This is a genomic window from Nocardia sp. NPDC049526 (assembly GCF_044465765.1).
Classification (GTDB): Bacteria; Actinomycetota; Actinomycetes; order Mycobacteriales; family Mycobacteriaceae; genus Nocardia.
Genome location: NZ_JBITMA010000005.1, coordinates 458,969 through 514,157 on the forward strand (window position 1 = coordinate 458,969; position 55,189 = coordinate 514,157).

Annotated in this window: 61 protein-coding genes (2 of these 61 cut by a window edge); 29 read left to right on the forward strand and 32 right to left on the reverse strand. The window is 65.3% G+C overall.

Annotated elements, in window-relative coordinates:
- On the forward strand, window positions 1-288 hold the final stretch of the coding sequence (locus ACIBW7_RS18630; RefSeq protein WP_397047703.1) for a CAP domain-containing protein. 402 nt of this gene lie to the left of the window's left edge; the window shows 288 of its 690 coding nt (coding positions 403-690); its start codon lies beyond the left edge, outside the window; the stop codon is at window positions 286-288.
- Between the two features lie 122 nt (window positions 289-410).
- Here ACIBW7_RS18630 and ACIBW7_RS18635 read toward each other — a convergent pair whose 3' ends face one another.
- On the reverse strand, window positions 411-761 hold the full coding sequence (locus ACIBW7_RS18635; protein ID WP_397047705.1) for a pentapeptide repeat-containing protein: 351 nt from the start codon (window positions 759-761) through the stop codon (window positions 411-413).
- A gap of 202 nt (window positions 762-963) precedes the next feature.
- Here ACIBW7_RS18635 and ACIBW7_RS18640 point away from each other — a divergent pair, with 202 nt between their 5' ends.
- Together ACIBW7_RS18640 and ACIBW7_RS18645 are read left to right on the forward strand one after the other, a co-directional pair.
- Window positions 964-1,290: a hypothetical protein gene (locus ACIBW7_RS18640; RefSeq protein WP_397047707.1), complete on the forward strand. Its 327-nt coding sequence runs from the start codon at window positions 964-966 to the stop codon at window positions 1,288-1,290.
- A 1,125-nt stretch (window positions 1,291-2,415) separates the two neighbouring features.
- Window positions 2,416-2,595: a hypothetical protein gene (locus tag ACIBW7_RS18645; protein WP_397047709.1), complete on the forward strand. Its 180-nt coding sequence runs from the start codon at window positions 2,416-2,418 to the stop codon at window positions 2,593-2,595.
- A 283-nt stretch (window positions 2,596-2,878) separates the two neighbouring features.
- Here the strand turns inward: ACIBW7_RS18645 and ACIBW7_RS18650 are convergent, their stop codons facing one another.
- The gene (locus ACIBW7_RS18650) at window positions 2,879-3,298 is read right to left on the reverse strand and encodes a hypothetical protein (protein WP_397047711.1); all 420 of its coding nucleotides are present in this window, start codon (window positions 3,296-3,298) and stop codon (window positions 2,879-2,881) included.
- Window positions 3,299-3,643: 345 nt separating this feature from the next.
- Between ACIBW7_RS18650 and ACIBW7_RS18655 the strand changes: the two genes are divergently transcribed.
- A complete protein-coding gene (locus ACIBW7_RS18655) occupies window positions 3,644-3,928 on the forward strand; it encodes a hypothetical protein (RefSeq protein ID WP_397047713.1) in 285 nt (94 codons plus the stop codon).
- Between the two features lie 36 nt (window positions 3,929-3,964).
- Here ACIBW7_RS18655 and ACIBW7_RS18660 read toward each other — a convergent pair whose 3' ends face one another.
- The 8 genes from ACIBW7_RS18660 to ACIBW7_RS18695 form a co-directional block, all read right to left on the reverse strand.
- A complete protein-coding gene (locus ACIBW7_RS18660; RefSeq protein ID WP_397047715.1) occupies window positions 3,965-4,252 on the reverse strand; it encodes a hypothetical protein in 288 nt (95 codons plus the stop codon).
- Between the two features lie 325 nt (window positions 4,253-4,577).
- Window positions 4,578-4,895: a hypothetical protein gene (locus ACIBW7_RS18665; protein WP_397047720.1), complete on the reverse strand. Its 318-nt coding sequence runs from the start codon at window positions 4,893-4,895 to the stop codon at window positions 4,578-4,580.
- Between the two features lie 497 nt (window positions 4,896-5,392).
- Complete coding sequence (locus ACIBW7_RS18670; RefSeq protein ID WP_397047722.1) at window positions 5,393-5,794, reverse strand: hypothetical protein; 402 nt, start codon at window positions 5,792-5,794, stop codon at window positions 5,393-5,395.
- 4 nt (window positions 5,795-5,798) lie between these two features.
- The gene (locus tag ACIBW7_RS18675) at window positions 5,799-6,452 is read right to left on the reverse strand and encodes a hypothetical protein (RefSeq protein WP_397047724.1); all 654 of its coding nucleotides are present in this window, start codon (window positions 6,450-6,452) and stop codon (window positions 5,799-5,801) included.
- A 179-nt stretch (window positions 6,453-6,631) separates the two neighbouring features.
- Window positions 6,632-7,567 (reverse strand): polyphosphate kinase 2, encoded by a 936-nt coding sequence (gene ppk2, locus ACIBW7_RS18680; protein WP_397047727.1) that lies wholly within the window; start codon window positions 7,565-7,567, stop codon window positions 6,632-6,634.
- A 66-nt stretch (window positions 7,568-7,633) separates the two neighbouring features.
- A complete protein-coding gene (locus ACIBW7_RS18685) occupies window positions 7,634-7,966 on the reverse strand; it encodes a hypothetical protein (protein ID WP_397047729.1) in 333 nt (110 codons plus the stop codon).
- 198 nt (window positions 7,967-8,164) lie between these two features.
- Window positions 8,165-9,499: a glycosyltransferase 87 family protein gene (locus ACIBW7_RS18690; protein WP_397047731.1), complete on the reverse strand. Its 1,335-nt coding sequence runs from the start codon at window positions 9,497-9,499 to the stop codon at window positions 8,165-8,167.
- 667 nt (window positions 9,500-10,166) lie between these two features.
- Window positions 10,167-11,306, reverse strand: coding sequence for an acyl-CoA dehydrogenase family protein (locus tag ACIBW7_RS18695; RefSeq protein WP_397047733.1), 1,140 nt, complete (start codon window positions 11,304-11,306; stop codon window positions 10,167-10,169).
- Between the two features lie 96 nt (window positions 11,307-11,402).
- Here ACIBW7_RS18695 and ACIBW7_RS18700 point away from each other — a divergent pair, with 96 nt between their 5' ends.
- Together ACIBW7_RS18700 and ACIBW7_RS18705 are read left to right on the forward strand one after the other, a co-directional pair.
- Complete coding sequence (locus ACIBW7_RS18700; protein WP_397047735.1) at window positions 11,403-11,987, forward strand: TetR/AcrR family transcriptional regulator; 585 nt, start codon at window positions 11,403-11,405, stop codon at window positions 11,985-11,987.
- A 394-nt stretch (window positions 11,988-12,381) separates the two neighbouring features.
- Entirely contained in the window at window positions 12,382-12,951 is a 570-nt protein-coding gene (locus ACIBW7_RS18705; protein WP_397047738.1) for a DUF3558 family protein, read from the forward strand.
- Window positions 12,952-13,138: 187 nt separating this feature from the next.
- Here ACIBW7_RS18705 and ACIBW7_RS18710 read toward each other — a convergent pair whose 3' ends face one another.
- Window positions 13,139-13,750, reverse strand: coding sequence for a TetR/AcrR family transcriptional regulator (locus ACIBW7_RS18710; protein ID WP_397047740.1), 612 nt, complete (start codon window positions 13,748-13,750; stop codon window positions 13,139-13,141).
- Window positions 13,751-13,849: 99 nt separating this feature from the next.
- On the opposite strand from ACIBW7_RS18710, the gene ACIBW7_RS18715 reads away from it, so the two are divergent.
- The 9 genes from ACIBW7_RS18715 to ACIBW7_RS18755 all read left to right on the forward strand — a co-directional run bounded on the left by ACIBW7_RS18715 (window position 13,850) and on the right by ACIBW7_RS18755 (window position 24,558).
- Window positions 13,850-14,743, forward strand: a complete 894-nt coding sequence (locus tag ACIBW7_RS18715) for a metal-dependent hydrolase (RefSeq protein ID WP_397047742.1) — start codon at window positions 13,850-13,852, stop codon at window positions 14,741-14,743.
- A complete protein-coding gene (locus ACIBW7_RS18720) occupies window positions 14,743-15,783 on the forward strand; it encodes a PDR/VanB family oxidoreductase (protein ID WP_397047744.1) in 1,041 nt (346 codons plus the stop codon). Before ACIBW7_RS18715 ends, ACIBW7_RS18720 begins: the two co-directional genes overlap by 1 nt.
- Before the next feature lie 123 nt (window positions 15,784-15,906).
- Window positions 15,907-17,364, forward strand: a complete 1,458-nt coding sequence (locus ACIBW7_RS18725) for a flavin-containing monooxygenase (protein WP_397047746.1) — start codon at window positions 15,907-15,909, stop codon at window positions 17,362-17,364.
- Complete coding sequence (locus ACIBW7_RS18730; RefSeq protein WP_397047748.1) at window positions 17,361-18,224, forward strand: short-chain dehydrogenase/reductase; 864 nt, start codon at window positions 17,361-17,363, stop codon at window positions 18,222-18,224. The genes ACIBW7_RS18725 and ACIBW7_RS18730 overlap by 4 nt, the downstream gene beginning before the upstream one ends.
- Entirely contained in the window at window positions 18,221-18,376 is a 156-nt protein-coding gene (locus tag ACIBW7_RS18735) for a hypothetical protein (RefSeq protein WP_397047750.1), read from the forward strand. Before ACIBW7_RS18730 ends, ACIBW7_RS18735 begins: the two co-directional genes overlap by 4 nt.
- The gene (locus ACIBW7_RS18740; protein WP_397047752.1) at window positions 18,373-19,299 is read left to right on the forward strand and encodes an alpha/beta hydrolase; all 927 of its coding nucleotides are present in this window, start codon (window positions 18,373-18,375) and stop codon (window positions 19,297-19,299) included. The genes ACIBW7_RS18735 and ACIBW7_RS18740 overlap by 4 nt, the downstream gene beginning before the upstream one ends.
- Before the next feature lie 13 nt (window positions 19,300-19,312).
- A complete protein-coding gene (fadD11, locus tag ACIBW7_RS18745) occupies window positions 19,313-21,124 on the forward strand; it encodes a fatty acid--CoA ligase FadD11 (protein WP_397047754.1) in 1,812 nt (603 codons plus the stop codon).
- A complete protein-coding gene (locus ACIBW7_RS18750) occupies window positions 21,121-21,612 on the forward strand; it encodes an SRPBCC family protein (RefSeq protein WP_397047757.1) in 492 nt (163 codons plus the stop codon). The genes fadD11 and ACIBW7_RS18750 overlap by 4 nt, the downstream gene beginning before the upstream one ends.
- 381 nt (window positions 21,613-21,993) lie before the next feature.
- Window positions 21,994-24,558, forward strand: coding sequence for an AAA family ATPase (locus ACIBW7_RS18755; RefSeq protein ID WP_397047759.1), 2,565 nt, complete (start codon window positions 21,994-21,996; stop codon window positions 24,556-24,558).
- 13 nt (window positions 24,559-24,571) lie between these two features.
- On the opposite strand, the gene ACIBW7_RS18760 is transcribed toward ACIBW7_RS18755, so the two are convergent.
- The 4 genes from ACIBW7_RS18760 to ACIBW7_RS18775 all read right to left on the reverse strand — a co-directional run bounded on the left by ACIBW7_RS18760 (window position 24,572) and on the right by ACIBW7_RS18775 (window position 28,001).
- Window positions 24,572-25,426: a prephenate dehydrogenase gene (locus tag ACIBW7_RS18760; RefSeq protein ID WP_397047761.1), complete on the reverse strand. Its 855-nt coding sequence runs from the start codon at window positions 25,424-25,426 to the stop codon at window positions 24,572-24,574.
- 5 nt (window positions 25,427-25,431) lie between these two features.
- On the reverse strand, window positions 25,432-25,935 hold the full coding sequence (locus ACIBW7_RS18765; protein ID WP_397047763.1) for a hypothetical protein: 504 nt from the start codon (window positions 25,933-25,935) through the stop codon (window positions 25,432-25,434).
- 709 nt (window positions 25,936-26,644) lie between these two features.
- Window positions 26,645-27,640: a pyridoxal phosphate-dependent aminotransferase gene (locus tag ACIBW7_RS18770; protein ID WP_397047764.1), complete on the reverse strand. Its 996-nt coding sequence runs from the start codon at window positions 27,638-27,640 to the stop codon at window positions 26,645-26,647.
- Window positions 27,641-27,725: 85 nt separating this feature from the next.
- Window positions 27,726-28,001 (reverse strand): hypothetical protein, encoded by a 276-nt coding sequence (locus ACIBW7_RS18775; RefSeq protein WP_327101563.1) that lies wholly within the window; start codon window positions 27,999-28,001, stop codon window positions 27,726-27,728.
- Between the two features lie 279 nt (window positions 28,002-28,280).
- On the opposite strand from ACIBW7_RS18775, the gene ACIBW7_RS18780 reads away from it, so the two are divergent.
- The 5 genes from ACIBW7_RS18780 (at window position 28,281) to ACIBW7_RS18800 (ending at window position 31,494) form a co-directional block, all read left to right on the forward strand.
- The gene (locus ACIBW7_RS18780) at window positions 28,281-29,129 is read left to right on the forward strand and encodes an SAM-dependent methyltransferase (RefSeq protein WP_397047766.1); all 849 of its coding nucleotides are present in this window, start codon (window positions 28,281-28,283) and stop codon (window positions 29,127-29,129) included.
- A gap of 48 nt (window positions 29,130-29,177) precedes the next feature.
- On the forward strand, window positions 29,178-29,537 hold the full coding sequence (locus ACIBW7_RS18785) for a hypothetical protein (RefSeq protein ID WP_397047769.1): 360 nt from the start codon (window positions 29,178-29,180) through the stop codon (window positions 29,535-29,537).
- Window positions 29,538-29,617: 80 nt separating this feature from the next.
- On the forward strand, window positions 29,618-30,052 hold the full coding sequence (locus tag ACIBW7_RS18790) for a MarR family winged helix-turn-helix transcriptional regulator (RefSeq protein WP_397047771.1): 435 nt from the start codon (window positions 29,618-29,620) through the stop codon (window positions 30,050-30,052).
- Between the two features lie 17 nt (window positions 30,053-30,069).
- Complete coding sequence (locus tag ACIBW7_RS18795; protein WP_397047773.1) at window positions 30,070-30,492, forward strand: organic hydroperoxide resistance protein; 423 nt, start codon at window positions 30,070-30,072, stop codon at window positions 30,490-30,492.
- A 15-nt stretch (window positions 30,493-30,507) separates the two neighbouring features.
- On the forward strand, window positions 30,508-31,494 hold the full coding sequence (locus ACIBW7_RS18800) for a zinc-binding dehydrogenase (protein WP_397047775.1): 987 nt from the start codon (window positions 30,508-30,510) through the stop codon (window positions 31,492-31,494).
- A 15-nt stretch (window positions 31,495-31,509) separates the two neighbouring features.
- Here ACIBW7_RS18800 and ACIBW7_RS18805 read toward each other — a convergent pair whose 3' ends face one another.
- Window positions 31,510-32,526: an NADP-dependent oxidoreductase gene (locus tag ACIBW7_RS18805; RefSeq protein WP_397047777.1), complete on the reverse strand. Its 1,017-nt coding sequence runs from the start codon at window positions 32,524-32,526 to the stop codon at window positions 31,510-31,512.
- A 158-nt stretch (window positions 32,527-32,684) separates the two neighbouring features.
- Between ACIBW7_RS18805 and ACIBW7_RS18810 the strand changes: the two genes are divergently transcribed.
- A complete protein-coding gene (locus ACIBW7_RS18810; RefSeq protein ID WP_397047779.1) occupies window positions 32,685-33,434 on the forward strand; it encodes an LGFP repeat-containing protein in 750 nt (249 codons plus the stop codon).
- Between the two features lie 12 nt (window positions 33,435-33,446).
- Here ACIBW7_RS18810 and ACIBW7_RS18815 read toward each other — a convergent pair whose 3' ends face one another.
- From ACIBW7_RS18815 to ACIBW7_RS18825, 3 genes are all read right to left on the reverse strand, one after another.
- Entirely contained in the window at window positions 33,447-34,328 is an 882-nt protein-coding gene (locus ACIBW7_RS18815) for an SDR family oxidoreductase (RefSeq protein ID WP_397047780.1), read from the reverse strand.
- 178 nt (window positions 34,329-34,506) lie between these two features.
- Entirely contained in the window at window positions 34,507-34,812 is a 306-nt protein-coding gene (locus tag ACIBW7_RS18820) for a hypothetical protein (RefSeq protein WP_397047782.1), read from the reverse strand.
- Window positions 34,812-35,207 (reverse strand): hypothetical protein, encoded by a 396-nt coding sequence (locus tag ACIBW7_RS18825; protein ID WP_397047784.1) that lies wholly within the window; start codon window positions 35,205-35,207, stop codon window positions 34,812-34,814. The genes ACIBW7_RS18820 and ACIBW7_RS18825 overlap by 1 nt, the downstream gene beginning before the upstream one ends.
- A gap of 318 nt (window positions 35,208-35,525) precedes the next feature.
- Here ACIBW7_RS18825 and ACIBW7_RS18830 point away from each other — a divergent pair, with 318 nt between their 5' ends.
- Complete coding sequence (locus tag ACIBW7_RS18830; RefSeq protein ID WP_397047786.1) at window positions 35,526-36,938, forward strand: MDR family MFS transporter; 1,413 nt, start codon at window positions 35,526-35,528, stop codon at window positions 36,936-36,938.
- Window positions 36,939-37,092: 154 nt separating this feature from the next.
- Here the strand turns inward: ACIBW7_RS18830 and ACIBW7_RS18835 are convergent, their stop codons facing one another.
- Window positions 37,093-37,836, reverse strand: coding sequence for a hypothetical protein (locus ACIBW7_RS18835; protein ID WP_397047789.1), 744 nt, complete (start codon window positions 37,834-37,836; stop codon window positions 37,093-37,095).
- Window positions 37,833-38,042, reverse strand: coding sequence for a hypothetical protein (locus ACIBW7_RS18840; RefSeq protein ID WP_397047791.1), 210 nt, complete (start codon window positions 38,040-38,042; stop codon window positions 37,833-37,835). Before ACIBW7_RS18840 ends, ACIBW7_RS18835 begins: the two co-directional genes overlap by 4 nt.
- Before the next feature lie 162 nt (window positions 38,043-38,204).
- Between ACIBW7_RS18840 and ACIBW7_RS18845 the strand changes: the two genes are divergently transcribed.
- Entirely contained in the window at window positions 38,205-39,590 is a 1,386-nt protein-coding gene (locus ACIBW7_RS18845) for a flavin monoamine oxidase family protein (RefSeq protein WP_397047793.1), read from the forward strand.
- Between the two features lie 14 nt (window positions 39,591-39,604).
- Here ACIBW7_RS18845 and ACIBW7_RS18850 read toward each other — a convergent pair whose 3' ends face one another.
- The 4 genes from ACIBW7_RS18850 to ACIBW7_RS18865 all read right to left on the reverse strand — a co-directional run bounded on the left by ACIBW7_RS18850 (window position 39,605) and on the right by ACIBW7_RS18865 (window position 43,735).
- Complete coding sequence (locus ACIBW7_RS18850; RefSeq protein WP_397047795.1) at window positions 39,605-40,264, reverse strand: class I SAM-dependent methyltransferase; 660 nt, start codon at window positions 40,262-40,264, stop codon at window positions 39,605-39,607.
- A gap of 25 nt (window positions 40,265-40,289) precedes the next feature.
- Window positions 40,290-41,312: an FAD-dependent oxidoreductase gene (locus ACIBW7_RS18855; protein WP_397047797.1), complete on the reverse strand. Its 1,023-nt coding sequence runs from the start codon at window positions 41,310-41,312 to the stop codon at window positions 40,290-40,292.
- 67 nt (window positions 41,313-41,379) lie between these two features.
- Window positions 41,380-42,810: an amino acid permease gene (locus ACIBW7_RS18860; protein WP_397047799.1), complete on the reverse strand. Its 1,431-nt coding sequence runs from the start codon at window positions 42,808-42,810 to the stop codon at window positions 41,380-41,382.
- 97 nt (window positions 42,811-42,907) lie between these two features.
- The gene (locus tag ACIBW7_RS18865; protein ID WP_397047801.1) at window positions 42,908-43,735 is read right to left on the reverse strand and encodes an NADPH-dependent oxidoreductase; all 828 of its coding nucleotides are present in this window, start codon (window positions 43,733-43,735) and stop codon (window positions 42,908-42,910) included.
- A gap of 111 nt (window positions 43,736-43,846) precedes the next feature.
- Between ACIBW7_RS18865 and ACIBW7_RS18870 the strand changes: the two genes are divergently transcribed.
- The gene (locus tag ACIBW7_RS18870) at window positions 43,847-44,611 is read left to right on the forward strand and encodes a siderophore-interacting protein (protein ID WP_397047803.1); all 765 of its coding nucleotides are present in this window, start codon (window positions 43,847-43,849) and stop codon (window positions 44,609-44,611) included.
- Window positions 44,612-44,671: 60 nt separating this feature from the next.
- On the opposite strand, the gene ACIBW7_RS18875 is transcribed toward ACIBW7_RS18870, so the two are convergent.
- From ACIBW7_RS18875 to ACIBW7_RS18885, 3 genes are read right to left on the reverse strand one after another with little or no spacing between them, the layout of a single operon-like run.
- The gene (locus ACIBW7_RS18875) at window positions 44,672-45,766 is read right to left on the reverse strand and encodes an ABC transporter substrate-binding protein (protein ID WP_397047805.1); all 1,095 of its coding nucleotides are present in this window, start codon (window positions 45,764-45,766) and stop codon (window positions 44,672-44,674) included.
- Window positions 45,727-46,614 carry an ABC transporter permease gene (locus tag ACIBW7_RS18880; RefSeq protein ID WP_397038922.1) on the reverse strand — a complete coding sequence of 296 codons (888 nt, stop codon included), beginning with the start codon at window positions 46,612-46,614 and terminating at the stop codon, window positions 45,727-45,729. The genes ACIBW7_RS18875 and ACIBW7_RS18880 overlap by 40 nt, the downstream gene beginning before the upstream one ends.
- Window positions 46,604-47,410, reverse strand: coding sequence for an ABC transporter ATP-binding protein (locus ACIBW7_RS18885; protein WP_040695968.1), 807 nt, complete (start codon window positions 47,408-47,410; stop codon window positions 46,604-46,606). The genes ACIBW7_RS18880 and ACIBW7_RS18885 overlap by 11 nt, the downstream gene beginning before the upstream one ends.
- A 146-nt stretch (window positions 47,411-47,556) precedes the next feature.
- On the opposite strand from ACIBW7_RS18885, the gene ACIBW7_RS18890 reads away from it, so the two are divergent.
- The 3 genes from ACIBW7_RS18890 to ACIBW7_RS18900 all read left to right on the forward strand — a co-directional run bounded on the left by ACIBW7_RS18890 (window position 47,557) and on the right by ACIBW7_RS18900 (window position 50,577).
- Window positions 47,557-49,257, forward strand: a complete 1,701-nt coding sequence (locus ACIBW7_RS18890; protein ID WP_397047807.1) for an ATP-binding protein — start codon at window positions 47,557-47,559, stop codon at window positions 49,255-49,257.
- A complete protein-coding gene (locus tag ACIBW7_RS18895; RefSeq protein WP_397047809.1) occupies window positions 49,239-49,913 on the forward strand; it encodes a response regulator in 675 nt (224 codons plus the stop codon). Before ACIBW7_RS18890 ends, ACIBW7_RS18895 begins: the two co-directional genes overlap by 19 nt.
- A gap of 124 nt (window positions 49,914-50,037) precedes the next feature.
- A complete protein-coding gene (locus ACIBW7_RS18900; RefSeq protein ID WP_397047811.1) occupies window positions 50,038-50,577 on the forward strand; it encodes a hypothetical protein in 540 nt (179 codons plus the stop codon).
- A 3-nt stretch (window positions 50,578-50,580) separates the two neighbouring features.
- Here ACIBW7_RS18900 and ACIBW7_RS18905 read toward each other — a convergent pair whose 3' ends face one another.
- Window positions 50,581-51,216 carry a LysE family translocator gene (locus ACIBW7_RS18905; protein ID WP_397047813.1) on the reverse strand — a complete coding sequence of 212 codons (636 nt, stop codon included), beginning with the start codon at window positions 51,214-51,216 and terminating at the stop codon, window positions 50,581-50,583.
- Window positions 51,217-51,634: 418 nt separating this feature from the next.
- Between ACIBW7_RS18905 and ACIBW7_RS18910 the strand changes: the two genes are divergently transcribed.
- Window positions 51,635-52,351, forward strand: a complete 717-nt coding sequence (locus ACIBW7_RS18910; protein ID WP_397047815.1) for a class I SAM-dependent methyltransferase — start codon at window positions 51,635-51,637, stop codon at window positions 52,349-52,351.
- 6 nt (window positions 52,352-52,357) lie between these two features.
- Here the strand turns inward: ACIBW7_RS18910 and ACIBW7_RS18915 are convergent, their stop codons facing one another.
- From ACIBW7_RS18915 to ACIBW7_RS18925, 3 genes are all read right to left on the reverse strand, one after another.
- Window positions 52,358-53,266 (reverse strand): tellurite resistance/C4-dicarboxylate transporter family protein, encoded by a 909-nt coding sequence (locus ACIBW7_RS18915; protein WP_397047817.1) that lies wholly within the window; start codon window positions 53,264-53,266, stop codon window positions 52,358-52,360.
- A gap of 438 nt (window positions 53,267-53,704) precedes the next feature.
- Entirely contained in the window at window positions 53,705-54,169 is a 465-nt protein-coding gene (locus ACIBW7_RS18920) for a MarR family winged helix-turn-helix transcriptional regulator (RefSeq protein ID WP_397047819.1), read from the reverse strand.
- Window positions 54,162-54,596: an SRPBCC family protein gene (locus ACIBW7_RS18925; RefSeq protein WP_397047821.1), complete on the reverse strand. Its 435-nt coding sequence runs from the start codon at window positions 54,594-54,596 to the stop codon at window positions 54,162-54,164. Before ACIBW7_RS18925 ends, ACIBW7_RS18920 begins: the two co-directional genes overlap by 8 nt.
- A gap of 90 nt (window positions 54,597-54,686) precedes the next feature.
- Between ACIBW7_RS18925 and ACIBW7_RS18930 the strand changes: the two genes are divergently transcribed.
- Window positions 54,687-55,189 carry the start of a Gfo/Idh/MocA family oxidoreductase gene (locus ACIBW7_RS18930; protein ID WP_397047823.1) on the forward strand. Its footprint extends 547 nt past the window's final position, so 503 of the gene's 1,050 nt are visible here — the first part of the coding sequence; the start codon lies at window positions 54,687-54,689; its stop codon lies beyond the right edge, outside the window.

Below are 55,189 nucleotides of genomic sequence, written 5' to 3' on the forward strand. Positions count from 1 at the left end.
GTCCAGCGCCGCGTGAAGTCCTACAACCCCTGCACCTACTCCCAGGGCGATGGCCACGACGTGAACCGCTGGTCCGAGAACACCTACGCAGGCTGGGGCTCGAATACCTTCACCACCGCCCGAGCAGCCCTCACCTGGTGGATGAACAGCCCCACCCACAAGGCCAACATCCTCGACCGCAACGTCACCAAGCTCGGTGTAGGTGTCCGCGCCGGCGCCGCCCGCCCCGGCTTCGACACCACCGACCCCGCGGGCATCTTCGTCCAGCAATTCGTCTCCTGCAGCTGACTTCCGGGCCTTGGCTGCGATTCGGCCAGGAGCGACTCGCAGCCGCTGCCCTCGAAATGTTCGAAGAACAGGGCTCCGAGAACTCTCGAGCGGTGGGGTAATGAACGCTGGCTGCGGCCTGCTCAGCGCGGCGGCGGAGCGAATCCTCGCGGCCATAAGGTGTGCCCGTCGTGCACGACGCCGGTCGGTGTCGCTCCGGTGAGCGTGGCGTCGGTGAGGTTCGCGCCGGACAGATCGGCTCCGGTCAGATCGGCGTCGGTGAGGTTCGCCCTGGTCAGATCGGCGCCATCAAGATCGGCGCCGCGTAGCTTCACCTGGTTGAGTGCGGCGCCGGTGAAGCTCACGTCGCCGAATGTCGCGTCGTTCAACATGGCACCAGACAAGAAGGCGCGGGTGAGGTTCGCACGGTTGAAGATGTCACCGACTGCGACCGCACCACTCAGGTGGGTGTCGGTGAGGTCGGTCTCCCACATAGGTGTTCGTCAGGTTCGCGAAGGTGAAGTCCACCCTCGCGAGGCCACATTGTCGAGCATTGCGTTCGACAGGCAGATGCTGTCGAGATCATGACTACGGCAGCGGAACGCGCGCTTATGCCGATTATCGAGTGGTGGGCGCTGAACGGACGTTGGTATCGTGCAAGCGCTCGGCGTTAGGTGTCCATGGAGGAGGGCGCGTATGCCCGTGGTGCGGCGGTTTTGGATCGAATTCGATCGGGACCGCGGATCAGTTCTCTGGTGGATCAGGCCGTACGCCGGTGTGACCGGCTTCGACGAGCAGGACTGTTTGGCGATGGTGGCGGATCTGCTCCCCGACGACGCGGAGTTACCCCCGGTGCGCGGCATCACGGTGGACGTCTCACTGGCCGAGGAACTTCCGGTGAACCCTCTCGCACTCGGAGTCCCGGTATGGCGAGGGGTCTGGTACCCGCCAGTGAACCTGCGAACCGGGCCGAACCTTACTCGGCGCCTGTCGCGGAATCACGCCCCGCCTGAGGGCCGGTGAGACTTTGCGGGCGAAGACCAAATGGGTGAAACGAAATCCCGATCATCAATCGCGATGGTGGAGCGGCGATGGGGGTACGGGACTTCCTAGAAGTAGCCGCGAACCGGGCATTCGGGATAGCGAAAGGCGCTGGGCGACCAGTGATCTCGGCGCGTCCGTACTTACCGATTACCGCACATTGCATTCTGGTCGGCGACGATTCCGGCTTCTATCGCCACGGGGAGCGAGCTCCGGTCCGACATGAGCGGCACAACCCATTTCCTGGGGTAGTCCGCCAATCGCGCGAGGCAGCCACTCGATCACGTCGCTGAACAGGCTGCCGGTGACGATCGCGTCGTAGTGCAGGTCGCGTCGGCCACTGTCGAAGGGGATGCGCGGTTAGGCTGGATGAGTTGAATGCCCCGCGGCGGTTGCTGTTCGGGTCGGGGCGGTTACCAGAGGACCTGCGTGCGTCGCTGGACGCCTCCGGCGGCATCGTGTTCTGCGAGGAGGGCCTGAGCGGTTCGGTCATTCGTCGCAGTTTCCGGCCATCCGGTCGTCTCGTGGAATGGGAGCGGTGGGAGGTCTCGGGCGCGATCGGGTCACTGTCGGCGGACGGGTATTGGTGCGGGCGGGCCGGTCAAACACATCGATGTGCCGATGACGCATCCGCTATGGGCGGCAATCGAATTCAGACTCGATCGACCCAATCGCGTCTGTTTCGCCTACGCCCCGGCGGCGACCGATCCGGGGGAGTCGGAACGGGTCGAAGTGAGACTGAGAACGTCGCAGGCGAAGCAACTCGCTCAGCTCATGACACGACCAGCATCAAGCCACTGATCTGTCGCGCCTGTCCATGAGCTGTACCGACGCCACGGATACCGTGGTGCGGCCTGCCGACTCGATGGATACGGACGGCCTGATGTCGATGTTCACGAATTCGGATGTCACAGTCGATTCGGGGTGTCACGATTGCGGTGCGCGCCAGATGCTCGCAATGGTTCCAGGCAGGTCGAAGCTCGAGTTGTGCAAACGCCGATCACTTCGAAAAGGACCATCTCATGACGACAGCAAGCACCACAGATTTCCCGTTCCAGCTACCCCGCGGATACATCGACGCCGCGGGCGTCGTTCACTGAACAGCGGGTGCGCGACAACCCTACCTACCTCGGCGTTGGTGTGCTCGCGCAAGTAATCACCCAGCTGGGAACCTTGACCACGGTCGACGAAGACGTAGTCGAGGAGTTGTTCTCGGAGGACCTGGCGTATCTCCAAAGTATGTACATTCGCGTCAACGACCGCACCGCCGCGAGGGTTGATCCATGAGCCTACGGTGCGACCGCCGGGCCAGCGGCGCCTGAATTCGCGAACAAACCAGACGCCTGCGCCCACTCTGTTGCTGTCTGAACTCGTGAACGATCGCGATGCCACAGATGGCGAACAAAGCCACGCGCGATATCTCGCGCGCATTCGAGCGCTTCGTCGGCGCCGTCCGCAGCGAACTCGCCTAGCGCTGGCGCAACCAGCGCACCGGATCGGCCCGCAACTTCGGCCGTCGGCTCGAAGATCCGGTGACTGGACTGCCTACCGAACGTTGCTTGACGAGACGCTAGGTCAATGATTCTGCATAAGCCCGAGCGTCAATGGCTTCCAGGGTGGCGATCTCAGCGTCGTCAATTGCCATCAAGGCATAGTCGATCGAAGCCGAGGCGTAGCCCTCTGCGTCATCGGCTCGGCGATTTGCGACATTCCGGTCGTGAGCGTCTTTCTTGGCCGCAATGGTCTTTTTAATTTTCTCGACCCGCTTGTTATGCTCCACCTGGAGTGTTTCCCAGTCGGAAGCCGCGGCAGCCTTCCTCGCTACAACATTCTCCTTGAATCTATCCTGCCTCATTTTTGCCGCCGCCTTGGCGGAGTCGATAGCGGCATCCACTTTCTTCCCAGTTTCTTTCTGAGCTGCCGCTATCTCCTGCTCCGCATGCTCTGCATGGTCTTTGAGTTCATGCACCTTTTCGGAAATCTTCGTCATGATTCTTTCCTTTCCTAATATTTTTCCTTTCATGATATATGCACAAAATATTATCATAGCTCGTGGTGCACTTGAAAGATGAGACGAATGTCTGTCTCGAATCCCGTATACCGCCAGGCAACTCCCTGACGCACCGTAGTCGGTTATTGCCGCGCCTTGGAGCGAGCAGGTGGCCGCTATTTTTGGCCTGTGTGCTTCCTGTCCATGTTTGGTGGCGTTCGAGTGCTGCGATCAGGACTCGGTCGCGGAGTTGGTGTAGGGGCTCCCTATCGGCGTGTTGGTCGAAACGAGTGGGTATGCGCCGACTGGTCCCCACTCGGCCGAGCTGCGCTAGAAGGTAATGTCGTGGCCAGTGACATGCCACACGCCAAGCGCCCGGTCAGCGCGATGCTGGCAGGTCCGTACGGACATCCCTTCCACCCGATCCGCACGAGATCGCCGATCACCACGGCCGAACCCGTCGCCGATATCCATTCCCGCGCGAAGCTGCCGCTCCTGGGCGGCTATACGGCCCGGATCACCCAGACTCGATTGCGGTGCGGGCACAACAGCATGGACTTGTTCGCACCGTGGCGAGGAAGGAGCGGCGGCGTGAAGGTTCGCTCCATCTGCCGACGGGCTGCGGCATAGGTGAACGCCCAGTTCCCGTGCTTCCACGCCGGACCGCTATCTGTTAGCAGCCAACTGCTTCGGTACGGTGCCAGCGCCGCCCGCAATATCGCCGTGTCCGCCGACCGCGACCGGATTCAGCTTGACCAACGCCGAATCGAACCGCAGCCCCACCTTTTCGAGGAGACGCAGCTGCGGAGGCCAGTCCCGGCGGCGGCGCGCGTATGCCTGGTCATACCGCGCTCGAGACAAACGCCGAAGCTGATAACTGGCCGGGTACAGCATCCGCCGACGGAGCTCGTCATCGTGCGCGCGTTGCGCGTCGGCGCTCTCACGAATGCGCACATCGTCGACGATCGCGCACGGACAGCGCTACAAGCGCGACCACACCGGCCGGGGCCACCGTCGGCCAGGTCACGGCCGACACCGCGACCTGGCCGGGGAACGACATCATGTACATCTTGGGCTCCTACAGGCACAAGAGAAAGCTCCGGGGGCGAATCCTTGGGTTCCAGGAGTCGTCGCAACGCCCCAGATCAGGGGAGGCGATGGACTTCGAGATCCGTGATAGGCGAAAGCCGCAGGGCAGTAAGAAGTTAACTCAGGAACAGATCAACTCCTCGACAGTCCATGAGAAGACTTCGAGCGGGTGAGGCAATGATGGTCTGCGTCAGACTGATTCGACGATCGCCGACTTCACCACCGCGCGGTCCACCAACTGCCTGACGCGCCTGCCCTGATCTGCTGCCACTACGGTCTTGGCTCCGGTGAACACGGGCTCGGAGAACATCGTCACCCGTAGCCCCTTCTCGACGTGCAACACCAGATCATCTTTGCCCGGCGGTGTGGGGATGCGGTCATATCGGCCGTCTTGGAGATCCCGGTACATCAAGAAGGCGTATGCGTTGCCTCCATCAACGAACAGCTGCGCCCGCGGATTCGTCTCCGACATCTGGAAGATGCACTGCTGGCTTGAATAACTAGTCATCGCTTCCTCCTAGCTCCGGAATACTGCCTATGGTCAGCTCTACCCTGAGACCGCGAGAGTCCACCGAATAGTTTGCCCTGGTCACCGCCCGCGCGGACGCGAATTGCACCGTTTCAGCTCCGACCTCGTCGACTTCCTCAGCCGCCGCGTTCACCCGCTTGTCGGCGGTCAGGAAGCGGCCCGGTTTCAATTCCAGGGAGTCTGCCCGATCTGCGATTCCCATGCTGCGAGCGCTTTGCCGGCATGCGCAGGGTCCCGGCCTTGGCCGCGTACACGCGTGCTTGCGGGGTGAAAGCATCCGCGGTGGTCACCACGGCCGCCACGTCGGCGCCGTGGATGGTCCGCACGGTTCCGCCGAATCGCTGCACGTCCTCCCGCCGGGCGTATCGCACGCAGCAGTATCGACCCCGGATTGGCGGGGACGGCGCCGCCGTGGTCTCCCGGCCGATCGGCCGAAGCCGACCTGTTCGGCCGCCCCGAGCCCATAGAACGAAATATCAGATGGGGTCGGGCTCGTGTGGTCCGTAGACGAGTGGTTCGAATGCCGTGGTCTGCGGATCGGTCGGGGGCGAGGTGCTGCGACGGATCCAAAGTCCGGTAAGGAACGCAACAGCGGTGATGATCGCGATGTGCACCGCCATCAAGACGAGGAAGGGCAGGATGAATCCCTCGTCGGTGACCGCGCCACGGTCGGTCACACAGTAGAGGGTGTAGTTGACCGAGGTGCCCTCGGAGTCGTGGAAGGTGTCGGATACCACCACGGGTTCGTGGTAGGGGTCCGAACAGAACAGTGGCGCGGTGAGTTTCGCTTCACCCGGCCAGATCGATACCGGCACCACGGTGCTGAACATGCCGACGCCGACACCGGTCGACAATGCGGTGGTGAGCAGTCTCGCCATGGCCTCACACCTGCTGGATTCGAAGCAATGCGCCGGTGCGGTCGAACTCGGCGACCATATCCGTCCGCGGGGAGGTCACGTTCGCGACGATCCGGATCTCGCGGCCGAAGCGGCTCACGACGATCACGGTGACCTGGCCGTCGGCAAGTTCGCTGCGAGCCAGGGCGGAATCGACGATGTCCTCGATATGCGCGAGCCCCGGCACCTCACTGACCGCGAAGCCCTCGCCGTCGATGTCGTCGAACGCCGAAACGCGCACCGGCTGTGGTGCACTCAGCGCACCGAGCGTGAACGAGTAGTCGTCGAGCCTGCGGGAACCGTCCGGATCGCGCACCCGCAATCGCACAGCTGCCTGCCGCGCGGTGGGATCCGGCCACGCGGAGAAGAATCGAGTCACCTGGTCCGGCTGATCGGACAGCACCAGGCGGAACTGCGTGGAATTCGGCGCGGTCAGCAGAATGACATTCGCCTGAAAATCAGCGGCTCCCAAGCGCTCTCGCACCGCGGTGACCGCCGAATCCGTCAACCCGTGCACCAGTCCCCCGCCGCGCGCCCGCAAACCCTGTTCGAAGTCGCCGCGCTCGACCGCCCCGACACAGCCACCAGCGCTCAGGACGACCAAACACAGTGCGGCCCTCAGCCACCTCCGACGGCGCATACCGGAATGCTAAACGTTCCCTGGTCGAATGCCACGTCGGTCTCGTTTGTCAGAGAATCGGGCCACAGGAGGAGGCCGGGATCCCGCGTCACAGCGTCAAGTACTCATGCACTCTGAATGTGGTTGCCGTGCATGGGAATTCGGCGTCCGACGGCTGGGCGAGCGACGTCTGTTTCGGGTCAGGAGCCGATGACGTCGCAGGCGCGTCCCACGAGGAGTGGGTCGGCCGGGGTAACGATCTCGGGGTCCTTGTTGTCATAGTCGAACAGACCGAGGACGTGACGCATCGCGTTGAGGCGGGCGCGTTTCTTGTCGTTGCTCTTGACCACGATCCAGGGGGCGTAGTCGGTGTCGGTGTGCTCGAAGTTCTGTTCTTTGGCAGCGGTGTAGTCGTCCCACTTGTCGAGCGAGGCCAGGTCCATCGGGGACAGCTTCCACTGGCGGACCGGGTCGACTTGACGAATGGCGAAGCGGGTGCGCTGCTCCAGCGGCGACACCGAGAACCAGAACTTGACGAGGTCGATGCCGTCGTCGACGAGCATGCGTTCGAAGAGCGGAACTTGGGCGAGGAATCGCTGATGTTGTTCGAGGGTGCAAAACTCCATGACTCGTTCGACTCCGGCACGGTTGTACCAAGAGCGGTCGAACAACACGATCTCCCCGCCCGCGGGTAGGTGTTCGACGTAGCGCTGGAAGTACCACTGCGTCGACTCGCGCGTGGTCGGCTTCTCCAACGCCACTACGCGTGCGCCGCGCGGGTTGAGGTGCTCCATGAACCGCTTGATGGTTCCGCCCTTACCCGCGGCATCGCGGCCCTCGAATACGATCACCAGCCTGCGCCCCTCGGCCTTGACCCAATTCTGCAATTTGAGCAGCTCGATCTGCAGTAGGCGCTTGTCGGCCTCATAGCTATCGCGGGCCAGACGCTCGTCGTAGGGGTAGCCCTCACGCCAGGTGTCGACGGCGAAACCGCCCTGGGCGGTGATCAGGATCGGATCGTCGTCGTCGAAGTCGTCGACGATGAAGCCGGCAGTATCGGAAAGGTCGACCACGGACTCGAGGTCACCGATCGCACTGAAGTCGGGCAATGGCTGCCGTGTCGCGAAGTCGGTCATTTCCGGGACACTAACGACGGATTCTGACCGAAAGGTGAACAGCCGAAGCACCTCATCGTGCGCGTATCACCAGCGGCGCGGGCCTTTCCTGGTCATGCGCAGACCCCATACCTCGAGGGTCGTCGCGATCGCCATGTATTGCAGGTAAGCGGCGATGACAAGCTCGGCGCCGTAGTCGTGCAGCCATCCCCGCAATGGCAGCAGCGCCGCCACACCGAGGCAGATCAGCAATGCACCCAGCACCCGAGCCGGGATCCGCAGTGGCGCGAGCTGCTCATCGAGCAGAACACGGGCGGACCGCGCCGAATCTGCGGCGGCCCTCGAACTCGGCTGAGAGGCGGCGGGACTACCGGTACCGCGTGTCTCGAAGGGGTTGGATATAGACGCTGGATTTGCCATAGCGTTCTCCGGGCCGACACTCCGATCGACCAAGGTAGCGATTCGATATGGAAGATGGCGCAACACGGATGATCGCCGTCACCGACGAACGATCCGCCCTGTCATGCGGCGCGATTGCCGCTCCCCGACGTTTATGAAGGCTAACTATTAGCTAGCGATAGCGTGACAGTAATTGAGCCTCGAAAAAAGACCCACTCCTCACGCGACTCCACGCGTGCGCGCGAGACCGAATCGTGACCTGGCGCGCGGCCATGGTCCTGAACTGGGGAAATAACCGTCCTCAGGCGTAATTCGGGCCTGACGGGGAAGGCGCACAGCCCCACTGGCGTTACCGAACCGATATCCAGTAGCGAGCCGGCCGAGCGGTGATCTCGGATGATCGAGACCGTTGCGGCACAGCCGAACGATCGACCACATAGTCGCGCAGAGCAGCATGCCGTTGCGGACTGTCAGCACCACCACTCCCGACCAACTCCCGGTGGCTACCCGGTCGTAAACGAAGGGGAATTCCACCTGGCTCATCAACGCGGTCGCCAGCACCAGCAGCAGCACGGGCCGCTGTGTGCTGCGCGAGTCGAGCGCACAGACCGAAGCGACCGCCACCGCCCACACCAAGTACTGCGGGCTGAGTACCCGACTGGTCACCAAGGCGAGCAGCACCGCGGCCAATACCAGATCCGGTGCCGGAGGACGCGCGCGCCACCAGATGATCAGCAACACCGCGCCGCCCACGACCGTGGCCGCCACGCACCCTGAAGCCACGGCGGACACCGCTGGCCCGGATAACTCGTCGGCCCCATAACGATGCACGATGGTCCAGCGGCCGTTCAGCAGTCGAGCGATCAGCAGCGGCGTGGCAGCCACGGATTCGATCTGTAATCCACGCTTCGACTGGAACTCCAGGAACGACCACGCCCCCGGCCCCAGCGCCGTCAATCCCACAATCGCGGCGATACCGACGCCCGCCGCGCCCGCACTCATCCGCCGCAGCGTTCGCCAGCGCAAACCCAGCACAACCAGCACCGGCCAGACCTTCAACAGCACGCCCGCGGCAGCGGCCGCGCCGGCCGCCGCCGGGCGGCGCGTCGCCCACAGCAGTGCCGCGACCGCGGTCGCGGCCACGATCAAATCGAATCGGCCGTAGCAGACTCTGCCCAACAGCGCCACGCCCACCGCCCACACCCACGGCCCGGTCTGCGCCATCTTCCAGCCGTCGCGGCGTGCGGCCCGGATCAACAAGCCGAGTACGCTCGCATCCGCGGCGGCGACGAGCGCGAAGAACAACCAGTTGTAGCCGACCCCGCCGCCGAGCAGTCGGGGCACCACCAGCAGTGCGCCGGCTCCGGGCGGGTACTGCCAGCGCTCGTCCGCCAGCGGGAAAATGTTCTGGTGCACGATCTGCTCGGCCCATCCGCGATACAGCGTCAAGTCAGCGGCCGAGGCATCCCAGACGCTGTGTGGCAGCACCGTCACCCCGGTCAACACGACCATCAGCATCCGCGTAGCCGCCCACACCAACCACAACCTCGACACCGACGACAGCCTGCGCACAAGGCCGCAGCCTAGCCATCGCGACGCTCATCCGTCACCGGGCGCAAACATCGTCGCGCTCAGCACAGTGCCGGGACCGGTCCGGCGCTACCGCCGATACGCTGCTGCGCGCATGACGAGCACTTGATCGCACGCGTGGCCGTTCGATCGAAACCGTCAGGCGCACAACCGGAATCACAACAGTCATCCGAAGACGAGAAGGAGCCGAATGTCTCACCGAGGTGTTCACCTGGGTCGTGCCGCCGCTGCGTTGGTCTTGATCACGTCAGCATTCTCGATATCGTTCCAAGTGGCAGAGGCGACGCCGGTCCCGCCCGGCACCGGCAGCGAAATCGAAAGTGTTTCAGGGCCATACGATCCGTGCGCCTCGAACCGGTACGGCTGCTATGCACCCTACGGTGCCTGCGACACCTACCAGCCCGGGTGTGCCGGTCCGACCGACTCCGGCTACAAACCGTACGACTACGAGCAGAATCGACAGAACTACGGCGGATATCGCTGATCCGGCGTTCGCACGGCAGAGCCCCGTCCTGGCTGTCCACCCACCCGATCCCGGGGCTCTGCCGAGTCGGACCGACGCCGTGCACGTACCGCTACCACCCGGCTCGGCGAGCCCGGGGGCGGCGCGGAATCCGGCCGGACCGATCGGTCACTGTGCGAGGCTGCGTGCGATGACCAGGCGCTGAATCTGGTTGGTGCCCTCGAAGATTTGCGTGATCTTGGCTTCGCGCATATACCGCTCGACCCGGAAGTCGCGGGTGTAGCCGTAGCCGCCGAATACCTGGACCGCATCGGTGGTGACCTTCATGGCCGCGTCGGTGGCAATCAGTTTGGCCACACTCGCCTGCCGTGAGTACACCAGCCCCGCATCGCGTCGCCGCGCGGCATCGAGGTAGGTGGCGCGGGCCGAATCAACCGCGGCAGCCATATCGGCCAGTAGGAACCCGAGACCCTGATGGTCGATGATCGGCTTGCCGAACGCCGTGCGCTCTTTGGCGTAGGCGACGGCTTCGTCGAGCGCGGCCTGGGCCAGTCCGGTCGCGACCGCGGCGATGCCGAGTCGGCCGGAATCCAGTGCGCTCAACGCGATCTGGAGACCTTGCCCCTCCGTGCCGATCCGTCGCTCGACGGGCAGGAATGCGCCGTCATAATGCGCGGTCGTGGTAGGCACCGCGTGCAACCCCATCTTCTGCTCGGGCTTGCCGAATGTCAGGCCACTGGTCTCACGCGGCACCAAGAAGCAGGAGATGCCGCGTGACCCCTCGCCCGTGCGCGCGAAAAGGTTGTAGAAGTCGGCGATACCGCCATGGGTGATCCAGGCCTTGGTGCCGTTGACGAGATATCCGCCGTCGACGGGAGCGGCCTTGCATGCCACTGCGGCGGCATCCGATCCGGCCTGTGGCTCGGACAGGCTGTACGCGCCGATCGTATTGCCGCCCAACATCTCCGGCAGCCAGCGCCGCTTCTGCTCCTCGGTACCGAAGGCCAGCAGCGGATGGCAGGCCAGGCTGTGCACACTCACCGCCACCGCGATCGCCGCCCACCGCGCGGCGATCTCCTCGAGGACCTGCAGGTACACCTCATACGGCTGGCCGCCGCCGCCCCATTCGACCGGGTACGGCAGGCTGAGCAACCCGGCCTCGCCCAGGGTGGCGAACACACCGTCGGGATAGGTCTCGGCGCGCTCGTGTTCATCGACTATCGGCGCGAGGACCTTGTCGGCGATGTCTCGGGTGAGCTGGATCAATTCCCGGGCTTCGGTGGTGGGCAGCAGACGTTCGACGGCCACAAGACTCCTCGCCTACGAATAACAGTACTGAATTACCGATCACAGTACTGTGTGCAACCCAGTACTGCAAGCGTCTCACCAGTACTATTCGCTGATATGGAGCAGCTCACGCGCGCAGGATTCGCCACCCGACGGCGGACCGAACTGTTCGACGCGCTGGTCGACCTGTTTCTGACCGAGGGATTCACACACCTGACCCTCGATGAGATCGCCGCCAGGCTGCGCTGCTCCAAATCGACCCTCTACACCCTCGCGGGCAGTAAGGAACAGCTGGTCCGGGCCGCGACCGTGCACTTCTTCCGCCGCGCAACCGACGACGTGGAGACCGGCATCGCGCCGATCGCCGATGCTCGTGAGCGCATAACCGCCTACCTGTCCGCGGTCGGTACCGCCCTGGCCGCTGCCTCCGACCAATTCATGGCCGACTTGAGCGGATTCGCGCCCGCGCGGGAGATCTACGAGAAGAACACTCGGATCGCCGCCCGACGGGTCCGCGAACTCATCGACGAGGGCGTCGCGGCGGGCGCATTCCGTGACGTCCACGCCGCCTTCGCCGCCGATATGGCCGCGACCATGATGGTCCGCATCCAGCAGGGCGGGGTGCGCGAACACACCGGACTCGACGATGCCGATGCCTACCGCGAGTTGGCCGCCATCCTCACCGCGGGCATCAGCGCCTAGCCATCGTCGGCCGCGAACTCGACATCCGCTGCGTCGTCTCCGCCACCCGACGCCACCACCCCGGACCTCGATGGCGCGCACATCGAAGTCGACGGCACCAACGCCACCGTAACCATCCTTTCCGCAGAGTAGTTCGGCCCAACCCCACGAGACCCGTTCGCGCCGCGTCACCCGCCCCCTCGAACCGGCGACGCGGCGCGAACACGCACCATCACCGAAGATCTTCCCTTGTGATCCGGCACAGGCTGCGAATCGGAGGTTTCTCGCCGATGCCACCGATGCGCATCCCGAGGCACGCCGCCGGTGCGATGTGGCGGCCGGACGCGGAATCTGGTGTGATCGGTGCCGGGAGGGATGCGTGATGCCCAGTTCAGCATGTGATCGCCGTCGGTCGATGATCGCAGCACTCGGCGGTGTCGTTGCCATCGTGACGGCGGCTGGATGCGCGAGCAACGACCCGGTCCCGTCACCAGCACGGTCGTCGGGCAACGTCACCACATCCCCCGTTGCGCCGCCGCCATGGACGCTGGCCGATCTGACCTACCATCCGTGCAGCGTGCTGACTTCGGACGATATCGCCCATTACCTGCTCGCATCCGACGGCAGCGCCGCCACGCCGCCGAGGGAGCTGCCCCGCTGCTCCTGGTCCTCCATCCAAACTGCGATCGCCGGCAGTTTCACCGTGTCGTTCACCCCACACGACACCGACCTCAGCGATCCCGAGCAGCGCCAGGTTCGCAATCCACTCGAGCGGTCGGCCACCATCGGAAACCAGCGAGCAGTCGTACAGCCCGAACTTCGTCCGGACGGCCGCCATGGCAGCTGCTCGGTCTACGTGTCGGTCCCATCCGGCGGGTCGTTCTACCTCGGGATCGCCGCCCCCGGCGTTGCCACCGGAGTCGACTGGGACGTCTGCGCCAAAACCATCGACATCGCCACCACCATCGCGGCACGCCTGCGCTGACCCGCGCGCCTTATCGTCAGTGCCGGGGACGATCCGATCCTGTCGCCACCGAATCCACGGTCCGATCCGAATCCCGCTCCCCGGCAATCAGATCCGGGATCATTGGGAGCGCAGGCAAATCTCGGTAACGAGCTTGACGGCACTCGAACGCTTTGTCCGAGTGGGCATGAGCCGCAGCTCGAGCGCGTCAGCCGCGGACGACCGGCACCAGGTACCTGCGCGCGAACACGGCGAGCTCGTCGTCGGACCGTAGCGGGGTCGTGCCGTGCGGGGCGAGGATGAGCGAATGGACTACGCGGCAGACGATTTCGGCGCGAGTCATCAGGTCGTCGGAGTCGGCGAGTAGTCCGTGCTGGACCGCGCGTTCAAGTGTGGTGGCGGTTGCGGTGACGCACATGGCGAAGGTGGTGGCACCATCGACGGTGAGTTTCATGATCACTCGCTCGGGTTCGATCGCCAGCATTCGTTCGACCATGGGATGAGTGCGCCAGCGCGTGACGACCGTGACGAATATGTCGGCGACGAGATCGTCGATGCTGTCGTGCCGTTCGGGCATGGCGGCAAGTTCCGTCAGCAGCGTCGCGACCTCGCGACTGATCACGGCCTGCACGAGATCATCGCGTGAGCCCACCCGCCGGTAGACCGTGACACGATCCACCCCGGCCTGCCGGGCGACGTCCTCGATCGTCGTCTTCTTGACGCCGACCTTCGCGAACTGCGCGAGGGCGGCGTCGAGGATCCGCGTCTCGAGATCGTCCGCATCATCGCGGCTCAGGGGTGCTTTCGACGCCGTCTTCACCCGTTCGACGCTAGCAGACAGCACGCGCCGTGCAACAATCCAAGCGAAAATGTAGCGCGCAACATTGCAATGAAATTTGTGGCGCTGTACGGTCGGCGTATGGCTGACACGGCTGGCGCGACGAAGCGCACCTACGGCGACGACGCGCATGCGATCAATGCGCGCGATGTCCATTTCGAGTTCGATTCCGTGCCGATGCACTACATCCCCGGCGAGGTGCTGGCCACCCACATCGTCAACGTCATGCATCTGGTGCTGCCCGAGGGTGAGCGGGCGATGGCGCAGGCCCTGTCCGAGGCACTGCCGCATATCGACGACGAGCGGCTGTGCGAGGAGGTGATCGGGTTCGTCGGGCAGGAGACCATGCACGCCAACAGCCATGAGGCCGCGCGCATACATCTGCAGTCCATCGGCCTGGACGTGGACTCTTATGTCCGCAAGGTGGCGTGGCTGGTCGACCGCATTCTCGGGGATCACGGCCTGACCGGACGGGCGAAGGACGAGTGGCTCAAGGAACGCCTCGGCCTGTTCGCCGGGATGGAGCACTACACCGCCGTGCTCGGCGAATGGCTGCTCAACGCGGACATTCTCGAGGAGAAAGGCATGCATCCGGCCATGCTGGATCTGGTGCGCTGGCACGGTGCGGAAGAAGTCGAGCACCGCAGCGTGGTCTATGACGCGTTTATGTACGTCGACGGCAGCTACGCCCGCCGCGCACGAACCGCCATCCTGGCGAGCCTGACCCTGCTGCCGCTGTTCATCGTGTCGACGGCGTACATGTACCGCAAGGACCCGGAGGCCGATAAGGGCAAATTCTGGTTGCGGCAGTTCGCCAGTGCCACCCGCCGCGGTGTGATCCCCAGTTGGACGGTATTCCTGACCGAGATCCCGCGCTATCTGCGGCCGGGTTTCCATCCCTCGCAGCTGGGTCCGATGGACAAGGCGCTGCGATATCTCGGACACTCGCCCGCCGCACGGGCGGCGGGTCACTGATGGGCAAGCCGAACGATGCCACGCCGGTGAGTCTGCGGATGCTCGGCGGGATCATGGACGTCTACAAGAGCGTCTTCGTCGAAGGCGGCGTCGCGCAGCTGCTGTCACGACCGAAGCCGGTGCGGCGCACGGGATTCGAGCTGGATGTGCGCGTCGAGAGCATCGAACGCCAGACAGACGATGTGGTGAGTCTGACGCTGCGCACTGCGGCGGGTGGCCCGCTGCCGACGTGGCGGCCGGGTTCTCATGTGGATGTATTTCTGCCCTCCGGACGGCAGCGGCAGTATTCGCTGTGCGGAGACCCGTCGGATCGCTTCCGCTACCGGATCGCGGTGCGCCTCATCCCGGACGGCGGCGGCGGCTCCCGGGAGGTACACGAGACGCTGCGCACCGATGACCGGCTGCGAATTCGCGGCCCCCGCAACGCATTCACCTTCGTCGACGCCCCGTCGTATCTGTTCCTGGCCGGTGGCATCGGCATCACACCGATCCTGCCTATGGTCAAGGCGGCAGGATCCCGCGGTCGGCTGGTGTACCTCGGCCGCTCGCGCGACACCATGCCGTTCCTGCACGAGTTGCCCGGCGCGGATATCCGTCCCGACGACGAATTCGGTGTCGCCGACATCGCCGAACTCATTGCTCGCGCCGAACCCGGTGCGGCCGTGTACGTCTGCGGACCGCCGCCGATGCTGGCGGCGGCGCAGCGCTGCATGTTCGAGCTGAATCCGGCCGGGTCGCTGCACACCGAGCGATTCTCGGCGCTACCGGTCACCGATGGCCGCGCATTCGATATCTCCCTCGCGCGCACCGGCGGTACCGTTCGCGTCGCCGCGGACGAAACCGCACTGACGGCGCTGCGCCGTCAGCTCCCGGATATCGCCTACTCCTGCCAGCAGGGCTTCTGCGGCACCTGCAAGGTCGGCGTCGCCGCCGGATCGGTCGAGCACCGCGACCGCCTGCTCACCGACTCCGAACGAGCCGATCACATGCTGGCCTGCGTATCGCGCGCCGCCGACGACGCGCTCGTACTCGACCTCTGAACGGCCGGAGACCAATCGATGAAAACCATTGAAGCATCGCCGCTGACCGCCTTCCGGCGCACCACCCACCTGGGCGCGGTGGCCGACCGGCTGGTGGCGCTGTTGCACACAAGGAGCCGATAAATGAACGCGGAACACACCCATATCGCCGTCGTCGGCGCGGGATTCGGCGGCATCGGGCTCGCGGTCAAACTGCGGGAAGCCGGATTCGAGGACTTCGTCATCCTGGAACGCGCCGATGATCTGGGCGGAACCTGGCGCGCCAATACGTATCCGGGTTGCGCCTGCGACGTCCCCTCGCAGTTGTACAGCTACTCGTTCGCGCCCAATCCGGACTGGTCGCGTACCTACGGCAAGCAGACCGAGATTCTCGAATACCTCCGTTCGGTGGCCGTCGAGCACGATGTGGTCCGCTCCATTCGCTTCGGCGCGGAGGTCCTCGACGCCCGGTGGGACGAGACCGCATCGCTGTGGCGCATCGAGACCACACAGGGTTCGCGCACCGCGGACTTTCTCGTATCGGCGACGGGTATCTTCGCCGAGGCGAAGTATCCCGACCTGCCGGGCCTGGACACCTTCGCGGGCAACAGCTTTCACTCACTGCACTGGGATCACGACCACGATCTCACCGGCGAGCGCGTCGCGGTCATCGGTACCGGAGCCTCCGCTGTGCAGTTCGTTCCCGAAATCCAGCCCCGGGTCGGCAAACTGCTGCTGTTCCAACGCTCCGCGCCGTGGATCGTGCCGCGCATGGACCGCAGAACGCTGTCCGCCGAGCGGTTCATGTTGCGCAGTGTTCCCTTGGCGCAGAAGGCAGTTCGCGGTCTCTGGTACTCGGCCATCGAGGCTTTCGGACTGATCTCGCTGGTGGACCAGCGCTTCCGGCATCCCTATGAGGGGCTGGCACGGCTGCAACTGTTTCGACAGGTGCGAAACCCGCTGTTGCGCAAGACCTTGACGCCCGACTATGTGATCGGCTGCAAGCGCGCGATCTTCTCCGACGCGTATCTGCCCGCGCTCGACCAGCCCAATGTCGAGGTCGTCACCCAGGGTATCGCCGAGGTGCGGCCGCATTCGATCGTGCTGCGCGACGGCACCGAACACGAAGTCGATACGATAATCCACGGCACCGGGTTCACCACGATTCCCACCGCCTACGAACGGCTCATCGGCCGGGACGGGATCTCGCTCGCCGAGCTCTACCACAAACAACCGCAGAGCTATCTCGGTGCGGCGGTCGCGGGATTTCCCAATTTCTTCTGCACGCTCGGCCCCTTCGGCGCGGCCGGAAACCAGTCGGCCATCTACATGATCGAATCGCAGATCGCCTACATCGTCGATGCTCTGAAATCGGTGCGCCGCAATAGAGCTCGCCGCGTCGAGGTGCGGCCCGAAGCCCAGGAGGAGTTCCTCGCCGAAATGGCGCGCCGTAGTTCGACCAGTGTCTGGCTCACCGGCGGCTGCACCAGCTACTACACCACACCCGACGGGCTCAATGCCGGGCTGTATCCGAACTGGAGTTTCGAATACCGCCGTCGCACAAGCACTTTCGACGCCGACGCTTACGAGGTGACCAGATGACGACCGGGGCAATGCCGGGCCGCTACGACGTGGACGGCAAAGTCGCGTTGATCACGGGGGCCGCGCAGGGTATCGGCCGTGAACTGGCGGATGTTCTCCACGCCCGCGGCGCATCGGTCGTGCTGGTCGATATCGACGGCGCGGGGGTCGCCGCGGCCGCGACTGCCCTCGGTCCGCGCGCCCTGCCGCTCGCTGCCGACGTGGCGGATCGGGAAGCCATGCGCCAGGTGATCACCGACGCGGTCGATCACTTCGGCGGTCTGAACGTGGTGGTGGCCAATGCCGGTGTGGTGCCGCGCCCCGCCACCCTGCGCACCCTTGACGGCCGCGACTTCGACCGCGTCATCGATATCAACCTGACCGGCGTGTTCAATACTGTGCGTCCGGCACTCGATCACGTTGTCACCGCCCGCGGTCATGTCGTGGTGGTGTCCTCGTGCGCAGCTTTCGCCCCAGGGATGGCGGGTGCGCCGTACATGATCAGCAAGGCAGGCGTGGAGCAATTGGGACGCGCACTGCGCGTGGAACTTTCACCGTTCGGCGCGAGTGCCGGGGTCGCCTATTTCGGCATTGTCGACACGGCCATGACCCATGACACCCTCGACGGTGACGATCTCGGTCGCGCCCTCGACGATCTGCTTCCATGGCCACTGAACCGACGGATCACCGCGGTACAGGCCGCGCAGTCGGTGGCCGACGGTATCGAACGCCGCTCCCCGCGCACCATCGCACCCGCGACCGGCTGGAGTGCGTACGCGCTGCTGCGCGGAGCGGTGAACACGGTGCTCGACACCCGCCTCACCCGCGACGCGCGCGTGCACGACCTGGTGCGCGCGGTGGAAGCGCGGGTACGGTCATGAGCGAGCGAAAAGTCGACACGACCGCCGTGGCCGGTCATGACGGAGCCGAGCGCCAGCGAGGCGCAGGCATGAGCGAGCGCAGCGAGCGAACCATCGACACAGCCGCCAAGGCGGTCATGACGGAGCCGAGCGCCAGCGAGGCGCAGGCATGAGCGCCGAACCCACGTCGCTGCGGGCTAGAGCGCTACGGCAGATCTCGACCCATACCGTGCGCCCGGTCGTGGCCGCCCTCCCGGTCAACGCGCACACGCTGCCGGCAGCGCGGATGGTCATCGACCGGGTCATGCGCGCGGTCGCGCCGGTGCTGAACGGCACGGCGATCGAGGCCGTCCAGGAGGGTCCGGTTCGTGCCGAGTGGGTGCGGGGTCCGCGCGCGACCCGCGACGACGCCGCCATCCTGTACGTGCACGGCGGCGGTTTCGTCGCCGGGTCCGCACGCTCGTATCGCGGTGTCACCTCACGGCTTTCGACCGCGACCCGGCTGCCGGTCTTGGCGGTGGACTACCGGCTGGCTCCCGAAAACCCCTACACCGCAGCGGCATCCGATGTCTCGATGGCCTATCGCCTACTGCGCGAACAGGGATTCGCCCCGGACCGAATCGTCATCGCGGGCGACTCCGCGGGAGGCTACCTGGCTACCGATTTCGTGATCGGCAGCGCCGATCGCGGCCGTAGCGGTGCGGCGGCCCTGCTCTTGTTCTCCCCCATGGCCGACCTCGCATTGGACCTCGCGCGCGGCGGCGACGGTCGCGATGCCCTGCTCGACCTGGCCACCGCGCACGCCGCCATCGCCCACCTCGCCGACGCGCCGCAACAACTGCGTCCCCGCTCGGGAACGCCGTTGCCGCCCACCCTGATTCACGCCAGCAGGGATGAACTTTTCGCCGCCGACGCGATCGCACTCGCCGACCGGCTGAGCGCCGCGGGCGCGCGCTGCGACCTGCGCTTGTGGCCCCACCAAATGCACGTCTTCCACACCCTCGCGGCGCTGGTGCCCGAATCCCGAACGGCATATCGCGCGTCCGGCCGGTTCGTCATCGAGGCTCTCGAATCTCCTGCCGCACAGGCGATCTGAAAGAAGTACCGCTATGAGCTCTGATACCCTCTGCGCCGCCTTCCAGTACACCGCGGCCATCGATCCCGAGGCTGTCGCGGTGCGCACCGTCGGCGGCACCCAGGAACTCACCTGGGGTGAATACGACGCCCAGGTGCGCCGCATCGCCGCCGGCTTCGCCGCGTTGGGCATCGGCCGCGGTGACACCGTGGCCCTGATGATGGGCAACCGGGTCGAGTTCTACCCGATCGACGTCGGCGCACTGCACGCCGGAGCCACGTCCTTCTCGGTCTACAACACACTGCCGCCCGAGGGGATCGCCCATGTGCTGAGCAATGCGGGGGCGTCGGTGGTGGTGTGTGAGGCGCAATATCTCGACCGCGTCCGACGCTCCGGCGCGGCCCCCGCGCACATCGTCGTATTGGACGGCGACCCGGTCGAGGGCACAATGACCCTTCAGCAGCTGCAGGTGCTCGGCAGCAGCGACTTCGATTTCGAGAAGTCCTGGAAAGATACGAAACCCGACGATGTCGCCACCCTCATCTACACATCCGGCACCACTGGTAACCCCAAGGGCGTCGAAACCACGCACGCCAATCTGCTGTTCGAGGCCCATGCGCTGGCCCAGGTGCTGCCGATCGAATTCGGCGACCGGATCACCTCGTTCATGCCCTCGGCCCACATCGCCGACCGGTTGACCGCGCTCTACCTGCAGATAGTGTTCGGCACACAGGTGACGGTGGTGGCCGAACCGGCGCTGATCGCGGCCGCGCTGCCGGACTGCCGTCCGACGATCTGGGGTGCGGTACCGCGGGTGTGGGAGAAGCTGAAGGCCGCAATAGAACTCGGCGTCGCCAACGAACCCGCTCCCATGCGTGCCGCGGCCATGCGCTGGGCCCTCGACACCGCGCGCAAACGCATGGACCTGCTGCGCGCCGGAGAGCCCGTTCCGGCCGACCTGGCCGCCGAATTCGAGAAGGCCGATGCCACTGTCCTGTCGGCTCTGCGCGCGAAACTCGGCTTCGACGAACTGAAATGGGCCGTCTCCGGCGCGGCCCCGATCCCCGCCGACACCCTCGCCTTCTTCGCCGCACTCGGACTGCCCATCTCCGAAATCTGGGGCATGTCCGAACTCACCTGCATTGCCAGCGTATCCCCGTACGCCCCAACCGAACTCGGCACCGTCGGGCGTCTCGTACCAGGTATGCAGATGCGGCTCGCGGACGACGGTGAGCTGTTCGTGCGCGGCCCGCTGGTCATGAAGGGGTACCGCGGTGAACCGGAGAAGACGGCCGAAGCGATCGACGCCGAAGGCTGGCTGGCTACCGGCGATGTGATGACCCACGACGACAACGGCTGTTTGCGCGTCGTGGACCGCAAGAAAGAACTCATCATCAATGCGTCGGGAAAGAATATGTCGCCCGCCAATATCGAGAACGCGGTACGCGCGGCCTCCGGTCTGATCGGCACCGTCGTCGCCGTCGGCGACGCCCGCCCCTATGTCACCGCTCTGGTGACGCTGGATCCGGACACCGCTGCGAGTTTCGCCGCCGCGCACGGACTATCGGTCACCGCAACCGCACTCGTCGACCATCCGGAAATCATCGAACGGGTCTGCGCCGCTATCGATTCCGCAAACCAGGTCCTCGCACGCGTCGAGCAGATCAAACGCTTCCGGCTGCTGCCGACCTTCTGGGAACCCGGCGGCGTCGAACTCACCCTCACCATGAAGCTGCGGCGCAAGCCCATCAGCGAGTTGTACGCCGCCGACATCGACCTGCTCTATGCCGACCCGCCGCCCGCAGGCGTGCACACCCCCGCCGCGAAGGAGACCATCTCCCGATGACCCGCTGGTTCCCCCTCGCCGACAGCGACGACACCCTCATCCAGCACGGCCCGATCCGTTTCCGCCACACCGTGATCGTGCCCGCCGAACCCGAACGGGTCTGGCAACTCCTCACCGCCGACGATGCCCTGGTCTCCTGGGCTCGCGGCATCACCGGCGTCGACTGGCTCACCCCGCGCCCCTTCGGTATCGGCACCCGTCGCGAGGTCACCGTCGGCCACGGCGCCGCCGCACTACGGGAACGCTTCTACCGCTGGGACAAGAACAAACAGCTGACCTTCACCGTCGAGGCCGCCAACCGACCCGGCTTCCGCCGCTTCGCCGAAGACATCACCCTAGAACCCCACCCCGACGGCACCCATCTGGCCTGGACCTTCGCCGCCGAGGCCGAACCCTGGTTCGCCGCACTCCTTTTCCCGGCCCGACCGCTCATCCACCGGGTGACACGGTCGTGGACCGAGGCAATCACCGAACGGGTGAAGCACTAGGGCCCTGTGCGGGTGCGGTGAAGCCGGTACACCAGACGATCACATCCGCGTCGACCTCGGTGCCGTCGGTCCGCACCAGACCCGACTCCTGTACGCGCGCAGCGCCTTCGGTGTGCAAGCTGACATGCTCGCGGTCCAGCGCGGGATACTGCGGGGTTGGTCTCGTGGTTCCACTTGTTGCCGCCCCAGTTCGGTGAGCGCGACGGAAACGGGCGTGTTCTCGTTGCTGCTCATGCGAAGTCCAGTTCCTCCTCCAGCTTCACCCACGCCTTCACCCACTGGGCCGGAACCACCCCGGGCCGCTTCGCCCGAGCCCGCCACCGACCACAACACTGCTGAGCCGCACGACGCCGGTCGCGTTCGGCGGCTAGCCTTTTCGATGTGTTGGGGCGACGTCGCGAAGGTACGAGTGCAATTCCAGCAACGGCCAGTGATTTCGTCGGACGAGAACGAGAATTGGAAAAGGTCGCGACACTATTCCTGTCTTCCACGCGGCTCATCACCTTGATCGGCTCGGGCGGAATAGGTAAGACGCGGCTGGCCACCGAGGCCGCCCATCGCTATCACAAGGCTCGCCGGGTGCCGATCCACTGGGTGCGGCTGGCCCGACTCCCCGCGGGCTCGGACGCAACAGCGGTCGAAGACGAACTCGCACACTCGATCATCGACGTCGACTTCTCGAACCGATCGACCTGGGACGCCCTGATCGATACGTTCACCAGGATCGACGGTGCCAGCCGTAACCTGCAGACGATTCTGGTGATGGACAACTGCGAGCACGTCCTGGCCGGTGCCGGTCAAGTGATCGCCGAATTGCTGGACGCGGTGCCCGGGCTGACGGTGCTGGCCACCAGCCGCGAGGCGCTCGGCTGGGTCGACGAGCAATTGGTGCCCGTCCCAGCGCTATCGCGCGAACAGGCGCTCGACTTGTTCCGCGCACGAGCCGAGTTGACCGGTCACCCCATTTCCGGTGATGACGATGCCGCACTGGCCGGCTCGATCTGCTGGCACGTGCACAACCATCCTCTCTACATCAGGCTGGCCGCGGCCCGGCTGATGCGTCAACCGTTGCCGATGATCCTGCGTGATCTCAGCGGCGAGGACGGCGACCGACGGCTGCGCTGGTCGCATGGTCCACGGGTCGGCACCGACCAAAGGCATTGGCGCATCCACGATGTCATCGCGTGGTCCTACGACCTCTGCCAAGACAACGAACGGCTGCTCTTCGAGCGAATGTCGGTCTTCGCCGCCGGTTACGACGGCAATCCCGACGACGAACACGGCACGTCGGGGCGCGATGTGGGCGCCGAACTCGAAGCGATCGAGGCAGTGTGCGCCGATGATGACGGCGCCGGTATCGCCCGCGACGAGATCGAGGGTTTGCTGGAACGCCTGGTGGACCAATCACTGGTCACGGTGCACCGGACACCGAATGAGGTCCGGTATTCACTGCTGGAGAGCCTGCGAGTCTTCGCCCAGCAGCGCCTGCGCGAGCGATCGGCGGGCGCGCAGTGGGAACGGTTGTCCGGCAGGCACCGTCGCTACTATCGAGACAAGGCCGTCCAAGCCGGAGCCGAATGGTTCAGTCCGGCTGAGCAAGACCTCCTGGACTGGGCCCGCGCGGCATGGGACAACTTGCTCACCGCGATGGACAGCAGCCTCACCACAGCCGAGGAGGCCGCGATCGGACTCGAGATCGCGACCGGACTGATCGCCCTGCGGCTTCCGTTCTTCATGGGTTCCCTACGTGAGTCGCGGCGCTGGGCTGTGCGCACCCTGGACGCCACCCGAAACCTCGACCCGCAGCCGGTCGAACTGCAAACCTCGTCGATGGCGCTGACCGCATGGGTCACCATGTGCCAGGGCGTGCACGACGATGCGGCGCGGATCCTCGACGAATGCGTCGCTGCCTGCATCACCGATGGTCGAGTCGGCACGAATTGGCGAAACGATCCAACGGCCGATCTCGGACTACCCGCACCCGTCGACTTCGCCCGGGGCACCGAACTGCTGTTCGCCCGCGATCCACGTTCGGTGGCGGTGCTGGCACGCGCACGCGAGCGGTTCTACGGCGGCGGCGATCGCGGTGGCGCCGCCATGAGCGAATTGTTCCAGGCGCTTGCTGCCGGACTGATCGGCACGGCGGCGCAGGCATTGGAGATCGCACAGGGTTATCTCGACCGTGCCACCCGATCGGGTGCCGGATGGGCACAGTCCTGGGCCGAACTCGCGTGGGCTATCGCGCTGACCAAGCACGGTGATCCACACGAGGCATTGGCCGTCGGGCGTGCGGCATTGACGAGTCAACTGTCGATGCGGGACCAATGGGGAGCGATCTGGGCGGTCCATATCCGGACGTGGACGCTGGCACGGTTGGTCGCCGACGCGCGCGTCGAGCACGGCACCCAGCCCGATTCGGTACTCAGCTCGGCGTTGGAGATCGCAAATCTCGCCGGCGGTGCCCGCACGGTGCGACAGCGCCTCGGTGTGAACATCGCCAACCTCGGGCCGTTCGCGACCGAAACCGATCAAGCGATCGCCACCGCACGAGATGTGCTCGGACACAAAGCTTTCGCCGCCGCAGAGCAAGAAGGCTCGATGCTTCGACCCGAGTTCGACGAAGTGGCTCGACTGGCCCTTGGCACCTTGTCGTTGCACAAGCTCGCACTCGACCACCCGGTCCGACAACACCGCCCATCCAAATGGAACGAGTTGTCCAATGCCGAACGCGAAGTAGCCGTCTTCGCCGCGGCCGGATGGACCAATACGGCGATCGCGGCCACCCGTGGCAGTTCGTTCAAAACGGTCGATGCCCAGATCGCCTCGATCTTCAGCAAGCTGATGATCAACTCCCGAACCGATATCATCACCCTCGTTCCCACCGATGCACGGGAAAAAGTCGCACAGGCGGCCGCCCGCCGGCCCCAGCAGCGAAGACATCGATAGCCGAATCGGCGCGCTAGGGTCTCGCCGCGGAATCGCGGGGCAAGAGCGCCCGTCCGGCGTTTCCGCGGTTCAGCAGCGCGATCAATTCCGCCGAATCAGAGCACATCGAACCGGCCACCGTCATCAATTCCCCGGCAATTTCGGACAGCACTTTCGACACTTCGGTCGCATTGGCTCGCAAGATATCTGTCCACAACGCGGAATCACCGGCGGTGAATCGCATGACATCCCGGATAGCGGATTCACACAACCGCGACACCGCGTCATCGGCACCTTCGATGCTCGCCGCCAATGCGGATGCGACCAGAAACGGAACATGCGAGATGCGGGCAACGGCTCGATCATGCTCGGACGGCGTCACCATTACCGCGTGCGCCCCGGTCAGACCGACCAATTCGACAACCGCGTCGATCGCCGCCGGACTCGCGTCCGCCAGTGGGGTGAGGGCCCACGCCCTATCTCGGAACAGATCGGCCGACGCGGCCAGCGGACCCGACCGCGCACTACCGACCATAGGATGCCCACCGACATAGTTCGTCAGGTCGCAACCGATCACCTCGGCCTCGGCCGTAGGCGCCACCTTGACGCTCCCGACATCGGTGTAGAAGTGCGCGAGCGATTTGGTCTGACATTCGGCGAGCACCGCAGCGATATCGCTCGGCGGCACCGCCAGCACCGCAACATCGACCGGCGCCGCGGGCAATCCGACGACGCCCGCCCGCCGCGCCGCCGCCATCGCGGCCGCATTCGGATCCCGATCGCACAAATACGTCAGAATTCCCTGTTTACGCAGAGCAAGCGCAATGGACGTTCCGATCATTCCGGTGCCGATAATCGCAACCTCGCGCACCGATCCATCCGACGGCATTTTCATCACAATCGCGATCCCGTACGCGGCCTTTTGAACCACCGGCCCGCGGAACCCTGGCACAAGAGTACGACAATGACAATCGAGGCAATCAAACCGAAAGGCCCCGGAGAAAAGCGCACGATATGCATGCCGGGATTGTCGTCGACTGCATCACCGGAATTCGCCCCCACGGAGCCGAGCGCCGTGACCGCCTCGAGAATCGCCAGAATAATTGCGGTGACCCGAACCCCATTGCCGCCGCGCCGGAAGAACAGTGCGACGATGGCCAGACCCCAGAAGAAGAGGTAGCCGATCGTGTTGGCGCCCGCGACGTAGGAATCGCGGAATGCGGCGAGGCCGACGGTGCCTACCACGCCGATAACGGCAAAGATGTTGATAATCCACAACGCTGCGCGGACACTTCCGGGCAGTGTGGAAGCCGCCGCGGCATCGTACGCGTCGTCGGCGGGTTCCGGCTGGGTGTAACCACCCGAATTCGACGATGAGGATTCTGACTGCTGATGCATATTGCCCACATTTCACTAGGTCGTACCGACTCGACCGGTAGGCGACGAATATCGGCTCGCGCCACTGGTCGATCACGCACGACCACTCCTCACCCACCGCTCGGACATCAGCACAAGCATCGCCGTATAGGTAAATCGATGACATCCGTAGCTCGTGTAGACAGACCCCGTCGACGGATTTCGCGGAGGCGGCAGCGATGTGCCGCAACTACTCAACAGCGGCGCAAGCATCATCAAACCGCTCCTCGCAGCCGACCTGCTCCATCGCATCATCTGCCCGAGATCGCCGGAGGCGGCCGACGACTCGATCGTCTCCTGGGCAGTCCCGCTCAACCCTGCGAAAACTCCGAGGAGGCAAGGGAATACGGTTCACCAGCAATGACGGCCGGGCCAACTCCCACGCGAAGTGATCGAGCTGAGGCCCAACGTCCCACCAAGTGCGCTGCGGGGGCGCGGTCGGCCCGTCGTGCCGGTCAGCGGTCGGCAGTTATCGAATCGCCTCCCGCGGCACGCACTCCGCGGATCGGGGTCGAGGCGTCGAAGCTGTATCGGAGGCACGGATCCGAATGGCGGCGGGCCGCCGCAGCTGCCTCCCTTACACGGTGGAATCGAACTTACGAGTGTCACTATGGTCCGGAACCGGATGGCCGTCATGGGGCGAAAGTCCCTAGCTCGGGTGACCTCGGACCACACTGCCCAGCCACCGGACTCAGCGTGACGCGGCAAGCACCGCATCGGTCGCCGCTGTATCGCCGACCGTAATCCTGATACCCGTGCCGTAATGCTTGACCGCGATGCGGTCCCGCGCGAAAGCTGTACGGAGCCGCTCGATTTCGGCGGCACGGCAGCAACCGAGGTACACGAAATTCGCCGCACTTGTCGGCACCGCGAAGCCGAGCGCGCGCAACCCCTCGGTGAGCCGACCGCATTCGCGGGTGATCGCGGCGGTGCGCACCGCCAATTCCGCCTCGGCGTCATAACATGCCCGCACACCGGTCTCGGCCGGCGCGGTCACCCCGAACGGCAACTGCCACCGTCGAATTCGCGCGATGGTCGGGACCGCCCCGATCGCATACCCGACCCGCGGCGCCGCCAACCCGTGCGCCTTCGAGAAGGTCCGCGTTACAACCAGATTCGGATACCGCGCCAACAGACCGACCGTGTCCACCCGATCCGCCACGGCGACGAAGTCGATGTACGCCTCGTCGAGCACGACCGCGACCGACGGATCGATCCGATCGAGGAACCCTTCGAGTTCGACCTGCACGATACAGGTGCCGGTCGGATTGTGCGGACTGCACAGCACAACCACCCGCGTGCGCGCATCGACGGCATCGCCCATCGCGTCGAGATCCTGATATCCGTCCGCGGTGAGCGGAATCTGCACCGCCCGACCGCCGATGGTCTCGGTCAGCAACGGAAACCCGTCGAAGGTCGGCGTCGCCATCACGACGCCGTCGCCGGGCGCGACGAACTCCCGCAGGACATATGTGATGACCCCGGTGGCACCTGCACCGACCACCACCTGGTCGGGCGGCACGCCGAGTCGTTCGGCGATCATCCCGGGCAGCCTGCGCGGCAGGTATTCCGGATACCGGTTCGCCGCCATCCGTGCGCCACGCAGCGCGGCACGCACGGATGGTAAGGGGCCATAAGGGTTTTCGTGGAGCGCGAGCTGATGCTCCAGTTCCGAGGTCGGCGACATATCGAATCCCCTCGCTCAGCGTCGATGAGCGTGCCCGCACGACTATTCGTGCGGGCGCTCGATTCGAACAGATACTGTGCGGTCGCTAGAGCACGGTATTCATGATCGTGCCCGCACTGGTGGCGACCGCGCCACCGGCCATCGCACTGGCAATCATCTTCGGCGACTGCAGCCCGCCTCCGGACCATTTCTCCCAGGCGAACCGTCCGCCGCCGTAGGTAATGGCGGTAACGCCGGACAACTGAATCAGCCAGGTGAAATACCGGCCCATTTGCATCAGTTTGTCCGCCATCGGCGGCGCCTCCGGTTCCGGATTACTGACCTCGGCTAGCACAGTGTCGTGTAACGCGGCGAGAATCATGCTCACTTCATGCTCCTTGTCGCATGCCGGTGCTGGGAGAAGAACAGACTTCACAATGGACCGCTGCAGCGCGTTGACCTGATGATTCAACCTCATCAAGATCATGCGGTGGAGCCGACACACCGAAATCGATCCCCTAATGCAGCCCGAATCCCAGCCTGCCGGGCCTTCGCCACCCCTATGCTGAGCGAGGAAAATTCGACGGAGCGGGCCGCTGACCGTGGGCGGCTCGGCGGTTGCGGGCACCCGACGGCCCGCCCGCCACAGGAGGGAATCGTCATGCCGGATAGCTGGGCCGAAACCGCCACCGGATTGCCGACCAAAATCGACACGAGCGTGGCGCATGAAGCTCGTGTTTACGATTATTGGCTCGGCGGAAAGGATAATTACCCGGCCGACCGGGCACTCGGCGACGCGATAGCCACCCATATTCCGGCAATCCGCAGTATGGCCCGCGCCAACCGGGCCTTCCTCGGCCGCGCGGTGCGCTACGTCGTCGATGCCGGCGTCACCCAGTTCCTCGATATCGGCACCGGAATCCCCACCGCGGGCAATACCCACGAAATCGCCCAGGGCATCGCCTCGGACGCGCGCGTGGTCTATGTGGACAACGACCCCATCGTCCTCGCGCACGCGCGGGCACTCATGCCCAGCACCCGTGAGGGCAAAACGGCATTCATCCATGCGGATCTGCACGATCCGGCCTCGATATTGCGCGATCCGTCCTTGACCGCGACCCTGGACCTCAACCGCCCGGTCGCCATAATGCTGGTCGCGATCATGATGTATTTCCGCGACAGCGACGATCCGCACGCCATCATCGAGAACCTGCTGGAATCGGTTCCCTCCGGCAGTTTTGTCGTGATCACCCATCCCACCGCCGATTTCGACGCCCGCGCCATGGCCAGGGTGGTGGCCTCGGCCGAATCCGCCGGTATCACCTTCAATCCGCGCAGCCGCGCCGAAACCGAAACTTTGTTCGCCGGAACCGAAATCGTCGAACCGGGCGTCGTCCCCGTTGTCACCTGGCATCCAGAGTTGATCAGCGACGTATCGGGTCGAATGCAAGCCATTCCGGCCGATCCGGAGTCCGCGTGGTACTGGGCGGGCGTGGGCCGCAAGGCCTGACGTTTGGGTCTGCGCCGGTCGGCAACTCCACCCATGAGGTGATCGATCATGGTCAACGATCTGGAGAAGCGGTGGACGGCGGACGAGCAGACCTTTCGCCGGGTGGCGATCTATGTTGCGGTGGTGCTCGCGGTGGCCGCGCTCGTCTTCGTGATCACCGCGATATGGGCGGCCGAACGGAGGGCCTGCGCGGCCGCGGAGACGACGCTCTGTGACACCGCGGCGAAAACCGCGATCCTGACCGGACCGACCGTGGTGCTGATGCTCGGCGGCATCTGCGCATTCGTGCAGACCTATCGCGTGTGGCGGCGCGGCCGGAGTTGGCCGATCTGGCAGGGCGCGGGCTGGTTCCTCTTCACCATGATGATCGTCTACCTGGGCATCGGCGGCGGCAGCATCGCCGGCTGAGCGCAGCCGCCGATCAGGTGTGACGTGAAGCACAGACAATTTGGTTGTGCACAATTTAATTGTCCACTACCGTCATAGGCATGACCGATCACCTCACCCTCGACGAGCAGTTGTGCTTCCGGCTGTATGCCGCGTCGCGGGCGATGACGGCGGCCTATCGCCCGAAGCTCGAACGCCTCGGGCTCACCTACCCGCAGTACCTGGTGATGTTGGCACTGTGGGAACGCGACGGTCGCAGCGTCGGCGACCTCTGCGAAGCCCTGCTACTCGACTCCGGAACGCTGTCACCACTGCTCAAGCGGCTGGCGGCGGCAGGCCTGGTCGAACGGCGCCGGGCAGCGGCCGACGAACGTCGCGTCGATATTCAACTCACCGAACGCGGCCGCGAATTGCGGTCCGAAGCCCGTTGTCTACCAACGGAAATGGGCGAGGCCAGCGGCCTGACCTCCGACGAATTCATCGCCCTGCGCGAAACCCTTCGGCGACTTGCCGATTCGCTGATGTCCCACCCCTGATCGAAAGAGAGTCAGACATGACCGCCCTGTACACCGCCGAAGCCCTCGCGACCGGCGACGGACGCAACGGCCACGCCCGCACCTCCGACGGCAAGATCGACGTCGCGCTGAACACCCCGAAAGAGATGGGTGGCAGCGGCGCGGGCACCAACCCGGAGCAGCTCTTCGCGGCCGGCTACGCGGCCTGCTTCCACAGCGCACTGCGCCTGGTCGGCAAGCGCGAAGGCGCGAATGTCGACGATTCCGCGGTCGGCGCGAAGGTCGGCATCGGCCCGAACGACCAGGGCGGCTTCGAGCTGACCGTCACCCTCGAGATCTCGCTGCCGCACCTGTCCCCTGCCGAGGCGCAGATTATCGCCGACAAGGCGCACCAGGTGTGCCCGTACTCGAACGCGACCCGCGGCAATATCGACGTCCAGGTCACCCTCGCCGACGACTGACGAAAGGAATCCACCATGCGTGCCGTAGTCATCGAAAGTTTCGGCGAGCCGAAGGATGTGCTCACCACCGCACAGCAGCCGACGCCCGAACCCGGTGCCGGACAAGTGCGGATCGAACTGATCCTCGCGCCCATTCACAACCACGATCTGGCGACCATTCGCGGGGTGTACGGCTACAAGCCGTCGCTGCCCGCGATTCCGGGAACCGAGGCCGTAGGCCGGATCCATGCACTGGGATCGGATGTGACCGGTCTGGAAGTCGGTCAGCGCGTGAGCGTTTCCGGCATCCACAATGTGTGGGCCGAGCATTTTCTGGCCAAGGCCACGCAGGTGGTTCCGCTGCCGGACAGCATTTCCGATGAGACGGCGGCACAGTTGCTCGCGATGCCGCTCAGCTCCCTGATGCTGCTGGAGGATCTGCGAGTTTCGCCGGGCGACTGGATCGCGATCAATGCCGCCAATGGTGCGGTCGGTCGCCTGGTGAATGTGCTTGCGCGGCAACGCGGTCTCAATGTGCTCAACCTGGTTCGCGGCCCGGCTTCCGTCAAAGCGTTGCAGGAGCTGGGTTTCGAACCGGTCTTCGATACCGAATCCGAGGGCTGGCTCGACCGAGCCGTCGCGGCTACCGCGGGTGCGCCGATCGTACGCGCCGTTGACCAGGTCGGTGGGCGGGCTGCGGATGCGCTGCTTTCGCTGCTCGGCCAGGACGGTGAGCTGATCTCGTTCGGTGCGCTGTCCGGTCAGCCGCTGTCCATCAATCCGGGTCCTCTGATCTTCAAACAGGCTGTGGTCAAGGGCTTTTGGGGTTCCAAGCGGGCCGAGCAGACCAGCAGCGAGGATATGCGGCGTCTCATCGGTGAACTCGTCGGAATGGCGGCGACGGGTGCACTGCGCCTCGATGTCGAGGCCGTATATCCGCTGGAGTCCGCCGCCGATGCCGCCGCCGCGAGCGAAACACCGGGGCGGTCGGCCAAGATCATGCTGTCGCCGCAGCCGGTGTAATCCGATCCAGGTCCGCTACCCGACCCGTACCACGAGTTTGCCGAAGTTACGGCCCTCGAGCATGCCGATGAACGCCTCCGGTGCATGCTCGAGGCCGTCGACAATATCCTCGCGGTAGCGGACCCGGTCCTCGGCAATCCAGCCGGACATCTCGTGCAGGAAGTCCTTGTACATCTCCCGGACGAATTCGGTCTGCATGAATCCGCGCACAGTGAGACTCTTGGTCAGAATGCGACCATAGAAGCCGGGCAGGCGATCCGGTCCCTCGAGTGCGCCGGTCGCGTTGTAATTCGCGATGAGTCCGCAAACAGGTACGCGCGCATAGGTATTCAGCAGCGGATACACCGCGTCCGCCACCGCGCCACCGACATTTTCGAAATAGATATCGACGCCGTCGGGCACTGCGGCGCGCAGTTGATCGGCGAAATCTGTTGCGCGATGGTCTATTGCGGCTTCAAAGCCCAATTCTTCACGAACATAAGCGCATTTCTCCGGGCCGCCCGCAATGCCGATCGCCCGCACCCCTTTGATACGGGCGATCTGGCCGACGGCGGAACCGACCGGGCCACTGGCCGCCGCGACCACCAGGGTCTCCCCCGCCTTCGGCTGCCCGATCTTCAATAGCCCGGAATACGCCGTGAACCCCGGCATACCGAGCACACCCAGCGCGGTCGATATCGGCGCTTTGTCCGGATCCAACTCGCGCAGCCCCGACGCGGGCGTGACCTGATGCGTCTGCCAGCCCGAATAGGCCTGCACCACATCACCTTTCGCGATCGACGGATCTCCGGATTCGAGCACCTCGGCGACGGTGCCGCCGACCATCACATCACCGACCGCTACCGGCGCCGCATACGACTTGGCGGCACTCATCCGCCCGCGCATATACGGATCGAGAGATAAATACAGGGTGCGCAGCAGCACCTCGCCCTCGCCAGGCTCGGGAAGCGCCGCGGTCTCGATGCGGAAATTCGCCGGGGTGGGTGCGCCCTCCGGCCGGGATGCCAGCACAATCCTCGTCGACTCGACCATATGGCTTACCCTATCGCTGGCCACTCAGCGACGCACGGAATAGCTAGTTTGGCTAATGGATATCGCGCTGCCACCGATAGAGGACTGTCGACTCCCCTGACGACAGTTCGCGGCTTCACCGAAGTTCGTATTCGACTACGACCTGCTCAGGAGTTCAATTGGCACCGCAATTTCGCACCGCGCGCCCCGCGCGGGCAGCACTCACATCGACCACCGCCGCACTGGCGCTGCTGCTGAGCGTCGGCCTCGGCACCGCAACGGCGCGTCCCGTCGGTCCGTTCGACGTCGGCGGAGCCATCGAGGTCGAGTACGACCAGGTGGGCGGCCCCGGCGCGCTCGGCGACCCGACCGCACCCGAAGCCGATGCCGCCAACGGCGGCCGGTATCAGACCTTCGAGCGCAATGCCTCGATCTACTGGCATCCCGATACCGGCGCCAATGCGGTCGGCGGCGCGATCCGCGACAAGTGGCGTGACCTCGGCTGGGAAACCGGTGTGCTGCGCTACCCCGTCACCCGTCAGCTCTCGACACCGTCGGGATCCGGGGCCTACAACGTCTTCCAGGGCGGGTCCATTTACTGGTCGCTCGGTACCGCCGCACACCAGATCGGCGGCCCGATCCGCGACAAGTGGGGGGCCTACGGCTGGGAGAGCGGTCCGCTCGGGTTCCCGCTCACCGATGAGGCGGCCGCGCGCGCGGACAACGGACGCTACAACCTGTTCCCCGGTGGCGCGATCTATTGGTCCGCGCGTACCGGTGCGCATGTCGTCTGGGGTGCTATCCGCGATCTGTGGGTGTCCAATGGCGCGGAATCCGGGCGCTACGGGTTCCCGACGGGCGAGGAATACGACTACGGGGGTGGGAAGGCGCAGGACTTCCAGGGCGGTCGGATCACCTGGCAGCCCTGATGAAAACAGACCCTAGTCCTCGCCGAGCGCCTGCGTCCGGGCGCTGAGCGAACGACCCAGCCCGGCCACCTCGGCGTCCATATCCGGCAGCCACGTCGAGGTGGTCTTGCCGCCCGCGCGCTCGGCGGCCGGCGTCTGCAGCAGCGGCCTCAGCCAACGTAGTGCGCCGACCCAGGCGGGCACATTGATCCGTCTGGCGCGCCGCTCGATTCCCCGCTCGAATCTGGCGGCGCACTTGTGCACCGAGGTCGTCTTGCGGATCGGCCTCGGCAGTGCGGCGAGCGCTCGCCCGACCGCGGGCAGGTCGGCGAAACTTTCCCGCACGAGCGGGGTATCGATCCACGACATGTGCGCGGACCCGACATCGACGCCGCGGTGCGCGACCTCGAGCCGCAACGTGTTCGCAAAGTGCTCGACCCCGGCCTTGGAGGCGTCGTAGGCCGTCATACCGGGCATCGCCATATAGGCCGCGAGGGAGGAGACGATCAGCACGTACCCGCGCCGTTCGATGACCGATGGCAGGGCGGCGCGGACGGTGTGGAAACAACCGACAAGGTTGACTTCGATCACCCGCCGGAAGGCGGCGGGGTCCACCGTCAAGACCGATCCGTAGCTGGCGATTCCCGCATTCGCGACGACGATATCGATGCCGCCGAACCTCTCGATCCCCTGCGCGACCGCGTCCTGCATCGCGGTGAAGTCGCGCACGTCGGCAGAAACCGCCACGACATGCTCGTCGCCGCCGAGTTCGACCGCGAGTTCTCGCAGCGGGGGTGAGTCGATATCGATGAGCACGAGGTGCGCTCCTCGCGCACGCAGCCGCCGGGCGACCTCTGCGCCGATGCCGCGCGCGCCGCCGGTGATGAGTACAACCTTGCCGGTGAAGGCGGTCATGGTCCTGAATTCTAAACTGTCCGCTACCTGGCAGCATCCACATCGCTGCATTGTCACTGGTCGGTGACCTGGCGAGCGGGTGGGCCGTATGTGGCTACAGCGTTCCCGAGACTTGGTCAGCCGACGAAACGGTAGAGCGTTTGCTTTGCGCCCCACCGCATTTCGCTGGATTGCCCGATCAGGTCAGGTTTCGGTCGTAACACAGACTCGCGGTCCGTGACGACGATCCCGTGCGCGGCGAAGCAGGATCGAAGGTCCAGTCCGAAATCGGGCCTGCGGCCTTCCAATAGAGCCCACAGCTGCCGTCCGCGACCACCCGGTACACATCATCCGCGCCGCCGACGAGCTGGTTGCCGACGCATAGTCGGTGTAGTGCGCACCCGCGCTGAGCAGCCGGGCCGGATGCGTGTGCGCACCCGGGTTCGGCACGGTACTCGGCCGCCAGCAGGGTGAATGCCTTGGCCTTTCGCACAGTCGTGATCATCAGCACGTCCTCGCCGCGGCGCGGCATACGGTCCAGCCGTCGCCGTCCGGACGCGGTACCCGGGTCCATGTCGTCGTGCCACCGGTGCGGTTGCCGGAGGAATCGGCGCCGGATTCGTTCTGGCTGCGGTATTCACGCAGATTGTTCTGCTGTTCGTTGCGCCGCAACGAATTCTGCGGGGTGTGGTGGTAGCCGAACGGATCAATGTGATGCCAGCCGGCGGTATCGCGACCACCGGTGCTGCCGCGATTGTTCGAATGGTCCGAGCGCGCATCCGGATTCGCGAGCGCTTCGCCCGCGCCGACCACCGTGCCGAGGGTGATCGCGGCGACGAGCAGTGCCAGGGCTCTGCCTCGTGCGCCACCGCGCTTGGTCGTGGTTGTTGTTCGATGCATCATGGCCCCTTTGCCTCGGTGCTCCAACTACTGAGATAGACAGTAGATGAAGATCCTGAGAAATTTCGGCACCATATCTAGCAGCTATTTTCAGTGCGATTGTGATGGCTAGCACGTACTTGATCAGTAGGCATCGGTGCGGCAGGCAAGAAATCAGGCACCCGCGCATGGATGCCCAGCCAGGAAAGGGGTCCGTCACAAGGTGACGGCAGAGAAGATCGCGAGCAACCGGTGCCGAAATAATTCCGTGCGGGAATAGCTGCGGCCGAGATACGTTGCTTCGGGGTGGTCAGGAAAGCGAAGGAGAGGGGCCGGTCGGTGGCAACCGAGGCAGTGGAGTCGTCCGTCGGTCTGCGATCCGATCGAGGTGCGATCCTTGCTTCGCTGATGCTCGCGACGGGGCTGGTCGCGCTGGATTCCACCATTATCGCTACCGCGGTGCTGACCATCACCGACAGCCTGGGCGGATTCTCGCAATTCCCGTGGTTGTTCTCGATTTACCTACTGACACAGGCGGTTACGGTTCCGGTGTACGGCAAGGTTGCCGATACGGTCGGGCGCAAGCCGGTAATCCTGTTCGGCATCGCGGTTTTCGCGCTCGGCTCACTGCTCTGCGGTGTGGCGACGAGCATGTTGGGGCTGATCATCTTCCGCGCGGTGCAGGGCATCGGCGCGGGCGCGATCATGCCGATGACCATGACAATCGCCGGCGATCTTTACACCCTGACCGAGCGTGCCAAGGTACAGGGCTATCTGGCCAGTGTGTGGGCCATCTCGGCGGTGGTCGGGCCACTGCTGGGCGGACTGTTCGCCGAATACGTCAGCTGGCGCTGGATCTTTCTGATCAATATCCCGCTTTCCGCACTCGCCGCATGGATGCTGGTGCGCAACTTCCAGGAGTCCACGGAAAGGCGCGAACAGCGCGTCGACTATCTCGGTGCGGCACTGCTCACCATCGGCGCGGGGGCGCTGATTCTCGGTTTGCTCGAGGGTGGACAGGCCTGGGCCTGGTCGTCGCCGACCGGCATCGGCATCTTCGTGGCCAGCGCACTCGTGCTGGTGCTGTTCGGTCTGGTGGAGCGCGGGGCCGCGAATCCGATTCTGCCGCTGTGGGTTTTCACGCGACGGGTCATTATCGCCAGCAGTCTGGTCTCGGTGCTGGTCGGCGCGATCCTGCTCGGCATGACCTCGTACGTACCGACTTTCACTCAGGGCGTGCTCGGCACCGGGGCACTGATCGCCGGTCTCACCGTCGGTGCGCTCACCCTCGGCTGGCCGCTGGCCGCCTCCCAGGCCGGAAAGGTTTATCTGCGCATCGGCTTTCGCGCGACCGCGCTGATCGGTAGCACCCTGGCCACGCTCGGTGCCGCCACCACCCTGCTGATCGATGAGAATTCCACGCTGATCCAGGTCGCCGCTTCATGTTTCGTGATCGGCACCGGCATGGGCCTGGTCGCCACCCCCACGCTGATCGCGGCACAGACGACGGCGGAGTGGGCCGAGCGCGGCGTGGTCACCTCGGCGAATATGTTCGCCCGGTCATTGGGCAGTGCGGTCGGTGTCGCGATATTCGGCGCGATCGTGAACTCGCGCGTCGGCGACACCGACCATCCGGCTCCGGCATTGTTGTCCTCGGCGGTGCATCTGGTTTTCCTCGCGGTCGCCGCGATGGCCTTGGTCATGGTGATCGCATCCGCGATGATGCCGCGCCGGGGCACGAACGCCGCCTAGGGGCAGCGAACCCGTCCACCTCCACCACATGCCCTGCGCAACGATACCCACGCGGTCGTCGTCTGTGCCGTATGCCGTCAGGAACTCGATCCGCGCGATGTGGAGGCGCGGCTGCCCCGCCCGGCGATCGCCCGGTGACCGGTCAGATCCGTCATTACCAAGCAGAACGCCGATCAGCGATCTCGGTCAGCGCCCGATCACGCTGCTCGACGGGCAACTCTTCGGCGGCGGCGCGGACCACGTCTATCGCGGATTCGGAGAGCACGTCCAGCATGCCGCGATACTCCGGCCAGAGATCGCATTCGGCTGTGGCCCAAAGCATTTCGATGACCTTGTCCCGAGAGGCCAGGTTCACGAAGCGTTCCAGCTGTGCGGCATCGTCGACGAGGTGGGCCGAGCGGACAAGTGCGATGCCATCGAGTGCGGATTCGGTGGCGCGGGCGGCGGTATCGGAGATCGACGCGACCAGATCGCCGAGTGTGATCCAATCTTCGCGTGCCGCAAGCTCTTTGCCGACGGCGACAATGGTCGCCTCGGGCAGAGCACCGATGATGGCCGCGGAATGGCGTGGATCGAGTCGTGCGGCGATTTCGGCGAGGAAGTCGACCGGTAGCCGTTTGGCGACATCCACCGCATGCGACGGATCGAGCACACCCGACATCCGGGCCGCAAGCAGTGCACCGCGGCTGCGCGCCACCATTTTCGCGGTGATCGGCGTCGGAATCACTTTGGACGCCTGGGCGACCCGCCGCAGTCCGGCCTCCTGTCCGGCCACGAACAGATCCGTGACCTGGCGCCGGAATTCACGCAGATCCGCATCGGGCACGCCGGCGAGGTAGTCGAGCTGCTCGACCGGAACCCCCAGTGTCCGTGCGAGCTTCAGCAATTGCGCGGTCACAGTCCGGCCGCCTTCTTGACCGGGCCACGCAGGAAACGTGGCAGAAAGTCGAGCATGCTGAAGGCCGCGGCCCTCAGCTCGTTCGCCTCGCGCCATCGGGCATCGACGATCGCCTGCGCGAGTTCGGCTTGCCGCTCCGGGCTCAGCGCGGCAATGCCCGGGGGTAGGTCATCGGTTATGAGTTCGGCCAGCGTCTGCTCTGTCATGGTTGCCTCCGTCGGGCGCATCGGGTTCATGATCACGTGGGGCGATTTGCGGCTGGATGCAAGGAAACGGTGCTGTTCGGGGTCAATGACGGGGTCGTGTGCCCTAACGTCGGAGCATACGACCGAGTCGTCCGATCGGTCACGGGTGGATCGGTGGTCGCCATGGGTGTCGAGCGCACGGTGGATATCGCGGTGATCGGCGGCGGACTGGCCGGATTGACGGCGGCCCGTCAGTTGCGTCGCGCCGGATTCGATGCTCTTGTCGTAGAGGCGCGGAATCGGGTAGGTGGTCGCACACTGAACCAACCGATCGGGGACGGCAAGATCGTCGAGGTCGGTGGGCAGTGGGTCGGTCCCGGTCAGGACCGGGTGCTGGCGTTGATCGACGAGTTGGGGCTGGAGACGTTTCCCACCTACACCACCGGTCGGCATCTGTTCGAACATCGCGGGAAGCTGCGACGCTATCGCGGCCGGATTCCATTGATCGCCTCCGCCGCCCTGCTGGATGCCTACATCGGTCTGCAGCGGTTGGATCGGATGTCTCGGCTGGTACCGGCGGACACCCCATGGTCGGCGGCGCGGGCGAGGCAGTGGGACGCCGAGACCGTCGAGTCGTGGATGCGGCGCAATCTGCATTCGGAGATCGCGCGCCGGGCCATCACGATGGTCTGCAAGGCGGTGTGGGCCGCCGATCCGGCCGACGTGTCACTGCTGCACCTGCTGGCCTATCTCAATGCCGGTGGCGGTGTGGATTCGATGATCGAAACCGATGGTGGCGCACAGCAAACCCGCATCGTGGGCGGTTCGCAACGAATCTCGATGGCGCTGGCGGAGCAGTTGGGCGAGCACGTGCTGCTGAATACGCCGGTGCGCAAGATCGAGCAGACCCAGGGTTCGGTCGTCGTGCACGGCGACGACATTCGGATTCCGGCCCGCCGCGTGATCGTGGCGATGAGCCCGGCCCTGGCAGGTCGGCTGGTGTACTCCCCTGCGCTGCCCGCCGATCGTGACCAGCTCACTCAGCGCATGCCGAACGGCTCGGTCATCAAGACCATGGCCGTATACGACGCCCCCTTCTGGCGGGCGGATGGGCTGTCCGGGCAGGTCACCGCAGCCACCGGACCGGTAAAGGTCACCTTCGACAACTCCCCGCCGGACGGGAACCCCGGTGTGCTGCTCGCCTTCCTGGAAGGCGGCGATGCCCGGCGACTCGGCCGCTACCCCGCCGAGGAACGGCGCGATATCGTGATCTCCAGCCTCACAAGGTTTTTCGGCCCGGCAGCGGCCGCCCCCATCGACTACATCGAGAAGGACTGGTCCGCCGACGAATGGACCCGCGGCTGCTACGGAGCATTCATGCCGCCCAACACCTGGACCGAATACGGCCCGGCCCTACGCGCACCTATCGGCCGAATCCATTGGGCCGGAGCCGAAACCGCGACAGTGTGGATGGGTTACATGGACGGGGCGATCCGCTCAGGCGAACGAGCCGCCGCCGAGATCAGCGCGTTGGTCGCCGGTGACCGGAAGCCCACGGCGGTCATCTGACCCTCGGGTGCGGCTTATCCCCCAGCCGATCGGGTGAATTCGGCCCGCCACCGTTGCGTCTGGTGATTCGCTTCGATATCCACTGACCGAAGTCCCTCGGCCGCAAACGAATCGATTTCCGACCGGGTCAGCGGCCACGGCGGTCCGTTGACCTCCGCACCCTCCGCCCGGATTCCGGCGATCACGACCAACTGCCCACCGGGTGCCACAGCCCGCCGGATATTGGCGATCGCGGTATCGCGCACCGACACCGGCATCGACTGCACCGTGATCGACTCGACGACGAGATCGAACGCATCCCGCCATGCGCTGGGCGGATCCAGCAGATCGGCCACCACATACTCCACGGCTGACTTCGGAAACCGTTCGCGCACTTCGGCAATCGCGGTCGGCGAAATATCGAAAGCGGTGGTCGCGAAACCGAGCCACGCGATGTACTCCGCGTCCTGCCCGTACCCGCAGCCGATCACCAATGCCCGACGCCCGGCACCGTCCACCGCGCGTCGCTCGGCCCACTCGACCACCATCGGATTGGGCTGATCGCGATCCCACGGCACAATCGCCGCCCCGGCGGCCGCCTCCGCATACAGCCGCTCGAACCACCCGGTCGGATCGTCCTTTGCGAGCGACTCCGCTGCCAACCTGCTGGAATCGGCATCTCGATTCAAGGCCATCCAGCCAGTCTCGCACGAGCCGATATCAGAAGCGGCCGCGCCGGAAGGCTTCGGCGACCTCGGCACGCTCGATGAGGATCTGGCGGCGGCGGTTCGCCATGGTCTCGGCTATCGATGTCTTCGCGACGAGGGCCCGGTAGAGGGCGGCGGCGTCTTCGATCGCATCACGGGCATCGACGCCCGCGGCGGGGCTGATGGCGTGATCGGCGTCGCCACAAAGGATTACGTCGTCTCGGGGTGGGCGCGGATGGGTCAGCGGCACATCGCGGGCATTGCTGACGTGCACCATCTCGGTGATCGAAAGTAGCGAGTCGATCAGTCCCGGTATCGCGGGCAGTGCCGTGCGGATCTGCTCCGCCCAGGCCTCGACGGGGTGGAAACCGTTGTCCGCCAGCGGGATCGGCGGGCGCCGAATTCTGGCGAACCATACCGCCGTCTCGTCGTTCCACAGGTGCCCGAAGGCGTCGGTCGGCCGGGCGTTGCCGGTGCGATGGAAGTGCAGTACCGATGCTTCGGTGGGCAGGGTGATCGGGGTCGTGGTGACCCCGTAGATGACGACCTGTCCCGCATAGACAGCGGGCCGGCCGGGTTCCAGGCGGGCGCGCACGAGCGAGTCGATACCGTCCGCCGCGATCATCGGCCCGTCCGGTGTCACCGATTCGCTTGCTAGCCTCAAGGTTCGGCTCTCGATGTCGAGATCGGTCACCGGACGGTCGTAGTGGAACTCCGCAACCGTGGCATGGGCGAAATCGGTGAGCACTCGTAGCAGATCCGGGCGGAAGTAGAGCCGCCGACCGTCACCGGGGTGGGCACGATACCCGGTGAGGCTGTGCAAGCCGAGCGCGCGCACCTCACACGAGGCAGCGTCCAGATCCGCGCGGTCTATCCCGAGTTCCCCGAGCGCCGCATGCGCCCGGCTGTCGAGGGTGAGAAACGCACCGGCGTCGACCGTGGACCGCCGCTCGTACACGGTGACCGGCAGTCCCGCGCGCGCAAGGGCTCCGGCGAGCACAGTGCCCGCGATACCACCGCCGATGATGGTGACCATGTGCCTCCTCAGACCGCTGCGGACCGCTGTGCTCACCCACCCCGCCGGCTCCGTCGGCCGCCGTCCCCTATGCCGCCGGTTCGGTTATCGCGCCGCCCTTGCCGAGCTTGGTCATCGCCAGATAGCCGCCGCAGACGAGCACACCCCAGACCGCTCCGACGACAATCGCGGTGCGCCCGCTCTCGGTCCAGAACAGCAGGACGACAACCAACCCCAGGAAGGCCAGCGCCAGCCAGGTGGTGATCGGCGCGCCGGGCAGGCGGTAATCGCTGGCGGGCAGTTCGCCACGGCCGACCTTGGCGCGATAGATCAAGTGGCACACCAAGATTACGCCCCAGACGAAGATGATGCCGATGGTGCTGACCGAGGTGATGTAGTTGAACGCCTTGTCCGGGGAGATCACATTGACGATCACTCCGATGACCATGGCTGCCGCCGAAGCGGTGATGCCGACATACGGCACCGCGCGCGAACTGAGCTTGTTCAGCCCCGCGGGCGCTTCCCCGTGCAGCGACAGGGTGCGCAGCATACGGCCGGTGGAGTAGATGCCCGAATTGCACGACGACAGCGCTGCGGTGAGCAGTACGAAATTGATGATGCCCGCAGCACCCGGAATGCCGATCTGCTGGAACACCTCGACGAACGGGCTCTTGCCCGCGTGGAAGTTGCGCCAACTGGCCACCGACATGATCACCACGAGCGCGCCGACATAGAACAGGCCGATGCGGAACGGCAGGGTGTTGATCGCCTTGCGCAGCGTCGTACGCGGATCCCGCGCCTCGCCCGCGGTCACACCGACCAGTTCGACGCCGACGTAGGCGAACAGGACAATCTGCAGCACCAGCAGCGACTGTCCGAAACCGTTCGGGAACACACCGCCATCGGCCCACAGATTGGTGACCGTCGGGTTGGCGGCATGGCCGAAGCCGATCGTCAGCACCCCGATGCCGATGAGGATCATCGCGACGATCGCGGTGACCTTGATGGCGGAGAACCAGAATTCGCCCTCACCGAACAGCCGCACGGAGATCAGGTTGGCGCAGAACATGACCGCCAATACCACCAGCGCGGTCAGCCACGGTGCGATATCGAACCAGTACTGCACATACTTCCCGGCGACGGTGATCTCGGCCATGCAGGTCGCCACCCACACCGCCCAGTACGACCACCCGGTGACAAAGCCGGCGAAGCGCCCGAGGAATTCGTGGGCGTACTCCGCGAAGCTGCCCGAGATGGGCCGGTAGGTCAGCAACTCCCCCAGCGCCCGCATGATCACGAAGATCGCCAGACCCGCCGCGAGGTAGGCCAGGATCAGCCCCGGCCCCGCCTGCTCGATCGCACCGCCGGCACCATAGAAAAGACCCGTGCCGATCGCACCACCGATCGCGATCATCTGAATGGTCCGCGGGCTCAGCCCCCGGGTGTACCCCTCTTCACCGGATACGGCCGGGTCGGTGGGCGCCGAATCAGCTTGTAGCTGACGGTCGGAGGCTGTCATGGATCCTGCGGTCCTTCCCCTGGAGCTCGAGATCGATCAGCCCGTCACGCTACCGGCCGCACCACCGGGCCGCCGCGCGACCCGAGCCACACCCTGATCAGTGCAGGAGGAAGCCATGATTCGCCAGGGACTGGCGGAGCCGGTGGCGGCCGTTGAGGCTGGCGGCAGAGGCCAGGCGGGCCAGGACGCGCTCGGTCCAGGAGTGCGCGAGTCGCTGTTCGGCGTAGAACTCGGCGATGCGGTCTTCGTAGGCCGCGACGTGGGCGCGTTGGGTGCGAAGGTCGTAGGTTTCGTGATGGAGGACGGCCGGTTGCGGGAGGCGCGGTTTGACGCGGGCATCCTCGCTCGGATCCGGGTGTCCGACAACGAGTCCGAAGACCGCGAAGACCTGTTCGGGGAGTTTCAGTTCCGCCGCAACCCGTTCCGGGTTGTTGCGGATCGCGCCGATGTAGACGGTGCCGAGGCCGAGGGATTCCGCGGCGACGACCGCGTTCTGCGCGGCCAGGGCGGCATCGATGAAACCGACATAGCTCGATTCGAGGTAGTCGGCTCCGGCCAGTGGCGCTTCGTGGTCCTCGGCCAGTTGGCGCAGCCGGGCGAAATCGGCGGTGAACACCAGCAGCACCGGCGCCTGTTCGATATGTGCCTGCCCGCCGGCCAGCGCGGCCAAGCGGGCCTTGCGCGCCCGATCGCGGACCGCGATGACGCTCCACACCTGCAGATTGGAGGAGGTCGGCGCGGACTGGGCGGCCGAGATCAGCAGGCGCAGGGTGTCCTCGGAGACCGGATCGGCGAGGTAGCGGCGCACCGACCGGTGCTCATGCAGCACCTGCAGCACCGGATTCCACTCGGCGGGCACGGTCGTATTCGGATCCCGATAGCGCTGCTGGACGGCGTGGGCGGGGCTCGGCACGGTCTGCGTCATGCCGATCATCCTGTGACATGTGCGGCGCGCCCGTCTGCGGTAACCCTCAGCATGAACCGAACCGGGTACGGTTGGTAAGGCAAGCCTAATTAGAAATTAGTGGAGGTTACCTTGGCACGACCCCGCACCACCCTGACGGTGCAGCGCACCGAGCGGCTGACCCCGCATCTGATCCGGGTGTATTTCGGCGGCCCCGGATTCGCCGCGTTTCGGCCGAGCGAGTTCACCGACTCGTATGTGAAGTTCATTTACCCGCGCGACGGTGTCGATGTGCTGCGCACCTACACCGTGCGCTCGGTCGATCCGGATGCCGGTGAGCTGGCCGTGGACTTCGTCTACCACGGTGACGAGGGCATTGCCGGTCCGTGGGCCGCTTCGGTGCAGCCGGGCGACACCATCGACTGCTTCGGACCGGGCGGAGCCTATGCACCGCGTGCCGATGCCGACTGGCACCTGCTGGCGGGCGACGAGGCGGCTCTACCCGCGATCGCGGCGGCGCTCGAGGGGATGTCCGCCGCAGCGGTCGGGCAGGCCTTCGTCGAGGTCGCCGGCCCCGATGACGAACTGAAACTGGACAAGCCCACCGGCATCGAGCTGACCTGGCTGCATCGCGGCGCACGCGAGCCGGGCGATGCGCTGGCCGAAGCCGTCCGCGCGGCGACGTGGCGCGAGGGGCAGGTGCAGGTCTTCATCCACGGCGAGGCCCGCGCCGTCATGCAGGACCTGCGCCGCTACGTCCGCCGCGAACGTGGCGTCTCCGCCGAATGGGCGAACTCGATCTCCGGCTATTGGCGTCGCGGCCGCACCGAAGAGGGCTTCCGCGAATGGAAGGCCGAATTCAAGGCCCAGGACACCGAGGATGCGCCGACCAGGTGAACGGCCGAAATCCCATGGCGACCGGATGTTCGCCGGCCGCCATGGGATTCCGTGGTGTCGCTACTGCTGATTCGCGCGCAGCGCCTCCTGCACGAACTGCGTCGTGTAGGTCTTCGACAGATCGATGCGGTCCTTGACGGGTGCCACATTCTTCGAGTATTTGCCGAGCACGTTCAGCACATTCTCGGCGCCTTCGGATTTCATCAGGCCGGTGCCGTTGAACATGCCGATCGAGTCGCGGATGGACTGGACGTAGAGATCCCGGCCCGCGCTCGCGTATTGCGATGGCATCTTGGCGGCGATCTCCTCGGCGGTGTGCGTCTTGATCCACTGCAGCGTCTGCACGAAGGCGGTCGCGATCTTCTGCACGATATCCGGATGCGCGTCGACGGTGTCGCAGCGCATGTAGAGCGACGATGCCGGATACAGCCCGCCCAATGCGGCGCGGGTGCCTTCCTCGGTCCGCATATCCACCAGGATCTTCGCGTCACCGGAGTTCACCATGGTGGCGACCGTCGGATCTGTGGTCATGCCCGCATCGATGCCATTGTGGTTCATACCTGCGATAAAGGTCTGTCCTGCACCGACTTTCACGCGCGTGTAGTCGGCGGTGGTCATACCCGACTGCCCGGTGAGCGCCTGGGTGAGGAAGTCGGTCGAGGAGCCGAGCGAGGTCACACCGAGGTTCTTACCGCGCAGATCCGCCAGCGAATTGATACCGGCGGCATCCGCCTTGGACACGAGTTCCACTTCGCCCGGCACATCGGCGAATTGGACCACCGAGGTCAGACACTGTTCCTTGGCCTGCAGGTCGATAGTGTGGTCGTAGAAACCGACCACGGCCTGCACATCGCCGGTCAGCAGCGCGGTTTCGGCGCTCGCACCGGACTGCTCGCCGAGCAGTTTGACGTCGATATCGTTCTTCTCGAAGAAGCCGAGTTTCTCGGTGAGCATGGCGGGCAGGTAGATCACCTTCTCCAAACCGCCGACCATGATGGTGATCTGGGGCCGGCCGTTTGCCATCGGAATGGTTCGGGAGTCCCGGCAACCGGTCGCCAGCAACAGTGCCGCGATGACTCCGACAATGATCGTCAGATGTTTGACGTACCGCATGATCAGATCCCGTGGCTCGAAGTCGCCTGCGACGGACGCCATTTCAGCAATCGGCCCTCCGCCGCACTGATCGCCCATTCGGCCAGTAGCGCGATGACGGTGATGATGATCATGCCCGCGTAGATACCGGCCGAGTCGAAGGTGCCCTGGGCGTTGCTGATCAGCAGACCCAAACCCTTACTGGCACCGGCATATTCACCGACGACCGCACCGATCAGCGCGAAACCGAAGGCGGTGTGCAGGCTGGACAGGATCCAGGTGGTCGCGCTCGGCAGCACGATCGAGCTCAGCACCTGACGCTTGCTCGCACCGAGAATGCGGGCGTTATTGATGACATTGCCGTCGACCTCACGCGCACCGGTGAAGGCGTTGAAGAATACGGCGAAGAACACCAGCACCACGACCGTCGCGACCTTCGAGCTGAGCCCGAGACCGAACCAGATGATGAACAGCGACGCCAGCACGATACGCGGAACGGCGTTGAGCGCCTTGATGAACGGCGCGAGCACCTCGGCCCAGTACCGGCTGCGGCCGAGCAGCGTGCCGAGTACGACACCGGCCACCGCGCCGATGACGAAGCCGAGCACCGCCTCCTGCACGGTGGTGTACATCTGCAGCCAGATCGAGCCGAATTGCGTTCCGTCGGTGAACCATTCGACCAGGCGGTCCCAAATCAGCGAGGGCTTGGAGTAGAAGAACGGGTCGATCCACAGCGTGGCGGTGAGCTCCCATGCGCCCAGCCACACCGCGATCAGGGCGATCCGCAAGCCCCAGGTGCGCAGCCGGTTGCGCCGGAGGTTGGTCCGCACGCGTGCGAGAATCTGCTCCTCGGTTTCGATTTCGACCTCGGGCGCGGACTTCGCCACATCTTCGAGCACGTTATGCGACACGGGAGGCTCCCTTGCCTCGGGCTGCCTCGACCTGATCGCGCAGCGTTTCCCAAATTTCCTTGTAGATATCCCGGAATTCGTTGGTGAGCCGGACCTCCTCGACATCGCGCGGACGCTCCAGCGAGACCGGGAAGTTACCGCAGACCGTGGCCGGGCTGGCGGTCATGACGACGACCCGGTCGGCGAGCACGATCGCCTCCTCCAGATCGTGGGTCACGAAGATGACGGCCGCGCCGGTGCCCGCCCATACGCGCAGCAGTTCGTCCTGCATCAGCTGCCTGGTCTGCACGTCCAGCGCGCTGAACGGCTCGTCCATCAGCAGGATCTCGGGATCGTTGACCAGTGTCTGCGCCAGTGCGACACGCTTGCGCATACCGCCGGAGAGCTGATGCGGGTAGTAGCTCTCGAATCCGGCGAGACCGACCTTGCGCACCCAGCCGCGGGCCTGTTCGCGCGCTTCGGCCTTGGACTTGCCGCGCAGGCGCGGGCCGAGAGCGACGTTATCGATCACGCTCTTCCACGGCAGCACCGCGTCCTGCTGGAACATGTAGCCGATGCCGTCCGGGATGCCGTGGACATCCTTGCCGCGCACCAGCGTCCGCCCGGCCGAGGCCGGCTCCAGCCCGGAGACCAACGACAGCGTCGTCGACTTTCCGCAGCCCGTCGGGCCGACCACGGCGACGAATTCGCCGGGTTGTACCGCGAGATCGAGATTGCGGACGGCAGTGTGGATTCCGCCGCCGGTGCCGGGGAAGCGCTTCGTCGCGCTCCGCAGCTCGATGAGTGGTTCGGTCATTTTTCTTGCTCCTAGCGGATCAGGTAGAGCGAACCTACGTGGGCCGGGTCACACTTCGAGGCTTGTGCGCACAACCGGTGCAAACGACCGATTCGAAGGTTGTGCGCATTCTGCTCACGCCCATCTGCGTGGTTTATGCTGCGGAAATGGCCAACGACGGCGGAGCACCACGGCGCGCGACCGGACACTTCCGGCTGCGCACCCAGGTGCTGCTGCTGCAGATCGTGATCGTCTCGGTGACCCTCGGCGCCGCCTTCGCGGTATTCGGCTACGTCAGCAGTCAACGGCTCAACGACCAGTACGGGCAGCGTGCGCTGGCCATCGCACGCAGCATCGCGGCCGAACCGGTGGTGCGTGCAGAGGTTGCCCGATACGCGCCCGGCACGGTGACACCCCAGTTGCGGCCGCAGCTCACCGCAGGACCGCTGGAGCGGATAGCCATCGATACGACGCAGCGCACGGGTGCGCTGTTCGTAGTGATTACCGACGATGCCGGAATCCGGCTGGCACATCCGGACGAGGCGCGACTGACCGAACATGTGAGCACGGATCCATCGGAGGCGCTGGCGGGCCGGGAGGTGATCGTCAAGGAGCGCGGTACGCTCGGTCCTTCGGTGCGTGCGAAAGTTCCTGTGCTGGAAGCTGGTTCGGATCGCATCGTCGGAGCGGTGAGCGTCGGTATCTCGACTACCGCGATTCGCGGGCAGTTGCTCTCCGATCTGCGCACCGCGGCGCTGTTCATTGCCGCTGCGCTATTGATCGGCGTCGCGGGTTCGGCATTGCTGGCGTGGCGATGGCGCGGACTGACGCTCGGACTCGAACCCGCCGAACTGGCCGAACTCGTCCAAGGTCAGGCGGCGGTGCTGCACGGCATCGGACGCGGTGTGCTCGCCGTCGATTCCGCTTGGCGCACGACGTTTGTCAATGACGAGGCACGGCGGCTGCTCGGGATCAGCGCCGAGATCGGCAGTCCGGTCGACGAGATCGGTTTGACGCCAAGGGTGCTGGAGGTTTTCCGTGCGCTCGACGAACAGCCGACGCCCGCCACCATCGGCTCGCATATCGTGGTTGTCGCGGCCCGGCCCGTCACCCGCGATGGACGCGATCTCGGTGCCGTGCTCACGGTGCGCGATCGCACCGATGTCGAGGCATTGACCCGCCAACTCGATGCGGTGCAATCGATGAGCACCGTGCTGCGCGCCCAGCGCCACGAGTTCTCCAACAAGATGCACCTGCTCAGCGGACTGCTGCACGGCGGGCGCACGGAGGAGGCGTCACATGTCATCGATGAGCTGATCGGCGCGGGACCACTCGGCGCGGCGACGCCCGGCATCGATGCGATTCACGACGCGTATCTGCAGGCCTTCCTCGCAGCCAAGGCGGCGCATTCGCGCGAGAGCGGCGTCGAACTCGTACTCGGTCCGAATACCTGGGTGGACGGCAATCTCGCCGAACCCGTCGATGTCACGACCGTGCTCGGCAATCTGCTCGACAATGCGATCGAGGCGGCGCGTATCGCCGATAATCCCATCAAACAGGTGGAAGTCGAACTGGTGCAGGAGGATTCGACGTTGCACATCGCGGTCGCGGACAGCGGTGACGGTGTCGCACCCGAAATGATCGACACCCTGTTCACCGAGGGCACCTCCACCCGCGAGGATCACGGTGTGCCGGGCGGGCGCGGCGTCGGCCTCGCGCTGATCCGCCAGATCGCCCGCGCGCACGGCGGCGATGTCCGGCTCGCCAGTGCGCGCGGCGGTGCGCCGCCGCTCACCGGCGCCGAATTCATCGCCCGAATCCCCGGAGTACTGCTGGACAGCGAGATGCCATGGCCGCAACAGATCTGACCGTGCTGGTGGTGGACGACGACTTCCGCGTGGCCAATCTGCACGCCGGAATCGTCGAATCCATTGCGGGTTTCACCATCGCGGGCACCGCTAACACGCTGGCCGCCGCGCGAGAACTCAACGCCGCCAATGTGATCGACCTGGCGCTGGTCGATGTGTACCTGCCCGATGGTTCGGGCATCGACCTCGTGCGCGAATTGCACTGCGACGCCATGGTATTGACCGCCGCCACCGAAAGCGCCACCGTGCGAGCCGCCTTCGCCGCGGGCGCACTCGCATACCTGGTGAAACCTTTCCCGCACACCATGCTCGCGGCCCGCCTGGCCGGATACGCCCGCTACCGCCGCACCCTCGCCGCACCCCAGATCGATAACGCGAGCATCGAAGCCGCACTCCAAGCGCTGCGCCCTACCTCGACGCCCACCGCGACCACCGTCATCGCCTCCCCCACCAAAGACCTCGTCCTGCACACCATCCTCGAAGCCACCGCACCCCTGTCCGCGGCCGAGGTGGCCACCGCCATCGGCATCTCCCGCGCCACCGCTCAGCGCTATCTCGCCACCCTGGTCGCCGCGGGCACCGTCCAGATGCGGCTGCGCTACGGCACCACCGGCCGCCCCGAACAGGAATACACCGCGGTACCGCGCGGTCGCTGAGTACCCCTGTCGATCTCGACCGAAATCGGAGACACTAGCATTAGGCGTGCCTAACCTTAACTAGGTTGGGCGAGTTGCGTGAGTGAGGATCGACAATGCAGGGCCGCGACTTGGGGCGGTGCCGATGACGGCGCTGGTGAGCGGGGTACATACCCGGCGTGGTTTCGCGATCCGGACGGTTGCCACCTGCGCCGCGCTCGCGACGGCGATCTGGCTGTCGACCCAATTGCATTGCACACCAGCGCTGCACCATGCGGCGTTGCTCATCCATCTGGCATCGCTGGTCCTCGGCTTCGGCGCGGTGCTGGCGGTGGACTATTTCGCCGTGGCCTGGGTCCTGCGCCGCACACCCCTGCGCGAAATGCTGACCGTGGCCGACCGCCTCCAACTGCCCATCTGGCTGGGCGTCATCGGTCTGGTCGCCAGCGGCGTACTCCTCGAACCGAATATCGCCAACCACACCACCCAGACCAAAATGGCGCTGGTCGTCGCGCTGACACTGAACGGTCTACAAGCATCCGCCTTCACCGACCGAGTCGCGGCTCGCGGCGGCATCCTCGACCGACCATTGATCGCCCGCGGCGCGCTCACCCTGCTCATCTCCCAGGCATGTTGGTGGGGCGCACTCTGGATCGGCTTCTGGAACACCACCAACCACGCATAATCCTCAGTTGGTACCGCTCAGCGCGACGCTCGCACCGACGCCGATGATCATCAATCCGCCGGTGGCGCCGACGGATTCGAGGCGGCGCGGTGAGCGGACGAACCATGATCGCGCGGCACCCGCGATCATGGCCCACGTTCCATCGGAGAGTATTTGGATGCCGAGCCCGACCGAGCCGAGTGTCAGCAGCTGCAGGGGCAGCGCGCCTGTGGCCGGGTCGGCGAACTGCGGTAGGACGGCGGCGAAGAACACGATGGTCTTCGGATTCGTCGCGCCGACAATCACACCTTGCCGGAACATCCGCCGCGGATTCGCATCCGGTGCGTGCGAACGCAGCGCACCCGCGAGACTCTTCCGCTCCCGAATCGCCAGGATGCCCAGGTAGATCAGATAACCCGCACCCACCACTTTGACGATCGTCAGCAAGACGGCCGACGCCGCGAGCACGACACCCAACCCCAGCGCAACGGCAATCAGCGGAACCGCCGACCCCACCGTCGCCCCCAACACCGAAAGCAATGCCGTGCGCCGACCGTGCGCCAAGGCCCGTCCGATCGCGAAAAGCACATTCGGGCCGGGAATGACGATGATGATCAGTGCGGCGACGGCGAAAGCGGCCAAGTGAGAGGCGGGCACCATTCGCCGGAGCCTACCGCCTCGACACGGCCCGGTGCCCGCGCCGCACAACCCGACCAGTCGTCGCAGCGTCGTCGGAGAATGGACATCGTCAATTCGGTTCCACAGCAAGCCGAACCGCCGGTCCAACACACCTCTGTCCGGTTGCTTTTGCTCGACGAGAATGACCCGCTACTGCTGATCTCCAGGCCGCCCGACGAGCCGATCCCCCTGCTCGACCTGAACAGCTCGCGAATTCCCAGCAGATACGGTCGTCCATGGCGACCTCGGACCTGAGCATGTGTCGGTAGCGGTAGGTCGCAGCCTGAACCCGCGCCTCGGAGATGACGCGACACCTAAACGGAGCTTTCATCTCCGTTTTCGACTAGGATTACCTTTGTCGAGATCCCTGCAGTTCATCTATCGAAGCAAGGGGCGAGTCATGAGTCAAAGTGATGCGGTATCGCAGTTCGACCCGGCGGAAATTGATTTCGAACAGGCCTATCGGGACAAAACAGTCGTCGAAGGCGTACCGATGGGGCGGTTGCCGTGGGACATCGGTAGACCACAGCCGGTATTGGTCGAATTCGAACATGCGGGACGCATTGCCGGGCAGGTGCTGGATATCGGCTGCGGGCCGGGCGACAACGCCATCTATCTAGCGAGCCTGGGCTATCAGGTGTCCGGATTGGATGCCGCGCCCACCGCGATCGAGGAGGCGCGCACCCGCGCGGCCGCGCGTGGCGTGGCGGTGGCCTTCTCGGTTGCCGATGCCACCGAACTCGACGGCTACGACGATCGGTTCGACACGGTGGTCAGCAGTGCACTGTTCCATTGTCTCGCCGCGGAGCAGCGCCGTGATCATGTCGCCGCACTGCATCGAGTTATGCGTCCGGGTGGTCGGCTGATCCAATTCTGTTTTGCCGATAAGGGACACAGCGAAGCGTATGCGCCGTTTCAGATCGGCGAGGAAGAGTTGCGCGCCGCCTTCGCGGCTCCGGATTGGTCGCTTCATACGCTGCGCATCGACCGGATGGTGACGATCATGCCGCCGCCATCGGTGCGCGATATCTTGGCCGAGCGGGGCGTCGAGCTCGAAATCGATGAGACCGGAGCGCTCCTGCTGCCGATCTGGGTGCTGGAGGCCGAGCGAATCTGAGGCTGATCACGCGGACCGACCGGATTCGAATGCCGGTCGGTCCGCGAGCAATACGGCGAAGGTCAGCGCCCATGCGCCCACGGCAACCAGGAGCAGCAGGTCGCCGAGCGCGTGTAGTGCCGGCAGGTCGGTGGCCGTACCGGTGGCGAACGTCGCGACCGCGGTCATGCCGAGCGGGAAAACCGTGGCCCAGCGCCGGATGTCGTACTCGGGTCGCGGGCGGATCACCTCGGCGACCACCAAAATCGTGTAGCCGAACAGGTTGAGGCCGAGGACGATCAGCGCAACAGCCTCCAGCAGCCGATGTGCGGCACCGGTCCACTGGTGTGCACCGACGAGTTCGGCGGCCGCCAGCGTCGAAATCGCCAGGGCACCGGTGGCGACCCACTGATCGCCCGCGCCGATCCACACCTGCCGAAACTCGAAATGAGCGAAGGCCGCGAGATAAAGCAGCACGCCGACACAGAACAACGCCAACGCCACCCAGGCGAGCCAATCACCGACATCGGCCAGCGCCGGCGTCCCCGCCAGCACCGCGAGGCCCTGGGTAGAAACACAAACCAGGAATGCCCCGCCCGGCATCCGCCGATTCCAATGCCGCAGTACCGCGAGCAATAGTCCGGGCCAGATCGCCGCGGCCAGCACCAATAATGCGCAAGCCGCAATCTGCCAGCCCGACAGTGATAACCGCGTCCCGAGCACCGTTGTCGCCGCGACCCCGGTCAATGCGGGCGGGGTGTCGGCCTCGGCCTCCCACTGCGAACGTTGCCACAGCAGTCGGGTGCCGAAGTCGATCGCGAGCAGCAGCCAGACCGCTGCCGCGAGTGCGAATATCAGCCACGAGACGACCTCGAATCCGGTGAGATGCAACCCCACCGACACGATTCCGGTCGCCATGACGAATGAACCCGCCACCGGCGGTAGCTCCTGCCACCAACGCTGCGCCACCCGGATATCACATCTCGAGATGTGATCTTGGTCAAGCAACTCGACAGCAAGCGATTTGCCGACCCGGTCCGCCCTCCCGATATCCGCGCCGCGCTGCCGCGAATGTGTCGGGAGGCCAAGGTTCACACTTGTTGTCCGGCTACCGCTCGGGCCGAAATCCGGGCCGATCCGATACCGCGTCGGGAATGTCAGCAATCTTGGGGCAAAGCCAGTCTGGTGCCGGGCCGACGGCTGGCCCGGCACGCCGCCGCGTCGAGACCGGCATGTTGGCACTCCCCCACCGACGCCGACGCCTACTGGCTGGCCCTGGGACCTCCTGCGCGTGGCAGCGACCGCCGGTGAGGTGACCGAGTTACCGCCCGGCGCGGTGTACGAATCGCTCGACGACGACGGCGCCAAGTGGATCTACGAGGTCCCCGCAACAGGCTTCCGACAATTCGCGATGCGTTGCGCCGCAATCGATTCGAGGCGGTCGCGGAGGGCGTCACTGTCGGCGCCGAAGAATTGTTCGTCGGTGTCCACGACTATGCGGATGGCGCGGCGGGCTAGGGCGCGGCCTTCCGAGGTGACTTCGATGCGGAGGATTCGGGCGTCGTCGGGGTCAGGGCGGCGGGTCAGGAGGGTGCGGTCTTCCAGGACGCGGATTACCCGGGAGCCCATCATGCGGTCGGCGCCCGCCATGTCGACTACCTGTTGTTGGGTTGGTGGTTCGCCCTGTCTGCCGAGCCAGCCGGCCGAGGCGAGCAGGTTGAATTGGGTGAGGGTGAGGCCGAGGGGGCGCAGGTTGCGTTCGACGGTGGCGCGCCATTCCAGCGCGGCGTGATGCAGCCAGAAGCCCGGACTCATAAGTGGGCCTTGCGGTTCAGCCATGCGCGACCCCGAGTCGCCGCGCCTCGAGTTGCAGCGCCGCGATGGTCAGCTGCATGTCGGCGCGAATGCCGCGCTCCCAGATCAGCCGGAAGATCGGCCGGAACGGGCCGTGCACCTCCATTCGTTTCGCGACGCGCACGGTTCCGTCGCCGAGCGGTTCGTAGGTGTAGTGACCACGGATCTTGCCGAACGGGATCCCGGCCTCACTGGTCCACGAACGTCCCGAATCGACGGCGGTGATGGTGAACGGAGCAGCCGGTGCGCCTTTGGGTTTCACCCAACCCGTGGTTCCCGGCGCGAATGGCCCATCGATCCGAGCCTTCTCCTCATGTGGATCCCAGGACGGCCAGTTGGCCACGTCGGTAGCGGCCCGCCAGATCTCCTCGATCTCTCCGGAGATAACGGCTTCTTCATGGATCACGTACATCGGAACACTCCCGGTCCGCACTGGTTGTTGTTGCGACAACAGTATCTGTTGTCGCAACAACAAGTCAATAGGTCCGGTAGCGTCGCAACGATGAGCAGCCTGCAGGTCGCCATCGTCGGGTACGGATTGGCCGGGTCGGTATTCCATGCGCCGCTGATCGCCGCGCAGCCGAGGATGCGGGTGGCGGCGGTGGTTACGGGGTCATCCGAGCGGGCGGAGCAGGCGCGGCGCGAGCATCCCGGGGTGCGGGTGTCGGCGAGCGCGGACGAGCTGTTCGCCGATATCGCGGGAATTGATCTCGTGGTTATCGCGACGCCGAATCGAACGCATGCACCGCTGGCTCGGCAGGCGCTGGACGCCGGGCTGCCGGTGGTCGTCGACAAACCGTTCGCGGTCAACGTGAGCGAGGGCGAGGATCTGATCGCACAGGCCGAGCAAGCCGGTCTGGCACTATCGGTATTCCAGAACCGGCGCTGGGATGGCGATTTCCTGACAGTGCGGCAGCTGATCGCGGAGGGGCGGCTCGGCGAGGTGCGCCGTTTCGAGTCCCGGTTCGAGCGCTGGCGTCCGGTGCCGAAGGGCGGCTGGCGCGA

Coding starts and splice junctions, on each gene's coding strand:
- ACIBW7_RS18800 (WP_397047775.1), top strand. CDS start 30,508: ATGCGTGCCGTAGTCATCGAAAGTTTCGGCGAGCCGAAGGATGTGCTC.
- fadD11 (WP_397047754.1), top strand. CDS start 19,313: ATGAGCTCTGATACCCTCTGCGCCGCCTTCCAGTACACCGCGGCCATC.
- ACIBW7_RS18700 (WP_397047735.1), top strand. CDS start 11,403: ATGGAGCAGCTCACGCGCGCAGGATTCGCCACCCGACGGCGGACCGAA.
- ACIBW7_RS18665 (WP_397047720.1), bottom strand. CDS start 4,895: ATGACTAGTTATTCAAGCCAGCAGTGCATCTTCCAGATGTCGGAGACG.
- ACIBW7_RS18820 (WP_397047782.1), bottom strand. CDS start 34,812: ATGATCACGACTGTGCGAAAGGCCAAGGCATTCACCCTGCTGGCGGCC.
- ACIBW7_RS18890 (WP_397047807.1), top strand. CDS start 47,557: ATGGCCAACGACGGCGGAGCACCACGGCGCGCGACCGGACACTTCCGG.
- ACIBW7_RS18685 (WP_397047729.1), bottom strand. CDS start 7,966: ATGGCAAATCCAGCGTCTATATCCAACCCCTTCGAGACACGCGGTACC.
- ACIBW7_RS18740 (WP_397047752.1), top strand. CDS start 18,373: ATGAGCGCCGAACCCACGTCGCTGCGGGCTAGAGCGCTACGGCAGATC.
- ACIBW7_RS18750 (WP_397047757.1), top strand. CDS start 21,121: ATGACCCGCTGGTTCCCCCTCGCCGACAGCGACGACACCCTCATCCAG.
- ACIBW7_RS18670 (WP_397047722.1), bottom strand. CDS start 5,794: ATGGCGAGACTGCTCACCACCGCATTGTCGACCGGTGTCGGCGTCGGC.
- ACIBW7_RS18735 (WP_397047750.1), top strand. CDS start 18,221: ATGAGCGAGCGAAAAGTCGACACGACCGCCGTGGCCGGTCATGACGGA.
- ACIBW7_RS18920 (WP_397047819.1), bottom strand. CDS start 54,169: ATGGCTGAACCGCAAGGCCCACTTATGAGTCCGGGCTTCTGGCTGCAT.
- ACIBW7_RS18875 (WP_397047805.1), bottom strand. CDS start 45,766: ATGGCGTCCGTCGCAGGCGACTTCGAGCCACGGGATCTGATCATGCGG.
- ACIBW7_RS18860 (WP_397047799.1), bottom strand. CDS start 42,810: ATGACAGCCTCCGACCGTCAGCTACAAGCTGATTCGGCGCCCACCGAC.
- ACIBW7_RS18865 (WP_397047801.1), bottom strand. CDS start 43,735: ATGACGCAGACCGTGCCGAGCCCCGCCCACGCCGTCCAGCAGCGCTAT.
- ACIBW7_RS18895 (WP_397047809.1), top strand. CDS start 49,239: ATGGCCGCAACAGATCTGACCGTGCTGGTGGTGGACGACGACTTCCGC.
- ACIBW7_RS18765 (WP_397047763.1), bottom strand. CDS start 25,935: ATGCATCAGCAGTCAGAATCCTCATCGTCGAATTCGGGTGGTTACACC.
- ACIBW7_RS18850 (WP_397047795.1), bottom strand. CDS start 40,264: ATGGCCTTGAATCGAGATGCCGATTCCAGCAGGTTGGCAGCGGAGTCG.
- ACIBW7_RS18795 (WP_397047773.1), top strand. CDS start 30,070: ATGACCGCCCTGTACACCGCCGAAGCCCTCGCGACCGGCGACGGACGC.
- ACIBW7_RS18825 (WP_397047784.1), bottom strand. CDS start 35,207: ATGCATCGAACAACAACCACGACCAAGCGCGGTGGCGCACGAGGCAGA.
- ACIBW7_RS18790 (WP_397047771.1), top strand. CDS start 29,618: ATGACCGATCACCTCACCCTCGACGAGCAGTTGTGCTTCCGGCTGTAT.
- ACIBW7_RS18635 (WP_397047705.1), bottom strand. CDS start 761: ATGTGGGAGACCGACCTCACCGACACCCACCTGAGTGGTGCGGTCGCA.
- ACIBW7_RS18640 (WP_397047707.1), top strand. CDS start 964: ATGCCCGTGGTGCGGCGGTTTTGGATCGAATTCGATCGGGACCGCGGA.
- ACIBW7_RS18730 (WP_397047748.1), top strand. CDS start 17,361: ATGACGACCGGGGCAATGCCGGGCCGCTACGACGTGGACGGCAAAGTC.
- ACIBW7_RS18840 (WP_397047791.1), bottom strand. CDS start 38,042: ATGACAGAGCAGACGCTGGCCGAACTCATAACCGATGACCTACCCCCG.
- ACIBW7_RS18815 (WP_397047780.1), bottom strand. CDS start 34,328: ATGACCGCCTTCACCGGCAAGGTTGTACTCATCACCGGCGGCGCGCGC.
- ACIBW7_RS18780 (WP_397047766.1), top strand. CDS start 28,281: ATGCCGGATAGCTGGGCCGAAACCGCCACCGGATTGCCGACCAAAATC.
- ACIBW7_RS18720 (WP_397047744.1), top strand. CDS start 14,743: ATGGGCAAGCCGAACGATGCCACGCCGGTGAGTCTGCGGATGCTCGGC.
- ACIBW7_RS18775 (WP_327101563.1), bottom strand. CDS start 28,001: ATGATTCTCGCCGCGTTACACGACACTGTGCTAGCCGAGGTCAGTAAT.
- ACIBW7_RS18925 (WP_397047821.1), bottom strand. CDS start 54,596: ATGTACGTGATCCATGAAGAAGCCGTTATCTCCGGAGAGATCGAGGAG.
- ACIBW7_RS18855 (WP_397047797.1), bottom strand. CDS start 41,312: ATGGTCACCATCATCGGCGGTGGTATCGCGGGCACTGTGCTCGCCGGA.
- ACIBW7_RS18910 (WP_397047815.1), top strand. CDS start 51,635: ATGAGTCAAAGTGATGCGGTATCGCAGTTCGACCCGGCGGAAATTGAT.
- ACIBW7_RS18770 (WP_397047764.1), bottom strand. CDS start 27,640: ATGTCGCCGACCTCGGAACTGGAGCATCAGCTCGCGCTCCACGAAAAC.
- ppk2 (WP_397047727.1), bottom strand. CDS start 7,567: ATGACCGACTTCGCGACACGGCAGCCATTGCCCGACTTCAGTGCGATC.
- ACIBW7_RS18675 (WP_397047724.1), bottom strand. CDS start 6,452: ATGCGCCGTCGGAGGTGGCTGAGGGCCGCACTGTGTTTGGTCGTCCTG.
- ACIBW7_RS18845 (WP_397047793.1), top strand. CDS start 38,205: ATGGGTGTCGAGCGCACGGTGGATATCGCGGTGATCGGCGGCGGACTG.
- ACIBW7_RS18900 (WP_397047811.1), top strand. CDS start 50,038: ATGACGGCGCTGGTGAGCGGGGTACATACCCGGCGTGGTTTCGCGATC.
- ACIBW7_RS18805 (WP_397047777.1), bottom strand. CDS start 32,526: ATGGTCGAGTCGACGAGGATTGTGCTGGCATCCCGGCCGGAGGGCGCA.
- ACIBW7_RS18715 (WP_397047742.1), top strand. CDS start 13,850: ATGGCTGACACGGCTGGCGCGACGAAGCGCACCTACGGCGACGACGCG.
- ACIBW7_RS18705 (WP_397047738.1), top strand. CDS start 12,382: ATGATCGCAGCACTCGGCGGTGTCGTTGCCATCGTGACGGCGGCTGGA.
- ACIBW7_RS18905 (WP_397047813.1), bottom strand. CDS start 51,216: ATGGTGCCCGCCTCTCACTTGGCCGCTTTCGCCGTCGCCGCACTGATC.
- ACIBW7_RS18760 (WP_397047761.1), bottom strand. CDS start 25,426: ATGCCGTCGGATGGATCGGTGCGCGAGGTTGCGATTATCGGCACCGGA.
- ACIBW7_RS18650 (WP_397047711.1), bottom strand. CDS start 3,298: ATGACGAAGATTTCCGAAAAGGTGCATGAACTCAAAGACCATGCAGAG.
- ACIBW7_RS18725 (WP_397047746.1), top strand. CDS start 15,907: ATGAACGCGGAACACACCCATATCGCCGTCGTCGGCGCGGGATTCGGC.
- ACIBW7_RS18885 (WP_040695968.1), bottom strand. CDS start 47,410: ATGACCGAACCACTCATCGAGCTGCGGAGCGCGACGAAGCGCTTCCCC.
- ACIBW7_RS18785 (WP_397047769.1), top strand. CDS start 29,178: ATGGTCAACGATCTGGAGAAGCGGTGGACGGCGGACGAGCAGACCTTT.